At 63.7% G+C, this 55,408-nt stretch carries 57 protein-coding genes and 3 pseudogenes (2 of these 60 running past the window's edge); 23 read left to right on the forward strand and 37 right to left on the reverse strand.

The window, feature by feature from the left end:
* From A4R29_RS28405 to rplS, 5 genes are all read right to left on the reverse strand, one after another.
* A protein-coding gene (locus tag A4R29_RS28405; protein WP_063173357.1) for an amino acid ABC transporter permease crosses the window boundary here: on the reverse strand, nt 1-322 show its beginning. The gene continues 488 nt to the left of window position 1, outside the view; 322 of the gene's 810 nt are visible here — the first part of the coding sequence; it begins with the start codon at nt 320-322; the stop codon falls past the left edge of the window.
* A gap of 201 nt (nt 323-523) precedes the next feature.
* Complete coding sequence (locus A4R29_RS28410; RefSeq protein WP_013528864.1) at nt 524-1,321, reverse strand: transporter substrate-binding domain-containing protein; 798 nt, start codon at nt 1,319-1,321, stop codon at nt 524-526.
* 177 nt (nt 1,322-1,498) lie between these two features.
* Complete coding sequence (locus A4R29_RS28415; protein WP_063173358.1) at nt 1,499-2,008, reverse strand: MarR family winged helix-turn-helix transcriptional regulator; 510 nt, start codon at nt 2,006-2,008, stop codon at nt 1,499-1,501.
* Entirely contained in the window at nt 2,005-2,418 is a 414-nt protein-coding gene (locus tag A4R29_RS28420) for an organic hydroperoxide resistance protein (protein ID WP_063173359.1), read from the reverse strand. Before A4R29_RS28420 ends, A4R29_RS28415 begins: the two co-directional genes overlap by 4 nt.
* Before the next feature lie 156 nt (nt 2,419-2,574).
* Complete coding sequence (gene rplS / locus A4R29_RS28425) at nt 2,575-3,126, reverse strand: 50S ribosomal protein L19 (protein ID WP_013528861.1); 552 nt, start codon at nt 3,124-3,126, stop codon at nt 2,575-2,577.
* Nucleotides 3,127-3,455: 329 nt separating this feature from the next.
* Here rplS and A4R29_RS28435 point away from each other — a divergent pair, with 329 nt between their 5' ends.
* Nucleotides 3,456-4,208, forward strand: coding sequence for a sulfite exporter TauE/SafE family protein (locus A4R29_RS28435; RefSeq protein WP_027163293.1), 753 nt, complete (start codon nt 3,456-3,458; stop codon nt 4,206-4,208).
* Here A4R29_RS28435 and trmD read toward each other — a convergent pair.
* Nucleotides 4,190-4,891: a tRNA (guanosine(37)-N1)-methyltransferase TrmD gene (gene trmD, locus A4R29_RS28440; RefSeq protein ID WP_063173360.1), complete on the reverse strand. Its 702-nt coding sequence runs from the start codon at nt 4,889-4,891 to the stop codon at nt 4,190-4,192. The two genes, A4R29_RS28435 and trmD, sit on opposite strands and share 19 nt — an antisense overlap.
* A complete protein-coding gene (rimM, locus tag A4R29_RS28445) occupies nt 4,888-5,487 on the reverse strand; it encodes a ribosome maturation factor RimM (RefSeq protein ID WP_024504980.1) in 600 nt (199 codons plus the stop codon). Before rimM ends, trmD begins: the two co-directional genes overlap by 4 nt.
* A gap of 97 nt (nt 5,488-5,584) precedes the next feature.
* Between rimM and A4R29_RS28450 the strand changes: the two genes are divergently transcribed.
* Both A4R29_RS28450 and A4R29_RS28455 read left to right on the forward strand, forming a co-directional pair.
* Nucleotides 5,585-6,523 (forward strand): tyrosine recombinase XerC, encoded by a 939-nt coding sequence (locus A4R29_RS28450; RefSeq protein WP_013528857.1) that lies wholly within the window; start codon nt 5,585-5,587, stop codon nt 6,521-6,523.
* 229 nt (nt 6,524-6,752) lie between these two features.
* On the forward strand, nt 6,753-7,823 hold the full coding sequence (locus A4R29_RS28455; protein ID WP_063173361.1) for a TraB/GumN family protein: 1,071 nt from the start codon (nt 6,753-6,755) through the stop codon (nt 7,821-7,823).
* 10 nt (nt 7,824-7,833) lie between these two features.
* Here the strand turns inward: A4R29_RS28455 and A4R29_RS28460 are convergent, their stop codons facing one another.
* The 13 genes and pseudogenes from A4R29_RS28460 to A4R29_RS28520 all read right to left on the reverse strand — a co-directional run bounded on the left by A4R29_RS28460 (nt 7,834) and on the right by A4R29_RS28520 (nt 22,200).
* A complete protein-coding gene (locus A4R29_RS28460) occupies nt 7,834-8,313 on the reverse strand; it encodes a DUF2867 domain-containing protein (RefSeq protein ID WP_063173826.1) in 480 nt (159 codons plus the stop codon).
* A gap of 297 nt (nt 8,314-8,610) precedes the next feature.
* The gene (locus tag A4R29_RS34825; RefSeq protein ID WP_201787928.1) at nt 8,611-9,042 is read right to left on the reverse strand and encodes a hypothetical protein; all 432 of its coding nucleotides are present in this window, start codon (nt 9,040-9,042) and stop codon (nt 8,611-8,613) included.
* Nucleotides 9,043-9,136: 94 nt separating this feature from the next.
* A pseudogene (gene lpdA, locus A4R29_RS28470) lies at nt 9,137-10,552 on the reverse strand (dihydrolipoyl dehydrogenase); the annotation flags it as partial.
* A 76-nt stretch (nt 10,553-10,628) separates the two neighbouring features.
* The gene (locus A4R29_RS28475) at nt 10,629-11,384 is read right to left on the reverse strand and encodes an SDR family oxidoreductase (RefSeq protein WP_013528853.1); all 756 of its coding nucleotides are present in this window, start codon (nt 11,382-11,384) and stop codon (nt 10,629-10,631) included.
* Nucleotides 11,381-11,842, reverse strand: a complete 462-nt coding sequence (locus A4R29_RS28480) for a hypothetical protein (RefSeq protein WP_395316684.1) — start codon at nt 11,840-11,842, stop codon at nt 11,381-11,383. Before A4R29_RS28480 ends, A4R29_RS28475 begins: the two co-directional genes overlap by 4 nt.
* 119 nt (nt 11,843-11,961) lie before the next feature.
* On the reverse strand, nt 11,962-13,236 hold the full coding sequence (gene odhB, locus A4R29_RS28485; RefSeq protein WP_013528851.1) for a 2-oxoglutarate dehydrogenase complex dihydrolipoyllysine-residue succinyltransferase: 1,275 nt from the start codon (nt 13,234-13,236) through the stop codon (nt 11,962-11,964).
* Between the two features lie 47 nt (nt 13,237-13,283).
* Nucleotides 13,284-16,271 (reverse strand): 2-oxoglutarate dehydrogenase E1 component, encoded by a 2,988-nt coding sequence (locus tag A4R29_RS28490; RefSeq protein WP_027163286.1) that lies wholly within the window; start codon nt 16,269-16,271, stop codon nt 13,284-13,286.
* 128 nt (nt 16,272-16,399) lie between these two features.
* Nucleotides 16,400-17,302 carry a succinate--CoA ligase subunit alpha gene (gene sucD, locus A4R29_RS28495; protein ID WP_063173365.1) on the reverse strand — a complete coding sequence of 301 codons (903 nt, stop codon included), beginning with the start codon at nt 17,300-17,302 and terminating at the stop codon, nt 16,400-16,402.
* A 41-nt stretch (nt 17,303-17,343) separates the two neighbouring features.
* Complete coding sequence (locus tag A4R29_RS28500; RefSeq protein WP_013528848.1) at nt 17,344-17,715, reverse strand: cupin domain-containing protein; 372 nt, start codon at nt 17,713-17,715, stop codon at nt 17,344-17,346.
* A 4-nt stretch (nt 17,716-17,719) separates the two neighbouring features.
* Nucleotides 17,720-18,913 carry an ADP-forming succinate--CoA ligase subunit beta gene (gene sucC, locus A4R29_RS28505; RefSeq protein WP_024504973.1) on the reverse strand — a complete coding sequence of 398 codons (1,194 nt, stop codon included), beginning with the start codon at nt 18,911-18,913 and terminating at the stop codon, nt 17,720-17,722.
* 43 nt (nt 18,914-18,956) lie between these two features.
* Entirely contained in the window at nt 18,957-19,925 is a 969-nt protein-coding gene (mdh, locus tag A4R29_RS28510; protein ID WP_013528846.1) for a malate dehydrogenase, read from the reverse strand.
* 368 nt (nt 19,926-20,293) lie between these two features.
* Nucleotides 20,294-21,493, reverse strand: a complete 1,200-nt coding sequence (zapE, locus tag A4R29_RS28515) for a cell division protein ZapE (RefSeq protein ID WP_063173366.1) — start codon at nt 21,491-21,493, stop codon at nt 20,294-20,296.
* Nucleotides 21,494-21,660: 167 nt separating this feature from the next.
* Nucleotides 21,661-22,200: a protease inhibitor Inh/omp19 family protein gene (locus A4R29_RS28520; RefSeq protein ID WP_013528844.1), complete on the reverse strand. Its 540-nt coding sequence runs from the start codon at nt 22,198-22,200 to the stop codon at nt 21,661-21,663.
* A gap of 279 nt (nt 22,201-22,479) precedes the next feature.
* On the opposite strand from A4R29_RS28520, the pseudogene A4R29_RS28525 reads away from it, so the two are divergent.
* From A4R29_RS28525 to A4R29_RS28555, 8 genes and pseudogenes are all read left to right on the forward strand, one after another.
* A pseudogene (locus A4R29_RS28525) lies at nt 22,480-23,499 on the forward strand (MBL fold metallo-hydrolase).
* Nucleotides 23,500-23,581: 82 nt separating this feature from the next.
* A complete protein-coding gene (locus A4R29_RS33485) occupies nt 23,582-23,743 on the forward strand; it encodes a DUF1328 family protein (protein ID WP_013528842.1) in 162 nt (53 codons plus the stop codon).
* A 96-nt stretch (nt 23,744-23,839) separates the two neighbouring features.
* Complete coding sequence (dapF, locus tag A4R29_RS28530; protein WP_063173367.1) at nt 23,840-24,724, forward strand: diaminopimelate epimerase; 885 nt, start codon at nt 23,840-23,842, stop codon at nt 24,722-24,724.
* Nucleotides 24,724-26,037: a tRNA (N(6)-L-threonylcarbamoyladenosine(37)-C(2))-methylthiotransferase MtaB gene (mtaB, locus tag A4R29_RS28535; protein ID WP_063173368.1), complete on the forward strand. Its 1,314-nt coding sequence runs from the start codon at nt 24,724-24,726 to the stop codon at nt 26,035-26,037. The genes dapF and mtaB overlap by 1 nt, the downstream gene beginning before the upstream one ends.
* A gap of 12 nt (nt 26,038-26,049) precedes the next feature.
* Nucleotides 26,050-27,855 carry a signal recognition particle-docking protein FtsY gene (ftsY, locus tag A4R29_RS28540; RefSeq protein ID WP_063173369.1) on the forward strand — a complete coding sequence of 602 codons (1,806 nt, stop codon included), beginning with the start codon at nt 26,050-26,052 and terminating at the stop codon, nt 27,853-27,855.
* A gap of 61 nt (nt 27,856-27,916) precedes the next feature.
* The gene (locus tag A4R29_RS28545; protein ID WP_013528838.1) at nt 27,917-28,591 is read left to right on the forward strand and encodes a septation protein A; all 675 of its coding nucleotides are present in this window, start codon (nt 27,917-27,919) and stop codon (nt 28,589-28,591) included.
* A gap of 25 nt (nt 28,592-28,616) precedes the next feature.
* Complete coding sequence (locus A4R29_RS28550) at nt 28,617-29,237, forward strand: pyridoxamine 5'-phosphate oxidase family protein (protein ID WP_013528837.1); 621 nt, start codon at nt 28,617-28,619, stop codon at nt 29,235-29,237.
* 39 nt (nt 29,238-29,276) lie between these two features.
* Nucleotides 29,277-29,807: an NADPH-dependent FMN reductase gene (locus tag A4R29_RS28555; RefSeq protein WP_024504967.1), complete on the forward strand. Its 531-nt coding sequence runs from the start codon at nt 29,277-29,279 to the stop codon at nt 29,805-29,807.
* Nucleotides 29,808-30,012: 205 nt separating this feature from the next.
* On the opposite strand, the gene A4R29_RS28560 is transcribed toward A4R29_RS28555, so the two are convergent.
* Both A4R29_RS28560 and A4R29_RS28565 read right to left on the reverse strand, forming a co-directional pair.
* Nucleotides 30,013-30,219 carry a tautomerase family protein gene (locus A4R29_RS28560; protein ID WP_063173370.1) on the reverse strand — a complete coding sequence of 69 codons (207 nt, stop codon included), beginning with the start codon at nt 30,217-30,219 and terminating at the stop codon, nt 30,013-30,015.
* A gap of 76 nt (nt 30,220-30,295) precedes the next feature.
* A complete protein-coding gene (locus A4R29_RS28565) occupies nt 30,296-31,216 on the reverse strand; it encodes an SMP-30/gluconolactonase/LRE family protein (protein WP_013528834.1) in 921 nt (306 codons plus the stop codon).
* 259 nt (nt 31,217-31,475) lie between these two features.
* Here A4R29_RS28565 and A4R29_RS33490 point away from each other — a divergent pair, with 259 nt between their 5' ends.
* Nucleotides 31,476-31,643 carry a hypothetical protein gene (locus A4R29_RS33490; RefSeq protein ID WP_013528833.1) on the forward strand — a complete coding sequence of 56 codons (168 nt, stop codon included), beginning with the start codon at nt 31,476-31,478 and terminating at the stop codon, nt 31,641-31,643.
* Between the two features lie 158 nt (nt 31,644-31,801).
* On the opposite strand, the gene A4R29_RS28570 is transcribed toward A4R29_RS33490, so the two are convergent.
* The 4 genes from A4R29_RS28570 to ccmA all read right to left on the reverse strand — a co-directional run bounded on the left by A4R29_RS28570 (nt 31,802) and on the right by ccmA (nt 33,982).
* Nucleotides 31,802-32,377 (reverse strand): DsbE family thiol:disulfide interchange protein, encoded by a 576-nt coding sequence (locus A4R29_RS28570; RefSeq protein WP_063169543.1) that lies wholly within the window; start codon nt 32,375-32,377, stop codon nt 31,802-31,804.
* A complete protein-coding gene (gene ccmD, locus A4R29_RS28575; RefSeq protein ID WP_063173371.1) occupies nt 32,374-32,541 on the reverse strand; it encodes a heme exporter protein CcmD in 168 nt (55 codons plus the stop codon). The genes A4R29_RS28570 and ccmD overlap by 4 nt, the downstream gene beginning before the upstream one ends.
* A gap of 123 nt (nt 32,542-32,664) precedes the next feature.
* Complete coding sequence (gene ccmB, locus A4R29_RS28580; protein WP_024504965.1) at nt 32,665-33,330, reverse strand: heme exporter protein CcmB; 666 nt, start codon at nt 33,328-33,330, stop codon at nt 32,665-32,667.
* A gap of 28 nt (nt 33,331-33,358) precedes the next feature.
* Nucleotides 33,359-33,982, reverse strand: a complete 624-nt coding sequence (ccmA, locus tag A4R29_RS28585; RefSeq protein ID WP_063173372.1) for a heme ABC exporter ATP-binding protein CcmA — start codon at nt 33,980-33,982, stop codon at nt 33,359-33,361.
* A 280-nt stretch (nt 33,983-34,262) separates the two neighbouring features.
* On the opposite strand from ccmA, the gene acnA reads away from it, so the two are divergent.
* Nucleotides 34,263-36,953 carry an aconitate hydratase AcnA gene (gene acnA, locus A4R29_RS28590; protein ID WP_013528828.1) on the forward strand — a complete coding sequence of 897 codons (2,691 nt, stop codon included), beginning with the start codon at nt 34,263-34,265 and terminating at the stop codon, nt 36,951-36,953.
* A gap of 95 nt (nt 36,954-37,048) precedes the next feature.
* Here acnA and A4R29_RS28595 read toward each other — a convergent pair whose 3' ends face one another.
* The gene (locus A4R29_RS28595) at nt 37,049-37,720 is read right to left on the reverse strand and encodes a ceramidase domain-containing protein (protein ID WP_063173373.1); all 672 of its coding nucleotides are present in this window, start codon (nt 37,718-37,720) and stop codon (nt 37,049-37,051) included.
* Nucleotides 37,721-37,892: 172 nt separating this feature from the next.
* On the opposite strand from A4R29_RS28595, the gene A4R29_RS28600 reads away from it, so the two are divergent.
* Both A4R29_RS28600 and A4R29_RS28605 read left to right on the forward strand, forming a co-directional pair.
* On the forward strand, nt 37,893-38,678 hold the full coding sequence (locus A4R29_RS28600; RefSeq protein WP_013528826.1) for a DUF1223 domain-containing protein: 786 nt from the start codon (nt 37,893-37,895) through the stop codon (nt 38,676-38,678).
* Between the two features lie 429 nt (nt 38,679-39,107).
* Nucleotides 39,108-39,491 carry a DUF2794 domain-containing protein gene (locus tag A4R29_RS28605; protein ID WP_063173374.1) on the forward strand — a complete coding sequence of 128 codons (384 nt, stop codon included), beginning with the start codon at nt 39,108-39,110 and terminating at the stop codon, nt 39,489-39,491.
* A gap of 131 nt (nt 39,492-39,622) precedes the next feature.
* On the opposite strand, the gene A4R29_RS28610 is transcribed toward A4R29_RS28605, so the two are convergent.
* From A4R29_RS28610 to A4R29_RS28625, 4 genes are all read right to left on the reverse strand, one after another.
* Entirely contained in the window at nt 39,623-40,195 is a 573-nt protein-coding gene (locus A4R29_RS28610) for a GNAT family N-acetyltransferase (RefSeq protein WP_063173375.1), read from the reverse strand.
* Nucleotides 40,196-40,302: 107 nt separating this feature from the next.
* Nucleotides 40,303-41,082 carry a Bax inhibitor-1/YccA family protein gene (locus A4R29_RS28615; protein ID WP_063173376.1) on the reverse strand — a complete coding sequence of 260 codons (780 nt, stop codon included), beginning with the start codon at nt 41,080-41,082 and terminating at the stop codon, nt 40,303-40,305.
* Nucleotides 41,083-41,309: 227 nt separating this feature from the next.
* Nucleotides 41,310-43,859: an ABC transporter permease gene (locus tag A4R29_RS28620; RefSeq protein WP_063173377.1), complete on the reverse strand. Its 2,550-nt coding sequence runs from the start codon at nt 43,857-43,859 to the stop codon at nt 41,310-41,312.
* Entirely contained in the window at nt 43,859-44,554 is a 696-nt protein-coding gene (locus A4R29_RS28625; protein ID WP_013528821.1) for an ABC transporter ATP-binding protein, read from the reverse strand. Before A4R29_RS28625 ends, A4R29_RS28620 begins: the two co-directional genes overlap by 1 nt.
* 88 nt (nt 44,555-44,642) lie before the next feature.
* Between A4R29_RS28625 and A4R29_RS28630 the strand changes: the two genes are divergently transcribed.
* Nucleotides 44,643-45,287, forward strand: a complete 645-nt coding sequence (locus A4R29_RS28630; protein WP_013528820.1) for an arylesterase — start codon at nt 44,643-44,645, stop codon at nt 45,285-45,287.
* A 125-nt stretch (nt 45,288-45,412) separates the two neighbouring features.
* Nucleotides 45,413-46,009, forward strand: a complete 597-nt coding sequence (gene thpR, locus A4R29_RS28635; RefSeq protein WP_013528819.1) for an RNA 2',3'-cyclic phosphodiesterase — start codon at nt 45,413-45,415, stop codon at nt 46,007-46,009.
* On the opposite strand, the gene A4R29_RS33495 is transcribed toward thpR, so the two are convergent.
* Nucleotides 45,913-46,431: a low molecular weight protein-tyrosine-phosphatase gene (locus tag A4R29_RS33495; RefSeq protein ID WP_013528818.1), complete on the reverse strand. Its 519-nt coding sequence runs from the start codon at nt 46,429-46,431 to the stop codon at nt 45,913-45,915. The two genes, thpR and A4R29_RS33495, sit on opposite strands and share 97 nt — an antisense overlap.
* 50 nt (nt 46,432-46,481) lie before the next feature.
* Here A4R29_RS33495 and A4R29_RS28645 point away from each other — a divergent pair, with 50 nt between their 5' ends.
* From A4R29_RS28645 to A4R29_RS28655, 3 genes are all read left to right on the forward strand, one after another.
* A complete protein-coding gene (locus tag A4R29_RS28645; protein ID WP_027162885.1) occupies nt 46,482-46,778 on the forward strand; it encodes a 4a-hydroxytetrahydrobiopterin dehydratase in 297 nt (98 codons plus the stop codon).
* A gap of 123 nt (nt 46,779-46,901) precedes the next feature.
* The gene (locus A4R29_RS28650) at nt 46,902-47,264 is read left to right on the forward strand and encodes a YkvA family protein (RefSeq protein WP_027162884.1); all 363 of its coding nucleotides are present in this window, start codon (nt 46,902-46,904) and stop codon (nt 47,262-47,264) included.
* A 270-nt stretch (nt 47,265-47,534) separates the two neighbouring features.
* The gene (locus A4R29_RS28655) at nt 47,535-48,038 is read left to right on the forward strand and encodes an invasion associated locus B family protein (RefSeq protein ID WP_013528815.1); all 504 of its coding nucleotides are present in this window, start codon (nt 47,535-47,537) and stop codon (nt 48,036-48,038) included.
* Nucleotides 48,039-48,094: 56 nt separating this feature from the next.
* Here A4R29_RS28655 and A4R29_RS28660 read toward each other — a convergent pair whose 3' ends face one another.
* Nucleotides 48,095-49,444, reverse strand: a complete 1,350-nt coding sequence (locus A4R29_RS28660; protein ID WP_063173379.1) for a chloride channel protein — start codon at nt 49,442-49,444, stop codon at nt 48,095-48,097.
* A gap of 343 nt (nt 49,445-49,787) precedes the next feature.
* On the opposite strand from A4R29_RS28660, the gene rlmN reads away from it, so the two are divergent.
* The 3 genes from rlmN to A4R29_RS28675 are packed head-to-tail and all read left to right on the forward strand — an operon-like array spanning nt 49,788 to nt 51,948.
* On the forward strand, nt 49,788-51,023 hold the full coding sequence (gene rlmN / locus A4R29_RS28665; protein WP_027162882.1) for a dual-specificity RNA methyltransferase RlmN: 1,236 nt from the start codon (nt 49,788-49,790) through the stop codon (nt 51,021-51,023).
* Between the two features lie 59 nt (nt 51,024-51,082).
* Nucleotides 51,083-51,469: a hypothetical protein gene (locus A4R29_RS28670; RefSeq protein ID WP_244506876.1), complete on the forward strand. Its 387-nt coding sequence runs from the start codon at nt 51,083-51,085 to the stop codon at nt 51,467-51,469.
* A complete protein-coding gene (locus A4R29_RS28675) occupies nt 51,469-51,948 on the forward strand; it encodes a hypothetical protein (RefSeq protein WP_063173380.1) in 480 nt (159 codons plus the stop codon). Before A4R29_RS28670 ends, A4R29_RS28675 begins: the two co-directional genes overlap by 1 nt.
* 6 nt (nt 51,949-51,954) lie before the next feature.
* Here the strand turns inward: A4R29_RS28675 and A4R29_RS28680 are convergent, their stop codons facing one another.
* From A4R29_RS28680 to A4R29_RS28690, 4 genes and pseudogenes are all read right to left on the reverse strand, one after another.
* Nucleotides 51,955-52,596: a LysE family translocator gene (locus tag A4R29_RS28680; RefSeq protein ID WP_063173381.1), complete on the reverse strand. Its 642-nt coding sequence runs from the start codon at nt 52,594-52,596 to the stop codon at nt 51,955-51,957.
* Nucleotides 52,597-52,721: 125 nt separating this feature from the next.
* Entirely contained in the window at nt 52,722-54,797 is a 2,076-nt protein-coding gene (locus tag A4R29_RS28685) for a putative bifunctional diguanylate cyclase/phosphodiesterase (RefSeq protein WP_082827597.1), read from the reverse strand.
* Nucleotides 54,798-55,077: 280 nt separating this feature from the next.
* Nucleotides 55,078-55,164, reverse strand: a pseudogene (locus A4R29_RS34310) (LysE family translocator); the annotation flags it as partial.
* A gap of 150 nt (nt 55,165-55,314) precedes the next feature.
* A protein-coding gene (locus A4R29_RS28690; RefSeq protein WP_063173382.1) for a hypothetical protein crosses the window boundary here: on the reverse strand, nt 55,315-55,408 show its 3' end. It continues 749 nt past the right edge of the window; 94 of the gene's 843 nt are visible here — the last part of the coding sequence; its start codon lies beyond the right edge, outside the window — the gene reads right to left on this strand; it ends in the stop codon at nt 55,315-55,317.

Below are 55,408 nucleotides of genomic sequence, written 5' to 3' on the forward strand. Positions count from 1 at the left end.
CCGGCGCGCCGGCAAAGGCGATCCAGAACAACAGCACCAGGATCGGCACGCCGCGGATGATCTCGACATAGAAGCGCGCGATCTGGCGCAGCCAGCGCGAACCCGACATTCCCATCAGCGCGATGCCGAGCCCAATGGCCGACGCCAGCACAAAGGCAATCACTGTGACGAAGATGGTGACGCCGATACCCTTGGCGACCGTGGCGAACACCTGGGCATAGAGATTGCTGGTGGCGACGAAGACGGCCACCGCGATCGCGAGAGTTACGGCCACGACAAGCCACCAGGGGAAGTCGGCTTTGGAGGAAGAGGCGGGAGGCATCAAAAGGATTGCGCCAAGGCACCCCCCTTTGGCCTGCCGGCAATCTCCCCCTCAAGGGGGGAGATTGGCAGCTTCGTCGACGGCACTCTTTTTACAACTTTGGTGATTGGCGAAAGCGGAAAAAACAGCCAATCTCCCCCCTTGAGGGGGAGATTGGCGGCAGGGCAGAGGGGGGCGTTCAAGCGCGAAGTCGGCGCGAAATCACTGCCCCATCTTGTAATCAAGAAACCACTTCTTGTTCAGCGCATCGAACGTCCCGTCCGCCTTCAACGCCGCAATCGCCGCATTGACCGGCTTCACCAGGTCGGAACCCTTCGGGAAGATGAAGCCGAAATCCTCGGTGCCGAGCGGTCCGCCGATCAGCTTCAGTTTGCCCTCGGAGGCGTCGACATAGCCCTTGCCGGCGGTGCCGTCGGTCAAGACGACGTCAACGTCGCCGGATTTCAGTGCCTGCACCGTGGCGCCGAAGGTCTCGAACAGCTTGATGCGCGGGTTCTGCTCATTGCCGTCGAGCACGCTGTAGACGGCGGTGTAGAAGGGCGTGGTACCGGCCTGCGCGCCGATCAGCCCATCCTTGAAGGCGCCGAAGGTCTTGGCGTCGGTGAAACGGCTTTCATCGCCGCGCACGAGCATGAACTGTTCCGAGCGCATATAGGGGTCGGAGAAATCGACCTTCTCCTTGCGGTCGTCCTTGATGGTGATGCCGGTCATGCCGATGTTGTACTGGTTGTCGGAAACCGCCTGGATCATCGCGTCCCAGGATGTGTTCTGGTACTCGACGGCGAAATTCAGCCGCTTGGCGATCTCGTTCATCGCATCATATTCCCAGCCGATCTGCTTGCCGGTCTTGGCATCGATGAACTGCAGCGGCGGATAGGCGTTTTCGGTCACAACCACCACCTTTTTGCCGCCGAGGTCGGGCAGCGCCTGCGCAAAGGCGGCAACGGGTACCAGGACGAGGGCAAGCAGGCCTGCCAGCAGCAGTTTCGATTTGGTCATGACACACTCCCCGGAAATTGACGGACCCGGGCACGGCCGGGCTTGCAGGAAAATCCGGCGCCGACTTTAGCTTTCCGCAAGCGTCATGCAAGACGGTCCGCTGCGTCAGCGCGCGCGAAAAGGGATTCCAGTGCCTTCATTTCCGGGATTCAGGAATGAACGGTGTCGCGGCAGCGATCAGCTCCGCTTCACGATGCCGGCATCCGCCTTGCGCAAGCCGGAGACGAACCGCGTCAGCGTGCGGTGCAGGGATTTCAACTCGTCGGCATCCAGCGGCAGGTTGCAAAGCATAGCCGCCGGCACGCTTTTGGCCTGCTCACGCAACGCTTGGCCCTTCGCTGTCGGCTCGACCAGAACCCGGCGCTCGTCGGCGGGGTCGCGCCGCCGTGTGACCAGGCCACCGGCCTCCAGCCGCTTGAGCAGCGGCGTCAGCGTCGCCGAATCCAGCCCGAGCGCTTCGCCAAGCTCGCCGACCGTGCTTGGAGCCCGTTCCCAGAGCGCCAACATGGCCAGATATTGCGGATAGGTCAGGCCGAGCGGATCGAGCAGCGGGCGGTAGAGCTTCGTCATCAGCCCGCTTGCCGAATAGAGCGCGAAGCAGAGCTGTTGGTCGAGCCGCGGAACGTGAAACGTCCCGGTGGCCTCCACCGGGACGTCCCTGGTGCTCTTTGTCGTCTTTTCCGTCATGCCGCCTTTACCGAAAGCGCTACGTCGACATTGCCCCTGATGGCGTTGGAATAGGGGCAGATCTTGTGCGCCTCCGATACAAGCGCTTCCGCCGCCGCCTGATCAAGGCCTTTCGTTTCCGCCGCGAGCGCGACGCCGAGCTTAAAGCCTTCGCCATCGGGAAGCAGGCTGACGGTGGAGGTTACCCCGGCATCCGTCAGCGACAGCTTCTGTTTGCGCGCGACAAAGCGGATGGCGCTTTCGAAGCAGGCGGCATAGCCGATAGCGAACAGTTGCTCGGGATTGGTGGCGCCCCCCGGCCCGCCGAGTTCCTTGGACATTGCCAGATCGACCTTGAGCAGACCGTCGCTGGTCTCGCCATGGCCGGCGCGGCCGCCGGTGACGTGAGCCTGTGTGGTGTAGAGTGCCATATCAAATCTCCAATTACTTTGTGCGCGATTATTTAGTGCACAAAGTAATGCGCCGTCAACAGCCGGATCCTGTGTCTGGCGCTGAAAGCGTTCACAGTCTGGTGAAACGAAAAAAGGCGGCCGAAGCCGCCTTTTTGAATGGGATTTCCGAAAACCTTATTCGGCAGGGGTCGCTTCTGCGGCGGCCTTGGCTGCTGCTTCGGCCTCGGCGGCGGCCTTCTTCTCGGCGGCGTCCTGGGCGGCCTTCTCGACGGCCAGGGCCTCGGCTGCTGCCACCTTCTCGGCCTCGATGCGGGCCTTCTCGGCGTTCAGCGCATCGCGCTCCTCATCGTTCAGCTTGCGGGCGCGCACGCCGGTGTTTTCAGAAATACGGGCCGATTTGCCGCGACGATCGCGCAGGTAGTAAAGCTTGGCGCGACGCACCTTGCCGCGGCGAACGATCTCGACGCCTTCAACCATCGGCGAGTAGACCGGGAACACGCGCTCGACGCCTTCGCCGTAGGAAATCTTGCGAACCGTGAAGTTCTCCTGGAAGCCGGCGCCGGCGCGGGCGATGACGACGCCCTCATAGGCCTGGACGCGGGTGCGGGTGCCTTCGGTCACGCGGACCTGGACGCGCACGGTGTCGCCGGGCTGGAATTCGGGAAGCTTGCGCTTGGCTTCGATCTTGGCGGCCTGTTCGGCCTCGAGCTGACGGAGAATATCCATCTCAAAAGTCCACTTCTTGTTCTTCCGACAGTCAGAGCGTCCGACACTCGCCTTGCAGTTCCATTGACCGCTTGGCTATGCCTTTTGTCTCCAAGACATTTGTCTTTGAAACATCAGGCAGGGGCGACTACACCGTCATTGTTGACGGGTCCGGCAGATTCTTTCTGGCCGGTACGGGCGGGCACATACAGCTATTTCGCCGCTTTGTCACGCCTTGGGCGCGCATTTTCTGCTCGCATGGCACCATCGTAATCCTGCCGTGCCGGGTTGCGCCGGTCGTTCAGGCTTTCTAAAGCCTGAAACAACACAGTTTTGAGCGGCCGCAATTCATGTCTGTCTTCGATGCCATCCTGCTGTTTCTAGCGGGCTTTCTGTCAGGCGCCGCCAATGCGGTCGCCGGTGGCGGCACCTTCATCACCTTCGGCGCCATGACGTTGGTCGGCCTGCCGCCGATTGTTGCCAACGCCACCTCCTCGGTGACGCAATTTCCAGGCTACATCACCTCGACCCTCGCCTACTCGGCCGATATCAGGCACTTCTGGCGCGGCGCGCTGCTGCTGTGCCTGATCTCGGCCGTGGGTGCACTGGCCGGCGCTCTGATCCTTTTGGCGCTCGACAATCCCTCGTTTCGCGCTCTGGTGCCGTGGCTGCTGCTAGCCGCGACGGCCCTGTTCGCCGCCGGCCCCTGGCTGAAACCAGTGCCAAAGCCCGGCCATGAAGCGGCGGTGGGCTCGCTGGCCGGCTCGCTCGCACAATTTCTCACCGCCATCTATGGCGGCTTCTTCGGCGCCGGCATGGGCGTGATGATGCTGGCGACGCTCGGCCTCACCCAGGCCGGCGACTATCACCGGCTGAACGCGTTGAAGAACATGCTGGCCATGGTCATCGCCGCTGTCGCGATCGTCGTCTTCGTCTCGGGCGGCGTCGTCGCCTGGCCGCAGGCGATCATCATGATCCCGGGCGGCGCGCTCGGCGGCTATGCCGGCGTCTGGATCGCCAAGCGGGTGCCGCAAAACGCGGTGCGCGGCTTCGTCGTCGCCGTCGGCCTGTTTTTGGCCTTCTATTATTTTGCCAAGGGCTGAGCAGCGGCAAGCAGGTCCGGACGCCTCTCGGCTGTCAGTCTTTCTGACTCCGCCCGCCGCCAGGCGGCGATCTTCTTGTGATTGCCGGAAATCAGGACCTCGGGAATGTCACGGCCTTCGAACTCCTGCGGCCGCGTATAGTGCGGATGTTCGAGCAGGCCGTTTTCAAAACTCTCTTCCTCGCCCGACATCGCGTTGCCCATGACCCCGGGCAGCAGCCGCACCACCGCGTCGAGCAGCACAAGGGCGGCCGGCTCACCACCCGAGAGAATGAAATCGCCGATGGAGACTTCCTCCAATTCCCGCGCGTCGATCACCCGCTGGTCGACGCCTTCGAAGCGGCCGCACAGGATGACGGCGCCCGGCCCAGCGGCCAGCTCGCGCACACGCGCCTGGGTCAGCGGCTTGCCGCGCGGGCTCATCAGCAGCCGGGGCCGCGCATCGCCTTCCGGCGAAGCATGGTCGATGGCTTTCGCCAGCACGTCGGCGCGCATCACCATGCCGGCGCCGCCGCCGGCGGGCGTGTCGTCGACGGTGCGGTGGCGGTCGGTGGCGAAGTCGCGGATCTGGATCGTCTCCAGCGACCACGTCCCGGCCTCGAGCGCCCGGCCGGCCAACGACAGGCCGAGCGCGCCGGGAAACATCTCGGGGTAAAGCGTCAGCACCGAAGCGGAAAAACTCACCGGTTGCCCCCGGCATCGCTCGGTCCGCGCGGCCTGCCCTTCGGATCGAAGTCTTCCTCACGCGGACCACCGCCATCCTCGTCATCGACCAGCCCGGCCGCCGCCGGATCGACGCGGACGAAACCTTCGGCGATCGACACTTGCGGTACGGCAGCCTGTGTGAACGGGATCAGCACGCCCTTGCGCCCGCCCAGCGTCACGTCGAGAATGTCGCCGCCGCCGAAATTGTGCACCGCGACCACCTTGCCAAGCACGGCACCCGTGTCGTCGCGGACTTCGAGGCCGACGAGGTCGGCATGGTAGAATTCGTCTTCCTCGCCATCGTCCGGCAGCATCGAACGGTCGACGAACAGCTCCGTGCCGGCCAGCGCCTCGGCCGCATTGCGGTCGGCAATGCCCTTGAAACGGACCACGACGACGGTGTTGGCGGGCCTGATGTCGACGATCTGGAAGGCGCGCCCGTCCCTGGCGTAGAGCGGCCCGTAGTCGGCCAGCGCCAGCGGCTCGCCGGTGAAGGTCTTCACCCGCAATTCGCCCTTGATGCCATGGGCGGCGCCGATCACGGCCATCTGGACAGGGTTCTGGGGCTTGCTCATGGCGAAATATCCTTTGGCCTGCTCTAGCCCCACGCGGCTATCATTTCAATGACGGGCTATTCACCGCTTCCTAACCCGAATATCCGAAAATGCCGCCATGCAGGAATTCCTCATCCCGGCCAAACCCGATCTCCAGGCGGCGCGCGAAAGCTGGCTAAAGATGCTGGCGCGAGAACGTCGGCTGTCGCCCGAGACGGTGGAAGCCTATGAGCGCGACACGCGTCAGTTCCTGCATTTCCTCACCGGCCATTGCGGCGGCTCGCCCGGCATTTCGGACATCGCCGATCTGCGCCCGGCGGATTTGCGCGGCTTCCTTGCCGCCCGCCGCAATGGCGGCGCCGGCGCCCGCACGCTGGGCCGGGGTCTCGCCGGCATCCGCTCGCTGCTGCGTTTCCTCGAGCGGCGCGGCCTCGCCAATGCGGCCGGTGCGGCGGCACTGCGCGCGCCGCGCCAGCCCAAATCGCTGCCCAAGCCGCTGACAGCGAGCGATGCCAAGCATATCGTTTCCATCGAAGGCCAACTGGCGGAGGAACCCTGGATCGCAGCCCGCAACGCCGCCGTGCTGACGCTGCTCTACGGCTCTGGCCTGCGCATTTCCGAGGCGCTCGGCCTGGCCGGCGCCGATCTGGCGTCGGCGGCCGACACGGTGCTGCGCGTTGCCGGCAAGGGCGGCAAGACGCGCCTGGTGCCGGTGCTGCCGGTGGCGCTCAGGGCAATCGCCGAATATCGCCGGCTCTGCCCCTACCATCTCGACCCCAAGGGCCTGTTGTTTCGCGGCGCCCGCGGCGGCCCGCTCAACCCGGCCATCGTCCAGCGCGACATGGCCAAGCTGCGCTCGGCGCTCAACCTGCCCGATACCGCGACGCCGCATGCGCTGCGCCATTCCTTCGCCACGCATCTGCTCGGCCGCGGCGGTGATTTGCGCACCATCCAGGAACTGCTCGGCCACGCCAGCCTGTCGACGACGCAAATATACACCGGCGTCGACACCGCGAGGCTGCTCGAGATTTATGAGCAGGCGCATCCCAGGGCGTGAACGCCGGTAACGTTCACCATTTGGCCGAAAGCCTCCCAACGTCGTCGTCCCTGGGCGAAGCAGGAGCGAAGCTCCGTCGCGGAGACCCTGGGATGACGAAGAAATGGGCGTTTCCGCTAATCGTTGAAGCATGAGCCCCATCGACGTCAGTTGAGGGCGATAGCCAGTCCAAGACAATTTCTCAGCACAGGTTAACCGTTTTGCCGCTTTTCAGTCCTAGAAGAGGCTCATGAAACGCGTCATAGCCATCGCCGACCGTGCTGCTTCCGTGTCGCTGAAGCTGCTCGTCGCGCTCAATGTTCTGTTCTTCCTGTCGTTCCTCGCCGTGCTGCTGTTCGCGGCCGGCAAGGCGCATGCCGACGTCCCGACCTGCACCGGTGCCGACATGCTGTCGGCCCTGCAGAAGAACGATCCGGCGACCTACCGCAAGATCGAAGCGGAAGCCGCCGCGACGCCGAACGGCAAGGGCCTGTTGTGGAAGCTGGAAAAGCCCGGCGAGAAGCCGTCCTTCCTGTTCGGCACCATGCATATGACCGACCCGCGCGTCACCACGCTGCCTCCCGAAGCGCAGAAAGCCTATGACGCCGCCGGCACCATCGTCATCGAAACCACCGACGTGCTCGACAAGCAGAAGATGATGGTCGCGATGCTCAAGGAGCCGGACCTGATGATGTTCACGGATTCGACGACGCTGGCGTCGCTGCTGTCGCCCGACGATGCGGCGGCCATGAACACCGCGCTCGACGCACGCGGCATTCCGCCGGCAACGGTTGCCAAGATGAAGCCGTGGATGCTCTCGGCCATGATGGCACTGCCGGCCTGCGAGCTGGCCCGTCAGTCAGGCGGCGCCCCGGTGCTCGATGTCAGGCTGGCGGAAGGCGCGAAGGCTTCCGGCAAGCCGGTGGAAGGATTGGAGACGGCTGAAGGCCAACTGCGCGCCATGGCCTCGCTGCCGCTGGCGTTTCACATGAAGGGCCTCGTCGACACGCTGAAGCTCGGCGACAAGGTCAACGACATCAACGAAACCATGATCGTGCTCTACCAGCGTGGCGACACCGGCATGTTCTGGCCGCTGTTTCGTGCGGCCATGCCGGACCAACAGGACGACCCCGCGGGCTATGCGGCGTTCGAGGAAACCATGATCACCAGCCGCAACAAGGTGATGGTCGAGCATGCCGAACCGATCCTTGCCAAAGGCAATGTCTTCATGGCGGTCGGCGCCCTCCACCTCCCCGGCCCCGAAGGCCTGGTCGAGGATTTCCGCAAGGCCGGTTACACCGTCACGCCTGTCGGACTTTAGTGACTTCAGCTTACTTCGCCAGGATCTGGGCCAGCATCGCCGGAACGACGATCCGGTGAAACGGCATGATGATCGCGAGATAGGCGCGCCCGAGCCAATTGTGCGTCTTGACGATCGTCGTCGCGGCCACCTCTTGCCGGCCGCTGCCAAGATCCCTGACTTCGACCAGAACACGGAAATCGAGATGCCGGTCGTCGAGGCCAAGCACAACCTTGCCGGGAAACTGGCTGATGAGCGGAAATATCCCGATCCGGCCCGACGGCAACACCGCAGTTTCCAAGCCCGTCTTCAGCCGGAACGGCCTGACGGCAAGATTGCGCAGCGCCATGAGCCTGCCGACCCAGGGCGGCGTTCGCCCCAGAGCGCGTTCGGCCGCGCCGAGTGCGGTTAAGGAAAGGCCTTCAGTGACCAGCACATAGCGGTCTGCGAACTGGGCTCTGGCGAGAGCATCGCAGTGATTCGGGACAAGCTGAGCTGACGGATTCGTCACGGCAAAACCCTCTGATTCGACCTTAACAGACGCAAACTTGGCGCGCTGCGTGGCGAAACGACGCCACTCCGGCTGCGGAAGGGCAGGATTGTCCTTGTTTTTGGCGTTTTCCAACCCTAGCGTGAAACCAGTTCAATGATTGCGCGTTGTATGGTGTTGATTGATATTTTTCATCCACGGAGGACACTTTTATGGCGAACACACCGAATCCAAACGACCCGTTCAATTCGTCCACCAACGCACCAAGGCCAAGTGGCGGCGGCGGTGGTAGCGGTTGGCTGATTGCACTGGTCGTCGTTATTCTGGCGGTTGTCGCGTATTATGTTTTCGGAAGAAGTGGTGAGCACCCGGCACCCGCCGAGCCGCCGGCGGCCAGCACACCGGCCCCAGCGCCTGCACCGGCGGAACCGATGAAGCCGGCTGAACCTGCGCCCGCGCCTGCTCCGGCACCTGCAGAACCGGCGCCTGCCCCGGCACCCGCGCCCGCACCGGCTCCTGCGCCAGCCCCTGCGCCGGCACCTGCACCGGCCCAGTGATTGGCTCGATATCAGTTACGAACGGCCCGCTGAAAAGCGGGCCGTTTTGTTTTGTAGGGGCCGCCAGAAAGGCCTTTCCAGAAACTCGCTTCGAGAACCGGAGCGCAGCGGACATTGGGTCCGTGAGCAGCGCATGACCCCGAAGATCAGTCCGATTTTCGGAGAGGATCATGCGCCAATCAAAAAGGGTCACAGCATCCTTTGAGCGTCCAGGAGGGACGCGCGGCGCTGTGAAAGCGGAGAAAACCTCGCCAGATGGCCGACGGAGTAGAGTTTATGAAAGGGCTTTAGATGTGGATCGGCTTGAAGAACGTCGCCAGCGCCGCCTCCTTGATCGCCTCCGACATCGTCGGGTGCGCATGGCAGGTGCGGGCGAGATCCTCCGACGAACCGCCGAACTCCATCAGCACCGCCGCCTCGTGGATCATCTCGCCGGCGCCGAAGCCGACGATATGGACGCCGAGCACACGGTCGCTTTGCTTGTCGGCGAGGATCTTCACAAAACCGTCCGTGTGCAGCATGGCGCGCGCCCGGCCATTGGCGCTGAACGGGAACTTTCCGATCTTGTAGTCGATGCCGGCCTTCTTCAATTCTTCCTCGGTCTTGCCGACCGAGGCGATTTCCGGGCTGGTGTAGACGACGCTCGGAATGACGTCATAGTTCACGTGGCCGGCCTGACCGGCAATGGTTTCCGCTACCGCCACGCCCTCATCCTCGGCCTTGTGCGCCAGCATCGGCCCGGCGATGACATCGCCGATGGCATAGATGCCCGGGATATTGGTCTTGAGATGGCCATCGGTCTTGACCCGGCCGCGCTCGTCGACCTCGACGCCGGCTTCCCCGAGCCCGAGGCTGTCGGCATAGGCGCGGCGGCCGGTGGCGATCAGCACGGCATCGGCCTCGATGGTCTCGGCGGCGCCGCCCTTGACCAGCTCGAAGGTGATGGTCGCACCCTTCTTGGCCTTGGCGACGCCGGTGACCTTGGCGCCGAGCTTGAACTCGAAGCCCTGTTTGCCCAGCAACCGCTGGAATTGCTTGGATACCTCGCCGTCCATGCCGCCCAGGATGGTGTCGAGGAATTCGACCACGGTGACCTTGGCGCCGAGCCGCGCCCACACCGAGCCGAGCTCGAGCCCGATGACACCGCCGCCGACCACCACCAGATGGCCGGGAACCTTATCCAGCGACAGCGCGCCGGTCGACGACACGATCACCTTCTCGTCGATGTCGACCTTGACGCCGGGAATGCCGGCGACATCCGAGCCGGTGGCGATGACGATGTTCTTGGTCTCGATCTCCTCGACCTTGCCGTCCTCGGAGGTGACCGACACCTTGCCGGCGGCGAGCACCTTGCCGGTGCCGCGGAAACTGTCGATCTTGTTCTTCTTGAACAGGAAGGCGACGCCGTTGACGTTCGACGACACCGTCGCATCCTTGTGCGCCATCATCTTCTTCAGGTTCAATTTCGGCGCCGATATCTCGACGCCGAGCGTGTCGAAGGAGTGGCCGGCCTCGGCGAACATCTCGGAGGCATGGAGCAGCGCCTTGGACGGGATGCAGCCGATGTTCAGGCAGGTGCCGCCGAAGGTTGCGTTCTTCTCGACCACCGCAACCCTGAGCCCGAGCTGCGCCGCCTTGATGGCGCAGACATAGCCGCCGGGTCCCGATCCGATGATAACGACGTCATAAGCCATGATACTGTCCTTCTGTTTTGAGCATGATGCCGAAAAGTGTGACGCGGTTTTCGGATAACATCATGCTCGATCTGCTTGAGAGCGCTCAGCGGCCGCCGCTTACATTCAGGATCGCGCCCGTCGTATAGGACGCGGCGTCGGAGAGAAGATAGAGAACCGCGCCCGCGACTTCATCCACTGTACCGGCTCTTTTCATCGGCAGCAGATCGCGGAACCGCTCCACCCGGTCCGGCTGCCCGCCGGAGGCGTGGATGTCCGTGTCGATAATGCCCGGCCGCACCGCATTGACGCGGATGCCTTCTAGCGCGACCTCACGGGCGAGCCCGACGGTGAAGGTGTCGATGGCGCCCTTGGAGGCGGCATAATCGACATATTCGCCCGGCGAGCCCAATGTCGCCGCGGCTGACGAGATGTTGACGATGGATCCGCCCGACCCGCCATGACGGGTCGACATGCGCTTCACCGCCTCGCGGGCGCAGAGGAACGAGCCGACGACATTGATGCGCATCATGCGCTCCAGCCGCGAAACATCCATCTCGTCGACGCGCGCCTTGACGTCGACGATGCCGGCATTGTTGACGAAGGCATCGAGCCGTCCATAGGCGCGGTCGACGGCCTCGAACATGGCCACGATATCGGACTCCTTGCCGACATCGCCCTTGACCGCGAAAGCCTCGCCGCCGGCGGCCTCGATCTCGGCGACCAGCGCCTTGGCGGCCTCCTGGTTCGAAGCGTAGTTGACCGCGACCCGGTAGCCGGCCTTCGATCCGAGCCGGCAGATCGCGGCGCCGATGCCGCGGCTGCCGCCGGTGACCAGCAGCACCTTTTGCGTCCCGCTCATTCCTGGCATCCCTTCAAGGCAAACACATCCCACGGCACTTTCGAAAATCCGCTGCCGCCATAGGCGCTGGATTGGCGCAACGCCGGCCCGAGGTCCGGCAGGATCAGCCTCTTCGGCGCTTCGACGCCTTCAGCCGGCAGCAGTCCGATGTTGCCCTTTTCATCCGCCGTGTAGATGACGCCGTGCCAGGGCGTGCAGGCGGCAAGCTCCTCGCCGGTGACGTCGCCCTCGGGGCATTTGTGCATCAGCGCGCCGTTCGGCCGCGATACGCCTTCATTCCACATGACGATGCCGTTGAGCACCACATTGTTGTCGAGGATCATCCGGAAGCTGTTGGTGACGGTCGCCGAGGTGCCGGTCGGCGTGAAATCGATCTCGCTGCCGCTCTGGGCGTCGCCATAGACAGCGAGCTCGATCGGACAGGCGGCGTGAGCTCCGCAGGCGGCGACCACCACCATGCCGACCGCGATCGATGCGATCGAAAGCACCTTGGAAAGGCTAAGGGAACGGGTCGTCATTCTGCCGCGCAGATCCCTTCCTCCGGCACACATTCCAACAGCCGGATCAGCACCAGACCTCAGAGATCAAGCACCAGCCGTTCCGGATCCTCCAAGCTTTCCTTGACGCGCACCAGGAACGTCACCGCTTCCTTGCCGTCGACGATGCGGTGATCGTAGCTGAGCGCCAGGTACATCATCGGCCGGATCACGATCTGGCCGCCGACCACGACCGGCCGGTCCTGGATCTTGTGCATGCCGAGAATGCCCGACTGCGGCGCGTTGAGGATCGGCGTCGACATCAGCGACCCGTAAACGCCACCGTTGGAGATCGTAAACGTGCCGCCCTGCATGTCGGCGACCGACAGCTTGCCGTCGCGCGCGGCGATGCCCAGCCGGCCGATGTCCTTCTCGATCTCGGCGATCGACATCTGGTCGGCATCGCGCACCACCGGCACGACGAGGCCCTTTTCAGTGCCGACGGCGACGCCGATATGGGCATAGTTCTTGAAGATGATATCGGTGCCGTCGATCTCGGCATTGACCGAGGGGATTTCCTTCAACGCGTGCGTGACGGCCTTGGTGAAGAAGCCCATGAAGCCGAGCTTCACGCCGTGCTTCTTCTCGAACACATCCTTGTATTTGGTGCGCAGCGCCATCACCGCTGACATGTCGACCTCGTTGAAGGTGGTCAGCATGGCTGCGGTCGACTGCGCTTCCTTGAGGCGGCGCGCGATGGTCTGGCGCAATTTGGTCATGCGCACGCGCTCCTCGCGCGATGCATCGTCGCCCGAGGACGGCGCCCGCACGGCAACCGGTGCCGGTGCTGCTTTCGGCGTCTCGGCCGGCTGCGACGGCGCGCCCTTGGAAATGGCGTCGAGCACGTCACCTTTCAGCACCTGGCCGCGCTTTCCCGAACCGGAGATCTGGTCGACCGAGAGATTGCTTTCGGCGATCAGTTTCGCCGCGGCCGGTGCCGGTGGCATGGTGCGCGGCTCGACCGGGCCGGCATCGCCGGCGATCTTGGCGGTCTCGGCCGCGGCCTGCTTGCCGGTCGATGCCGCATCCGGCGACGAGGCCTGCGACACCGCTTGCGGCTTCGTGGCGGGAGCCGCGCCGCCTGCCGAAATCGACCCCAGCAGCGCGCCGACACCGACCGTCTCGCCTTCCTTGACGGTGATCTCACCCAGCGTGCCGGCGGCGGCGGCAGGCACCTCCACCGTCACCTTGTCGGTCTCGAGTTCGACCAGCGGTTCATCGGCGGCGATTGTATCGCCAACCTTCTTGAACCATTTGCCGACGGTCGCTTCAGTGACGGATTCGCCGAGAGTGGGAACGCGGATTTCGGTAGCCATTGTGCCTGTCCGTTTTCTTTCGGTTCTGTTGTTCGCCCAGATCTTCTCTATTCACCAAGCGCGTCTTCGAGCAAGGCGGCGAGCTGGGCGAGATGCTTCGACATCAGTCCGGTCGCCGGCGAGGCGGCGGCCGGACGGCCGGTGTAGCGCACCCGCTGATGCTTGGCGTCGATATGCGCCAGCACCCATTCCAGATACGGGTCGATGAACGACCAGGCGCCCATGTTCTTGGGCTCCTCCTGGCACCACACCATCTCGGCATTGCGGAACCGCGACAGTTCGGTGATCAGCGCCTTGGCCGGGAACGGGTAAAGCTGCTCGACGCGCAGCAGATAGATGTCGTTGATGCCGCGCTTCTCGCGCTCCTCATAGAGGTCGTAATAGACCTTGCCCGAACACAGCACGACGCGGCGGATCTTGGAATCCTTGACCAGCTTGATCGCTTGTCCGGAAAGCAGCTGCGCATCGTCCCAGAGCAACCGGTGGAACGAGCTTTCGCCCGAAATTTCCGGCAGCGTCGACACCGCCCGCTTGTGGCGCAGCAGCGACTTCGGCGTCATCAGAATCAGCGGCTTGCGGAAGTCGCGCTTCAGCTGCCGGCGCAATATGTGGAAGTAGTTGGCCGGCGTGGTGCAGTTGGCGACTTGCATGTTGTCTTCGGCGCAAAGCTGCAGGAAGCGTTCGAGCCGGGCCGAGGAATGTTCCGGACCCTGGCCTTCATAGCCATGCGGCAACAGGCAGACGAGGCCCGACATTCTGAGCCACTTGCGTTCGCCTGACGAGATGAACTGGTCGAACACCACCTGGGCGCCGTTGGCGAAGTCGCCGAACTGCGCTTCCCACAGGGTCAGCGCCTTGGGCTCGGCCAGGCTGTAGCCATATTCGAAGCCCAGCACCGCCTCTTCCGACAGCATCGAGTTGATGACTTCGTAACCGGCCTGTGCGGCCGACAGATTGTTGAGCGGGATGTAGCGGGTCTCGTCGCGCTGGTCGTAGAGCACGGAATGGCGCTGCGAGAAGGTGCCGCGTTCGGAATCCTGCCCCGACAGGCGGATCGGATTGCCATCGAGCAGGATGGCGCCGAAGGCCAGCGCCTCGGCCGTCGACCAGTCGATGCCTTCGCCGGACTCGATCGCCTGGCGGCGGTTTTCGAGGAAACGGATGATCGTCTTGTGCGCCTCGAAGTCCTTCGGCACCTCGGTCAGCTTCCTGCCGATTTCCTTCAGTGTCTTGACCGGCACGGCGGTCTTGCCGCGCCGCTGTTCGTCCTGGTTGTCGGCGGTGCGCAGGCCCGACCAGGCGCCGTCGAGCCAGTCAGCCTTGTTGGGCTTGTAGTGCTGGCCGACTTCCCATTCGGATTCCAGATGCGCCCGCCAGTCGGCTTTCAACTGGTCGAGCTCGGCCTGGGTGAGGTGACCCTCGGCGATCAGCCGGTCGCCATAGATCTGCACCGTCGTCTTGTGGTTGCGGATGTTGCGGTACATGATCGGCTGGGTGAAGGCCGGTTCGTCGCCCTCATTGTGGCCGAAGCGGCGATAGCAGAACATATCGACCACAACAGGCTTGAAGAACTTCATGCGAAACTCGATCGCCACCTTGGTGGCGTGCACCACGGCTTCCGGGTCGTCGCCATTGACGTGGAAGATCGGTGCTTCGATCATCTTGGCGACGTCGGACGGATAGGGCGAGGAGCGCGAAAAGCGCGGGTTGGTGGTGAAACCAATCTGGTTGTTGATGATGAAATGCAGCGTGCCAGCGACGCGGTGGCCGCGCAGGCCGGACAGGCCGAGGATCTCGGCGATCACGCCCTGACCGGCGAAGGCGGCATCGCCATGCAGCAAGAGCGGCAGCACCTTGGCGCGCTCTTCCAGCGGCACGATTTCCTCGCGGCTGCGGCCGAACAGATAATCCTGCTTGGCGCGCGCCTTGCCCATCACCACCGGATCGACGATTTCCAGATGCGAGGGGTTGGCGGTCAAGGACAGATGCACCTTGTTGCCGTCGAATTCGCGGTCCGACGAGGCGCCTAGATGGTACTTGACGTCGCCCGAGCCTTCGACCTCATCGGGTGCCGCAGAGCCGCCCTTGAACTCGTGGAAGATGGCGCGGTGGGGCTTGGCCATCACCTGGGAGAGCACGTTCAGCCGGCCGCGATGCGCCATGCCGAGCACGATTTCCTTCATGCCGAGCTGGCCGCCGCGCTTGACGATCTGCTCCAGCGCCGGGATCAGCGCCTCACTGCCATCGAGGCCGAAGCGCTTGGTGCCCTTGTACTTGACGTCGATGAACTGCTCGAAGCCTTCAGCCTCGACCAGCTTCTGCAGGATCGCCTTCTTGCCGGCGGCGGTGAAGGTGATCTCCTTGTCGGCACCCTCGATGCGCGCCTGGATCCAGGCCTTTTCCTCAGGGTCGGAAATATGCATGAACTCGACGCCGAGCGTGGAGCAATAGGTGCGGGTCAGGATTTCCAGCATCTGCCGGATGCTGCCGAATTCAAGCCCCAGCACATTGTCGAGGAAGATCGGCCGGTCGTAATCGGCTTCGGTGAAGCCGTAGTTTTCCGGCGACAGCTCGTTGTAGTCCTCGAGCGGCTTGGCGATGCCGAGCGGATCGAGATTGGCGTGCAGATGGCCGCGCATGCGGTAGGCGCGGATCATCATGATGGCGCGCACCGAATCGCGCGTCGCCTGGTGCACGTCGGCGTCGGACAGGACGACGCCATTGGTGACCGCCTTGTCCTTGACCTTCTTTTCGATTGTCTTCTCGACGATGCCCCAATTGCCGTCGAGCGCCGACACCAATTCGCCATTGGCCTGCAGCGGCCAGGAGGGCTTGGCCCAGGAGGCGCCCTTGGCGTTCCTGCGCACATCGCCGGAATCGTCTTTCAGCCCGGCGAAGAACTCCTGCCATTCGGGATTGACCGAGGCTGGATCGTCCTCATAGGCGGCATAAAGCGCGTCGATGTAATCGGCATTGCCGCCATAGAGGAAAGAGGTGAGAGAAAATTGGTCGTTGGCCTGATCTTGTCTTGCCATTTTTGTCCGCGGAGCCCGGCTCCGTCTCCTGTTTTTGGAGGGGAGTAGGGAAATAAGGGAATAGGGGAGTAGGGCTTTTTGCCGCTGCTATTTTCCCTACTGCCCTACTCCCTTACTCCCCTATTCCCTTACCCTTTGATCGCTTCGACCAAGGTCGTGCCCAGCCTTGCCGGCGACGGCGAAACTTTTATCCCGGCCGATTCCATTGCCGCGATCTTGTCTTCGGCGCCGCCCTTGCCGCCGGAGATGACCGCGCCGGCGTGGCCCATGGTGCGGCCGGCCGGCGCCGTGCGCCCGGCGATGAAGCCGGCCATCGGCTTCTTGCGGCCCCGCTTGGCTTCGTCCTTGAGGAACTGCGCGGCGTCTTCCTCGGCCGAACCGCCGATCTCGCCGATCATGATGATCGACTTGGTCTCCTCGTCGGCGAGGAACATCTCGAGCACGTCGATGAACTCGGTGCCTTTGACGGGGTCGCCGCCGATACCGACGGCGGTGGTCTGGCCGAGGCCGACATTGGTGGTCTGGAACACTGCCTCATAGGTAAGCGTTCCCGACCGCGAAACAACGCCGACCGAGCCCTTGCGGAAGATGTTTCCGGGCATGATGCCGATCTTGCATTCGTTGGGCGTCAGCACGCCCGGGCAGTTCGGGCCGATCAGCCGCGAGGTCGAACGGTCGAGCCTGGCCTTGACCCTGATCATGTCCATCACCGGTATGCCTTCGGTGATGCAGATGATCAGCGGGATCTCGGCCTCGATCGCTTCGAGGATGGCTTCGGCGGCACCCGCCGGCGGCACATAGACGACCGACGCGTTGGCACCGGTCTTTTCCTTGCCCTCGGCGACGGTGGCGAAGATCGGCAGGCTTTCGCCCTTGGCGCCGGTCCACGTCTCGCCACCCTTCTTGGGATGGATGCCGCCGACCATTTTCGTGCCGTGATAAGCCAGCGCCTGTTCGGTATGGAACGTGCCGGTCTTGCCGGTCAGGCCCTGCACCAGCACCTTGGTGTTCTTGTCGACGAGGATGGACATGGGAGCCCTTTTCTAAAAACCGTTGATCGAGGAAAACATGGTCAGAGCCGCTTCAGGTCAGCGACCGTGAGGTCGCTCTTGGCATTGCCGGTGTTGAGCGTCGTTGCCGGCTCGAACATCAGCACCACGGGCTCGACGGTGAGCGAGCGCGGCCGGTGCTCGACGCCGCGCGGCACGACGATGAAATCGCCCTCGCCGAGTTCGACCGGGCCGTCGCGGAAATCGATGGCGATACGCCCGCGCAACACGAGGAAGGCTTCGTCCTCATTGTCATGCGCGTGCCAGTCGAAGACCTCGCCGAACTTGGCGACCTTCGCCTGGCTGTCGTTGACATCGCCGGCGATATGCGGATCGAAGACCTTCTTGATCTTTTGATCCGCAGCCTCGACCAGGTTTATCTTATGCGGAGGCACCAGATCAGCCCTTCACCGCCGCCACGATCTTCTTGGCTGCATCGTCGAGATCGTCGGCCGACACCACGTTCAGGCCGCTGTCGTTGATGATCTTCTTGCCCAGCTCGGCATTGGTGCCTTCCAGGCGCACCACCAGCGGCACTTCCAGGCCGACTTCCTTGACCGCGGCAATGACGCCCTCGGCAATGATGTCGCACTTCATGATGCCGCCGAAGATGTTGATCAGGATGCCCTTGACCGCCGGATCCCTGGTGATGATCTTGAACGCCGCCGTCACTTTTTCCTTGGACGCACCGCCGCCGACATCGAGGAAGTTGGCGGGTTCGGCGCCATAGAGCTTGATGATGTCCATCGTCGCCATGGCAAGGCCGGCGCCGTTGACCATGCAGCCGATATTGCCGTCGAGCGCCACATAGGCGAGGTCGTATTTCGACGCCTCGATTTCCTTCTCGTCCTCTTCGGTGGTGTCGCGCAGCTCGAGCACGTCGGGGTGGCGGAACAGCGCGTTGTTGTCGAACGACACTTTCGCGTCGAGCACGCGCAGCCGGCCGTTCTTCATGACGATCAGCGGATTGACCTCGAGCAGGCTCATGTCCTTCTCGACGAAGGCCTTGTAGAGGATCGGGAACAGCGTATCGCCGTCCTTGGCCGCATCGCCGTCGAGCTTGAGCGCGCCGTTGAGCGCCTTCAGGTCGGCCGATGTGACGCCTTTTTCCGGATCGATGGCGACGGTGATGATCTTTTCGGGCGTGTCATGGGCAACCGCTTCGATGTCCATGCCGCCTTCGGTCGAGACGACGAACGCAATGCGGCCGACCGAACGGTCGACCAGGATCGACAGATAGAGCTCGCGTTCGATGTCGGCGCCGTCTTCGATATAGAGGCGGTTGACCTGCTTGCCGGCCGGGCCGGTCTGCTTGGTCACCAGAGTGTTGCCCAGCATCTCGTTGGCGTTGGCGACGACATCGGCCACCGATTTTGCCAGCCGCACGCCGCCCTTGGCGTCCGGGCCGAGCTCGGTGAATTTGCCCTTGCCGCGGCCGCCGGCATGGATCTGGCTCTTCACCACATAGAGCGGGCCCGGCAGCGCCTTGGCGGCGGCTTCCGCTTCGCTCGCCTTGAACACCGGCACGCCTTCGGCCACCGGCGCGCCGAACGACTTCAGCAGTGCCTTGCCCTGATACTCATGGATGTTCATCTGTATGGTCTCCGGATCGACTGGGGGTTCACTTACTGGAGATTCATTTGGAGGCGAGTTGCGGCGCGATCTTGACGCAGGCCTCGGTCAGGCCCTGCACCGTCGCCACGGAGGAGTCGAACATCTTCTGCTCGCTCTTGTTGAGCTCGATCTCGATGATGCGCTCGACGCCGCCGGCGCCGATGACCACGGGAACGCCGACATAGGTATTCTTGACGCCATACTGGCCGGAGAGATACGCCGCGCAGGGCAGCACGCGCTTCTTGTCCTTGAGATAGGCTTCGGCCATCGAGATCGCCGAAGCGGCCGGCGCGTAATAGGCCGAGCCGGTCTTGAGCAGGCCGACGATCTCGGCGCCGCCGTCGCGGGTGCGCTGCACGATCTGGTCGAGCTTCTCCTTCGAGGTCCAGCCCATCTTGATGAGGTCGGGCAGCGGAATGCCCGATACCGTCGAGTAGCGGATCATCGGCACCATGGAATCGCCGTGGCCGCCGAGCACGAAGGCGGTGACGTCCTCGACCGAGACCTTGAATTCCTCGGCCAGGAAATAGCGGAAGCGCGCGCTGTCGAGCACGCCGGCCATGCCGACGACGTGGCTGTTGGGCAGGCCTGAGAATTTCTGCAGCGCCCAGACCATGGCGTCGAGCGGGTTTGTGATGCAGATGACGAAAGCCTTCGGCGCATACTTCTTCAGCCCGGCGCCGACCTGCTCCATGACCTTGAGGTTGATGCCCAAAAGGTCGTCGCGGCTCATGCCGGGCTTGCGCGGCACGCCGGCGGTGACGATGCAGACGTCGGCGCCTTCGATGCCGGCATAGTCGTTGATGCCGGTGAGCCTGGAGTCGAAGCCATCGACAGGCGACGACTGCGCGATATCGAGCCCCTTGCCCTGCGGGATACCTTCGGCAATATCGAACAGCACCACGTCGCCGAGGTCCTTGAGGCCGATCATGTGAGCGAGCGTGCCGCCGATCATGCCAGAGCCGATAAGCGCTATTTTGTTGCGTGCCATGTGAGGATGTTTTCCCTTTGTCGGTGACGACGTCTCAAATCTCTGTGACTTGATGGCGGCGTCGAAGAAGAGGCCGGAATGCTGCGGGGAACCGCGAATTTTCGCCGCACCCAATAGCCCCGGCACGGAAAAAATTCAAACGATTATTTTGGCGTCAGTGTTTTCAATCGGTTAGATCATTTGGGATTTACGTAAACGTCAAAGTTTGTAAGCCGACTTGGGAGGAAATAACCGACGAAGATGGAAATCGTAAGGCTGAATGCGGGTAATGACGCCCTTGTGATGCGGGTGGCCGAGGAGGTTCGAGTTGCAGACGTTGGCATGACAGAGGGGGGCAAAGGATCGCTACCGACGCATTCCCTGGAAATTCAGGCCTGCGCCTGCTGTGCCTCTGGCGCCGGCTTCCCTTTCTGCCGCTCCGCCCAATCCTCCAGCCAGTCGCGACTTTGCATCTCGATCAGCCGCGATGCGGTGCGCTCGAACTCGAAGACCTCCACGCCGCGCTTGGCGGCATAAAGCGCTTGCGGCGGCGCTTCGGCGCTCACCACCAGCCGCACATGATGGTCGTAGAGCGTGTCGATCAGAAGGATGAAGCGTTTGGCCTCGTTGCGCTTGCCTTCGCCGAGCACCGGGACGTGGTCGATGAAAATGGTTGAGAAGCGCCCGGCGATCGCCAGGAAATCGCGCGCGCCAAGCGGCTTTTCGCAGAGATCGGCGAAGGAGAACCGCGCCGCATCGCCTGCCGCACGCGGCACGATCACCTGCCGCCCTTTGAGGGCAATCGATGTCTCGGCGGTCGGCGCGTTGCGCGTCATGGCTTGCCAGGCCTCGTCGAGTAGCTGGTCCGCCGCCGCATCGGCCGGCGTGACATAGACCGGTGTCCGGGCGAGCTTTTCCAGCCGGTAGTCCTTGTCGGCATCGAGCGCCAGCACCTGTGTGTGCCGCTCCAGTATGCCGATGAAGGGCAGGAAAAGCTGACGGTTCAGCCCGTCGCTGTAGAGGTTTTCCGGCGCCACATTCGAGGTGGCGACCAGCACCACACCGCTGGCAAACAGCGCCGAAAACAACCTGGACAGGATCATCGCGTCGGCGATGTCGGTGACCGAGAACTCGTCGAAGCACAGCACCCAGGCTTGCTCGGCAAGGGCCCTGGCCACCGGCGGGATCGGATCGTCCTCCTTGACGTCGCCATTCTTGCGCGCCTGCCGGTGCTTCTGGATACGGTCCTGCGCGTCCGCCATGAAGTCGTTGAAGTGGACGCGGCGCTTGCGCCGCACCGGCAGCAACTCGAAGAACATATCCATCAGCATGGTCTTGCCGCGACCGACGCCGCCATGGATGTAAAGGCCTTTGACGGCCTCATGCGTCTCGCGCTTGCGGGCGAACAGCCAGCCCAGCGCGCTCGACTTATGCGCCAGCCGCTTGGCCGAAATCTCATCGGTCAGCAGGTCGAGCGCCGCAACGATCCGTTCCTGCGCCGGATCGCGGTCGATCGTACCGGTTTCCACCAGATGGTCGTAGCGCTGCCTGACGGTCGCATGGGTCTGGAGGCCGTCACGCAGATGCATCGGTCACGTCATTTGTTTATGCATGTCGCTGTCCCGAAACCGGGGTCACTTCTGCGCGACATGCATTCGGAAGGACTAAAGCGGTCGTGTCTGAACGGATTCAGACGACCCGCTTTAGATCTTTGTTTTCCCAAAACCGCGGCCACTTTTGGGCGACATGCATGAGCCTACCTTGTAAGCGAAATCGGCTGGCCGTTGGAAGTCTGGCCGTCGAATTTCGAGCCGCCCGAGGAATAGAGCCGCGCCAGCGCACCGCCACTCTCGTCATAGAGCGTCAGCTGCTTGCCGGCGACGTTCCACGACTTGACGCCGTCCATCGGCGCCGGGCAATGCAGCGGCCCGGCGCGGAAGCCGGCGCCGAATTTGGTCTGCGGTGTCGCCACCTTGCAGCTCTGGCCCGCAACGCTGGCGTTCCAGACACCGGCGACGCTGGCGGCAGTCACGTCCGAAGCGCCGGCCGGCGCCGAACCATCCGAAGGCAGCGCGGCGACCTGCGTGTTCGCAGGAGCGGTCGGGAATTGAGACGGGTCGGTGGTGCCGGGCGATGCCGGCGGCGGCAGTTGGTTCGCCGTCACCTTGCCGGCGGGCGCGGCCTCCAGCGGTGCCGGCTGCTGGTCATCCATCGAGGAGAAACGCGAGGTCGAACAGCCGCTCGCAACGAGCGCCGCCAGCGATACGGCCACCAGACCGGTTTTCGAAAAAGTCATTCCAACCTCCGTCGGATCCGGCTGGGGGGAAGCCGTCCGCACAATCTCACCCCCACCAAGATGGAGAAGGTGGCGAAATTTCAACCCGATATGGTTAAAATACAGTTTGCAGCAAGAATTGTTGCAAATTTATCGCAATCGCGGCGGCTGACCGCTTGTCGCGCGTCGCCTGGGGATCCGGTCAAAGCAGTGCAGCGCCGACATTCGACGGTTGGACGCTTGCGCGAGCCGCCTTAGCGCCTATGTCTGGAAAACGAAACACCTGCCGGAGCCGCAAAATTGGCCGCGAGAAAGACAGCCGCCAATCGCTATTATGGCGGCCCGCCCAGCGACCATTTCGACGGCGCATTGTTCTTCAATCCCGACGGCCAGCCACCCGGCCGTTTCGCCGACCTGCTGAAATGGCAGTTGAATGGCCAGCGCTCGAAATAGCCGGCGAGCGATGCAAGCCCCTTTCCGCAGGCAAAGCCGGCGACAAGGGTCGAGGGCGCCGCGCTGGAAGTGACGATGGTTGGCCATTCCACCTTGCTGGTCCAGACGGCCGGTCTGAACATCCTTACCGATCCGGTATGGTCGTTGCGCGCCTCGCCGCTTTCCTTCGCCGGACCAAAACGCATCAATGCGCCAGGCATCGCCTTTGCCGACCTGCCGCCGATCGACCTCGTGCTGGTCAGCCACAACCACTACGACCATCTCGACCTCGCCACGTTGAAGCGGCTGAAGGCCGGCCACGACCCGCTGGTGCTCACTCCGCTCGGCAACGACGCCATCATCGAAGCCGCCGTGCCCGGCATGCGACTGTCGGCGCATGACTGGGGCGACAGGGTCGAGATCGGCGACGGCGCCGCCGTTCATGTCGAGCCGGTGCATCACTGGTCGGCGCGTGGCGCCCGCGACCGGCGCATGGCGCTCTGGGCCGGCTTTGTCGTCGAAACGCCTGACGGCAAGCTCTATTTCGCCGGCGATACCGGCTTCCACGATGGCATCAACTACCGGCTGATGGCCGAGAAACATGGCGGTTTCCGCTTCGCCATCCTGCCGATCGGCGCCTATGAGCCGCGCTGGTTCATGGCGCCGCAGCACCAGAATCCCTGGGAAGCCGTGCAGGGCATGACGCTGTGCAACGCCGCCCATGCCGCCGGCTGTCACTGGGGCACCTTCCAGCTCACCGACGAGCCGATCGACGAGCCGGCGCGCAAATTGACCGAGGCGCTTGACGATCGAGGCATCCCACGCGAGCGCTTTCGCGCCTTGCGGCCGGGCGAGGTCTGGGATGTGCCGGAGCACATAGGGCCCTGATCCGCATCGGTTCGACGGAACCCCAGCGCTGCAACCGCGTTTTCATGTGGTTGAAATATTTGCCGGTTTGCGAGGCATTGTCATGCTCAAATGGATTATCATTCTCCTGATCGTCGCCGCGGCGGCGAGCTTGCTCGGCATGCCGGCACTGGCAGGTGCCGCGGCCACCGGTGCGCGTATCCTTATCGGCATCGTTCTGATCATCTTCCTGCTGGTGGTGCTGGGCATTTTCGCGGTCACGTAAGTCCGGCGCTTTCGCCGAGACCAAGCGGCTGCGCACTGGTAATTCCTGCCCGTTTCCGCCATATAGCGCCAAACGGACACGGAATTTTTCGGAGCAATGGCCAGCACTGCCCCTTTCGCCAAGATGAACGGCATCGGCAACGAGATCATCGTTGCCGATATGCGTGGCCGTGCCGATCGGGTGACGGCGGCGGCGGCGATTGCGCTGAACGCCGATGCTGCGACCAGCTTCGACCAGATCATGGCGATCCATGACGCCAGGACGTCTGGCACCGCCTTTTTCATCGACATCCTGAATTCCGATGGAACCGGTGCGCAGGCCTGCGGCAATGGCATGCGCTGCGTCGTCCAGGCGCTCGCCGCCGAGACCGGCCAGAAGATCTTCACCTTCGAGACCGTGGCGGGCATCCTCAATGCGCGCGAACACGCCGACGGTTCGATCTCGGTCGACATGGGCACGCCGCGCTTCGGCTGGCAGGATATCCCGCTGGCCGAGGAATTCCGCGACACCCGCATGATCGAGCTGCAGATCGGCCCGATCGACGCCCCCGTGCTGCATTCACCCTCGGTCGTTTCGATGGGCAACCCGCACGCGATCTTCTGGGTCGACAACGACGTCTGGTCCTACGAGCTCGACCGCTTCGGTCCGCTGCTCGAGAACCACCCGATGTTCCCCGAGCGCGCCAACATAACCATCGCTCAGGTTACTTCGCCCGAAACAATGGTCATCCGCACCTGGGAACGCGGCGCCGGCCTGACCAAGGCCTGCGGCTCGGCCTCCTGCGCGGCCGTCGTGGCCGCGGCCCGCACCAACCGGACCGGCCGCAGCGTCAGTCTGTTGACGCCAGGCGGCGGCACGCTGCATGTCGAATGGCGCGACGATGACCACGTGGTCCTGACCGGCGCCGCCGAATGGGAATTTTCCGGCAACTTCGACCCGTCGATCGGGACATGGGCCCGCGACACTGAAAGCGCGGCCTGATGTCCGCTCTGCCCAAGAGCCCGGTGTCCCCGGGGATCGATGTCGTCACCTTCGGCTGCCGGCTCAACACCTATGAATCGCAGGTGATGCGGCGCGAGGCTGAAAGTGCGGGCCTCGGCGCGTTGGAAGGTGGCGCCGTGATCTTCAACACCTGCGCCGTGACAGGCGAAGCAGTGCGCCAGGCCAAGCAGGCGATCCGCAAGGCGCGCCGAGACAACCCGCAGGCCCGCATCATCGTCACCGGCTGCGCCGCGCAGACCGAGCCTGAAAAATTCGCCGCCATGGACGAGGTCGATCTCGTGCTTGGCAATGAAGAGAAGCTGAACGCGAATTCCTACCGCGCGCTGCCGGATTTCGGCGTCAACGTCACCGAGAAGGCGCGCGTCAACGATATCTTTTCGGTGCGCGAGACCGCGGGCCACCTGGTCGACGCCATCGAGGGCCGCGCACGCGCCTTCGTCCAGGTGCAGAACGGCTGCGACCACCGCTGCACCTTCTGCATCATTCCCTACGGCCGCGGCAATTCGCGCTCGGTGCCGATGGGCGCCGTGGTCGAGCAGGTCAAGCGGCTCGCCGGCAACGGCTATGCCGAGATCGTTCTGACCGGCGTCGACATGACTTCATTCGGCGCCGACCTGCCGGGCGCGCCGAAGCTCGGCAAACTGGTGAAGACCATCCTGAAACAGGTGCCCGATGTGAAGCGCCTGCGGCTGTCGTCGATCGATTCGATCGAGGCCGACGACGATTTGCTCGACGCCATCGCCACCGAGCCCCGGTTGATGCCGCATCTGCATCTGTCGCTGCAGTCGGGCGACGACATGATCCTGAAGCGCATGAAGCGAAGGCATCTGCGCGATCAGTCGATCCGCTTCTGCGAGGATGTGCGCAAACTGCGCCCCGGTATCGTCTTTGGCGCCGACATCATCGCCGGCTTCCCGACCGAGACCGACGAAATGTTCGAGAACTCGGAGAAAATTGTCGAGGAGTGTGGCCTGACCCATCTCCACGTCTTCCCCTTCAGTCCACGCGAAGGCACGCCTGCCGCGCGCATGCCGCAGCTCCGCCGCGAGGTGGTCAAGCAGCGCGCCGCCCGGCTGCGCGCCGCCGGTGAAGTTGCCTATGTCAGGCATCTGTCGTTGCTCACCGGTACGCGTCAGTCGATCCTGATCGAGCGAGACGGCCTTGGCCGCACCGAGGGTTTTACGCTTGCCGCACTCGGCACGGGCGCACCGGGTGAGATCGTCGAGGCCGATATATCGGGCCATGATGGTACCAGGCTGATCGCGGCGCCGCTTGCCGCCCGCGCCGCCTGAGAAACGCAAAGCATGGCTGGTTTTTTCAAGAAGATATTTTCGTTCGGCAAGAAAGAGGTGGTCGAGGAACGGATCGACGAGACCGCCCCGCTACCGCCGATCAAATGGGAAGCACTCGATGCGCTGAAGCCGGCGGCCGAACAGGCCGTCCCGGAGTTCTTGAAGCGCGACGAGCCGCGGCCCGAGGCAGAAACGACGCCGACGGTCGAGCCGGAGGTAATTCCTGCGCCGGAACCGGCGCCTGTCGAGGAACCGGTGCCCGCGCCGGAGCCGACCATCCCGCCAGCACCGGAGCCGACTGTTCCCTCCGAGCCGGAACCTCTGCCGGAGCCCGCGCCGAAAGAAGAACCGGCGCCCGCGCCAGAGACGCCAGAGCCGCCGGCGCCCGAGGAAGTTCCGCTCACCCCTGCGACTCCCGAACCCACGCCCGAACGGCAGCCGCAAGAAGTCCCAGCGCCGGCGCCGGCCGAACCGGAGATCGTCCCGTCACGCCCGGAAAAGCGGCCGGAGCCGGCCCCGGTCGAAGTGCCGACGCCGGCCGAGGTTCCGGCAGAAACACCAGCGCCGATCGAGGTGCCCACACCGGCGCCGTCCCCTCTTCAGCCGTCTTCAAAGGCCGGCGCCGCCCCTCATCCGCCTGCCGGCACCTTCTCCCCGTATAGCGACGGGGAGAAGGAAGAAGTTTCAGCGCCGACGCCCGAAGCACCCGCCGCCGAAATCGCACCTCCCATTCGCCAGCCTGCGCCGATCGAATCGCAGCCGGTCATTGCGGAAATTGCGCCCGAGCCGCAGCCTCTTCCACCACCCGCGCCGGAGCCGAAAGCCGCCCCCGGCAAGGTGACCGTCACCAAGAAGGTCGAGCAGAAGGCCGAGCCGCAAAAGGCGCCGGAGCCGGCACCGAGGCGCTCCTGGTTCCAGCGCATGAAGGACGGGCTTGCCCGCTCGTCCAAGGAACTGACCGGCAACATTGCCGGCGTCTTCACCAAGCGCAAGCTGGACGAAGAGACTTTGCAGGACCTGGAGGATGTGCTGATCCGCGCCGATCTCGGCATGGAGACGGCCTTGCGCGTTACCGACGCGCTGGCCGCGAGCCGCTACGGCAAGGACGTTTCCGACACCGAGGTCCGCGCCATCATGGCGGCCGAGGTGGAAAAAGTGCTGGCCCATGTCGCCATGCCGCTGGAGCTCGACCTCTCGCACAAGCCGCATGTCATCCTGGTGGTTGGCGTCAACGGCACCGGCAAGACCACCACCATCGGCAAGCTCGCCGCCAAGCTGACCGATGGCGGCCTGTCGGTCATGCTCGCCGCCGGCGACACGTTCCGCGCGGCAGCCATCGAGCAGCTGAAGATCTGGGGCGAGCGGACGAAATCGCCGGTCATCGCCTCCAAGCTCGGCGCCGATGCCGCCGGCCTTGCCTATGATGCATTCGAGCGGGCGAAAGAGGCCGGCTCCGACGTGCTGATCATCGACACCGCCGGCCGTCTGCAGAACAAGACCGAACTGATGGCCGAGCTCGAAAAGATCGTCCGCGTGCTCGGCAAGCTCGATCCGGAAGCGCCGCACACCGTGCTGCAGACGGTCGACGCCACCACCGGCCAGAACGCGCTCAACCAGGTCGAGATCTTCCGCAATATCGCCGGCGTCAACGGCCTGGTGATGACCAAGCTGGACGGCACGGCGCGCGGCGGTATTCTGGTGGCGATCGCGGCAAAGCACAAATTGCCGGTCTATTTCATCGGCGTCGGCGAACAGGTCGACGACCTCGAACCTTTCTCGGCAAGCGAATTCGCCAGGGCGATCGCTGGAGTAGCTTAACAAGCATGTCCCAAAAAGTTGCAGACTTTTTGGATCAGATCATGCGCAAGAAAGAGATTCCATGAACCCACCCATTCTCGAACGCGATCCGTCGGACCCGCAGAAGCAGAAGAAGGAAGGCGTCAATCCGCTGCTCAAGCTGGTGCTGGAGCTGGGTCCGTTGATGGTGTTCTTCTTCGCCAATGCGCGCAGCGGATGGCTGGTGCAGAAATTCCCTGTTCTGGCCGAGTTCGGCGGGCCGATCTTCGTCGCCACCGGCCTGTTCATGGCTGCCACGGCAATCGCGCTGATCGCCTCGTGGCTGCTCACCCGCACCTTGCCGATCATGCCGATGGTGTCGGGCGTCGTCGTCTTCATTTTCGGCGCGCTGACGCTCTATCTGCAGGACGACATCTTCATCAAGATGAAGCCCACCATCGTCAACACGCTGTTCGGCGGGGTGCTGCTCGGCGGCCTGTACTTCGGCAAGTCGCTGCTTGGCTATGTCTTCGATTCAGCCTTCAGCCTCGACGCTGAAGGCTGGCGCAAGCTGACCTTCCGCTGGGGCCTGTTCTTCCTGTTCCTGGCCATCGTCAATGAGGTGGTGTGGCGCAATTTTTCCACCGACGCCTGGGTTACTTTCAAAGTCTGGGGCATCATGCCGATCACGCTTCTGTTCACCTTCAGCCAAATGCCGCTGATCCTGCGCCATTCGCTGGACGACAAGACCGGCAAAGAAGAGAAGGCCGGGAAATAGAGCCTGCAAATAAGGGGAAAGGGCCATGGAATTCGTCACCACGCGCGACCAGTTGAGGACGATCTACAAGACGCCACGGCCGACCGACGGTTCTATCCGCAAGGAGCTGAAAAAACTTGACGGCCATTGCCGCTCCTTCATCGGCAAGAGCCCATTCGTGCTGATTGGCTCGTCCGACGGTGCCGGCAATGCCGACGTGACGCCGAAGGGCGACAAACCGGGCTTTGCCACCGTTCTGGACGACACCACCATCGCCATTCCCGACCGGCCCGGCAACAACCGGCTCGACACGCTGGAAAACATCCTCGTCAATCCCCCGGTCGGGCTGCTCTTCCTCATCCCCGGCATGAACGAGACGCTGCGCGTCAACGGCGATGCCCGCATCACCGTCGACGCAAATCTGCGCGAACGGCTCGCCGTCGACGGCAGGGAGCCGCAAAGCGTTGTCGTGGTCAGCGTCAAGGCGGCCTACATGCACTGCGCAAAAGCCTTCATGCGCTCGGATTTGTGGAAGCCGGAAACCTGGTACGACCGCGCGACGCTGCCGACGCTCGGCCAGATCATGCGCGATCAGCTGGCGGTTGCCGATTCCGCCGAGGCGACCGATCGCTGGCTCGACGAGGAATACAAGAAGACGATGTGGTAGTTTTGCGGACGCGATTCGCGTCTGGACCGATTCCATACCTTGCTGAACATCCTTGCCATTTCCGGCAGCCTGCGCGCGGCCTCCACAAATTCGGCGCTGATCGCCGCACTGGCGCGCGAAGCGCCGTCCGGCTGCCGCGTCACCGTCCATGACGGGCTTGGCCGTTTGCCGATCTTCAATCCCGACGATGAAGGCGAGCGGACGCCGCTCGAAGCCTCCAAGCTGATCGATGCCGTCAGTCGAGCCGACGGCCTGATCGTCTCCTGTCCGGAATATGCCCATGGCGTGCCGGGCGGGCTGAAGAACGCGCTCGACTGGCTGGTCTCGCGCGATGCCGCCGTCGCCAAGCCCGCCATGCTGGTACACGCCTCGCCGCGCTCGCTGTTCGCCCGCGCCGCATTGGCCGAGATCATGCGCACCATGTCGTTCGCGCTTTACGACGATGTGCTGGAGATCGCCCTGCTCGGCAGGAAGCCGCCGGAGGTGGCGGGCATCCTGGCGGCGCCGGCGAACCGGCAGGCGATGCATGATGCACTGAATGCCTTCGCGGAGTTTATCCGCTCGCGTTGAGCGGCGGCCTCTCTTCCTTCTCCCCTTGTGGGGTCTGAAGGACGGGGCGAGACCCGTGGCTCGCCCCAGGGTGGTGGCCTCGCGAAGCGAGGTCGGATGAGGGTGTTCCAGCTTGGCACCGACGGCAATCCGTCACCCACCCCTCAACCGTCTCGGCGCTGCGCGCCGATCCACCTCCCACAAGGGGAGAAGGAAAGATCGCGCACTACCCCTTTCGCAGCGTCTCCACATCGGTCTTCCCCACGTACCAATCGCGGGCGTTGACCTCTTCAAAAACCACCCAGACATCGTCGTTACTCAGCCCGGTGGCGTCTATGATGGCCGCGGTGACCTTCTTGGCGATATCCGCCTTCTTGCCCGCCGGATCGGCGGCGATCACTTCCTTGACGATGCGGATGTTGACGAATGGCATTTCTTGTCCTCCCGGGGATGTTCGTGCTCACGACCCGCTTCGATGAAACCGTCGAACGGTCGCCAGTGTTCAACTCTCAGTATGTCTTGGCGCCGTTGACCATCAGCCGCACCATGTAGAGCGACGTGGTGCCGGCGATGTAGAGGCAATTCAGCTTGTTGCCGCCGAACACGCAATTGGCGGTGACTTCCGGCACCTTGACCTTGCCGATCAGCGTGCCGTCCGGATCGTAGCAATGGATGCCATCGGCGGCACTGGTCCAGATACGGCCGTCCTCGTCGAGCCTGAAGCCGTCGAACAGGCCGGCGGTGCAGTCGGCGAAGACTTTTTCGCCGGAGACTTTCTTGCCGCCCTTGCCGACATTGAACACCCGCATATGCGCCGGATTCTGCGCGCCATGCGTGCGGCCGGTATCGACGACATAAAGCTTGCTCTCGTCCAGCGAGAAGGCGAGGCCGTTGGGCCTGACCATGTCGGTGATGACGGCTTCGACCTCGCCGGTGCCGGGATCGACCCGGTAGACGTGGCAGGCGCCGATTTCGCTCTCAGCCCTGTCGCCCTCATAATCCGTATCGATGCCGTAGCTTGGATCGGTGAACCAGATGGAACCGTCGGATTTCACCACCGCGTCGTTGGGCGAATTCAGCCGCTTGCCTTTCCATTTGGCCGCGATCGTGGTGACCGAGCCGTCGAACTCGGTGCGGCTGACGCGGCGGCCCGAATGCTCGCAGGTGATCAGCCGGCCCTGCCGGTCGACGGTGTTGCCGTTCGAGTTGCCGGACGGCTGCCGGAAGACGCTGACATTGCCGTCGGTCTCGTCATAACGCAGCATGCGATTGTTGGGGATGTCGGACCAGACGACATAGCGGCCGGCGGCGAACCAGGCCGGCCCCTCCGCCCACTGGCATCCGGTGAATAGCTTCTCGACCTGCGCGTTGCCGTTGAACAGGCGCGCGAAGCGCGGATCGAGAATTTCATAATAGTCTGCGGCCGCCATGCTTTCCTCCCGGCATCAATGACAGGGATCAAGCCAGCCGGAGGGACAGAAGGCAATGTGGGTACGCACAGTGTCCCACAAAAGATCGCTTGCCGGCTTTGCGCATGACGTTAGCGCCGCATTAACCGGCTATGCGTCCAGCGCAATGGTGCATTGCAACATCTTCTTTTTGCAATGCACCATTACTATGTCATGCTTCGTATCGATCAAGGGAGGAAGAAACCGCCGCCGAAATGCGGCGCCAAAAAGGAACCTTGCTATGATCCTCGACAGTCTCATGACCCGCGCTCGCAACAGCATTGCCAAGCGCAAGCACTACAACCGCCTTGTCGCCGAAATCGACAGCTTTTCCAGCCGCGATCTGGCGGACATGCGCGCCGACCGCTCGGAAATGCTCTACCAGATCCACAAGCAGATCTACGGCTGATCTCAAGCCCGATAAGACGCGCCGCCAAGGTGCGTTGAGATTCAGGTCAGGCCGAGTCGAAAACGGTGGTTTCCGAGAACCGGAGCGGAGCGTACTTTTGGTACGCGAGCACCGGACGCGCAGAAAGCCGCTGTTTGCAGGCCGGAATCACCGGAATATCAATGCGCCGCCAGTGCCTTGTCGATCTGCGGCAACAGCAACGCCTGCACCGTCTCGGGCGTCAGCGGGCCGACATGTTTGTAGGCGATCTTGCCGTCCTTGCCGATGACGAAGGTTTCCGGCACGCCGTAGACGCCCCAGTCGATCGCCGCGCGGCCCGCTTCGTCGACCCCTATCGCCTGGAACGGATTGCCGAGATCGCCGAGGAACCGGCGTGCGTTTTCGGGCCGGTCCTTGTAGTTCAGCGCTGCCATGGTGAAACGCTTATCCTGCGACAACGCCAGAAGCACCGGGTGCTCTTCGCGGCATGGCGCGCACCACGACGCGAAGACGTTGACCAATGTGACCTTGCCGGCGAAGGTTTTCGAATCGAGCCCCGGCAGGTTTGAGCCCTCCAGCGCCGGCAGGCTGGTTTGCGGCGCAGGCAGGCCGATCAAGGCCGACGGCACTTCCGAAGCATCGCGCCCCGACAGCAGCTGCGACAGGAACAGTCCGGCCAGGCCGAGGAAGATCAGCAGCGGCAGAAGCACGAACAGGCGACGACTGGGCGGCGGCGTTTCCGTTTCGGTGCTCATGGCTTGGCGACCTTGTCGGAGCGACGCCTCACGCCGGACGCCTCCAGTTCGACAAGCTCACGCTTGCGCGCCCGCTGGTCGAGCAGGATCCAGCCGATCAATCCGGCCAGCACCACGGCAGTGATGCCATAGGCGGCGGTCACGTAGAGTGCATGCGCACTCATGCGGCAGGCCCCGCTGAAGTGGGGCCTTCCAAGCCGATCATGTCGCCCAGTCTAGACATGCTTTTCCTTAGCCTCGCTCCGTCGGCTTCGCAATCGGTCGCCGAGCCGCAGTCATACGCTGCGTCAATCCGTGCCATGGCGCAGCGCCAGCGCCGCCGAGACCGGACCCAGCACGCCAAGAAACAGGGTCAGCGCGGCAAGAATGAGGAACGGCTGCAGAAACGGGTCGGGATTGGCGGTCGCCCCATAGCTTGCCGAAACGCCGAAGATCAGCACCGGGATGGTCAGTGGCAGCACCAGCACCGAGATCAGCAGCCCGCCACGCGGCAGCGCCACCGCCACCGCCGCACCGGCGGCGCCGATGAACGTGATGGCCGGCGTGCCGACCAGCAGCGTCAGCGCCGTGGCGCCGATGCCGAGCGGCTCCATGTTCATGAACAGGCCGAGCAAGGGAGCCGCAATGACCAGCGGCAGCACGCTGCCCGCCCAATGCGCCAGGCATTTCACCAGCACCGTCAAGGCCAGCATGTGGCGATCGTTGCCGAGCACCAGGAGATCGAGCGAACCGTCCTCGCGATCGGCCTGGAACAACCGGTCGAGCCCGAGCAGGCAGGACAAAAGCGCGCCGATCCACAGGATGGCCGGTCCGATGCGGGCCAGCAGCTTCAGGTCCGGCCCGACCCCGAACGGGATGGTGACGATGACGGCGAGGAAGAAGATGACCCCGGTCAGCGCTCCGCCGCCGGCACGAATGTTGAGGCGGATGTCGCGCAGGAAGAGCGCTAGCATGGTTTGAGATGCTTTCGCCCAGACACCATCAACCGGCTTCCCCCATCCTCAACTCCATCCCCTCGATCCCGAGCGGCAGATGCGTCGCCGCGACAATCATCCCGCCGTCCGCGCAATGCCTCGCCATCAACCCCGCAAACCGCGCCTCCGCCGCCTTGTCCAGCCCCGCCGTCGGCTCGTCCAGCAGCCACAATGGCCGGTGGCTGACCAAAAGCCTGGCGATCGCCGCGCGGCGCCGCTGCCCGGTCGATAGATAGCCGAACGGCAGGTGGCCGATGCCGCCGAGCCCGACCGTTTCCAGCGCCTCTTCGACGCCGAGCTGTCCGTCGCCATTGAAGTCTCGCCAAAAGCGCAAATTCTCCGCCACGCTGAGCGCCGGCTTCATTGCGTTCTGGTGGCCGAGATAGTGACAGGCCGAGGCAACAGACGGAAACGCTTCGCCCCCGTCTTCAACCTTCATGACGCCCTCAATCCTCACGCTGCCTTCCGTCGCCGGCAGCAGCCCGGCGATGATCCGCAGCAAGGTCGACTTGCCCGATCCGTTCGGCCCGGTGACGATAAGCGCCTGACACTGCTCCAAGGCAAAGCCGATGCCGGAAAACACCGCGTCGCCGCCTCGCTCGCCGCCCAGATTTTCGGCGATCAGCCGCATTCCTCGCCTGCCCTGAAACCATGTGTCGCGGCCGCTGCCGCATCGCACAAAATTGCTTTCCAACTGTCTAGAACTATTCCAGAAAATTCTCTATATGCGGTGCATCCGTGCCAGCGGTCGGCACGGGAACAGAATTAGCGCCGAACCAGCGCACGCGCCGCCTTGAACGGCTCGGGTTGCTTGGGAACGGACAGCGGAAATGGCCGTACCCGCACCTTTGCGCGTGATTGCATGCCATCGGCGTCCGTTCCCTTTCAGGCTGAACAGACAAGGATCGCACGTGTCAAAATCTCTCGACAGTTTCAATTGCCGCCGCACGCTGACCGCAGGCGGCGCTGAATATGCCTATTTCGATCTCATCGAGGCCGAAAAGAACGGCCTTACCGGCATCTCGCAACTCCCCTATTCGATGAAGGTGCTGCTGGAAAACCTGCTGCGCAACGAAGACGGCCGCTCCGTCACCAAGGAATCGATCCAGGCGGTGGCCGGCTGGCTGACCGATAAGGGCACCGCCGGCGTCGAGATCGCCTATCGCCCGGCCCGCGTGCTGATGCAGGATTTCACCGGCGTTCCGGCCGTGGTCGACCTTGCCGCAATGCGCGACGCCATGGCTTCGCTCGGGGGCGATCCGCAGAAGATCAACCCGCTGGTGCCGGTCGACCTCGTCATCGACCATTCCGTCATCGTCGACGAATTCGGCACGCCGATGGCCTTCGCCCGCAATGTCGAGCTGGAATATGAGCGCAACGAAGAGCGCTACAAATTCCTGAAATGGGGCCAGCAGGCGTTCCGCAACTTCCGCGTCGTGCCGCCCGGCACCGGCATCTGCCATCAGGTCAACCTCGAATATCTCGGCCAGGTGGTGTGGACCAACACCGAGGACGGCGAAACCACAGCCTATCCCGACACCTGCGTCGGCACCGATTCGCACACCACCATGATCAACGGCCTGGGCGTGCTCGGCTGGGGCGTCGGCGGCATCGAGGCCGAGGCGGCCATGCTCGGCCAGCCGGTCTCCATGCTGCTGCCGGAAGTCATCGGCTTCCGTCTCACCGGCAAGCTGAAAGAGGGCGTCACCGCCACCGACCTCGTGCTCACCGTCACCCAGATGCTGCGCAAGAAGGGGGTCGTCGGCAAGTTCGTCGAGTTCTTCGGCCCGGGCCTCTCCAACATGACGCTGGCCGACCGCGCCACCATCGGCAACATGGCCCCCGAATATGGCGCCACCTGCGGTTTCTTCCCGGTCGACTCGGAAACCATCCGCTATCTCACAATGTCCGGCCGCAGCGAGGACCGCATCGCGCTGGTCGAGGCCTACGCCAAGGCGCAGGGCCTGTGGCGTGAAACCGGCTCGGCCGACCCTGTCTTCACTGATCTGCTCGAGCTCGAACTTGGTTCCGTCGTGCCGTCGATGGCCGGCCCCAAGCGGCCTGAAGGCCGCGTCGCCCTGGAAGGCATTCCGGAAGGCTTCGCCAAGGCGATGGAGACCGAATACAAGAAGGCGGCCGAAATCTCCAAGCGCTATGCCGTCGAAGGCACCGACCATGATCTCGGTCACGGCGATGTCGTCATTGCCGCCATCACCTCCTGCACCAACACCTCGAACCCGAGCGTGCTGATCGGCGCCGGTCTTTTGGCCCGCAATGCCAACCGGCTCGGTTTGAAGCAGAAGCCGTGGGTGAAGACCTCGCTGGCTCCCGGCAGCCAGGTGGTCGCCGAATATCTGGAGAAATCCGGCCTGCAGAAGGAGCTCGACCAGATCGGCTTCAACCTGGTCGGCTTCGGCTGCACCACCTGTATCGGCAATTCCGGCCCGCTGCCGGCGCCGATCTCCAAAACCATCAACGACAAGGGCCTGATCGCCGCCGCGGTCCTGTCCGGCAATCGCAACTTCGAAGGCCGTGTCTCGCCTGACGTGCAGGCCAACTATCTGGCCTCGCCGCCGCTGGTCGTCGCGCACGCGCTGGCCGGAACTGTCACCAAGGACCTCACGACAGAGCCGCTCGGCGAGGACAAGAACGGCGAGCCGGTCTACCTCAAGGACATCTGGCCGAGCTCGGCCGAAATCCAGGAGTTCATCGAGAAGAACGTCACCCGCGAGCTGTTCGCCCGCAAATATGCCGACGTCTTCAAGGGCGACGAGTACTGGCAGAACGTCAAGGCGCCGGAAGGCCAGACCTATGCCTGGGACGACAACTCGACCTATGTGCAGAACCCGCCCTATTTCGCCGGCATGACATCAGGTTTCGGCAAGATCGGCGACATCAAGGGCGCCCGCGTGCTCGGCCTGTTCGGCGACAAGATCACCACCGATCACATCTCGCCGGCCGGATCGATCAAGGCAGCGTCGCCGGCCGGAAAATATCTCACCGACCACGGCGTCGGTGTCGCCGACTTCAACCAGTACGGCACACGGCGCGGCAATCACGAGGTGATGATGCGCGGCACCTTCGCCAACATCCGCATCCGCAACCACATGCTGGGCGAGAACGGCCGCGAGGGCGGCTACACCATTCACTACCCGTCGAAGGAAGAGGAATCGATCTACGACGCGGCGATGGAGTACAAAAGGGAAGGCGTGCCGCTGGTCGTCTTCGCCGGCGTCGAATACGGCAACGGCTCGTCGCGCGACTGGGCGGCCAAGGGAACCAATCTGCTCGGTGTCCGCGCGGTCATCGCCCAGTCCTTCGAGCGCATCCATCGCTCGAACCTGGTCGGCATGGGCGTTATCCCCTTCGTCTTCGAGGAAGGCACCTCATGGGCATCGCTCAACCTCAAGGGAGACGAGCTGGTCGAGATCGACGGACTGAGCACCATCAAGCCGCGCCAGACGATGATCGCCAAAATCACCTATGGCGACGGCACGGTGAAGAACGTGCCGATCATCTGCCGCATCGATACGCTGGATGAGCTCGACTACTTCAAGAACGGCGGCATCCTGCAATACGTGCTGCGCGATCTGGCAGCTTAGTAAGGGAGTAGGGAAGTAGGGAAGTAGGGAAGGGAATACCTATTCCCCTATTCCCCTATTCCCCTATTCCCCTATTCCCCTATTCCCCTATTCCCCTATTCCCTTACTTTCGGCGCCCCGAACCGCGCCGCGGCGGCCAACAACACACCCAGCATCAGCCCGTTGAGGATGTGCCAGAGGAAGTGCGTGCCGAGCGGGAAGCCGCCGCAGACCAGCGGGTCGATCATCCGGCAGATGACGGACACCACGAAGATCGCCGACCCGGCCAGATTGTACCAGCCGGCGCGATTGCCGCTGGCGGCCACCAGCGCGCCGAAGAAGGCGAGCGCCAGGAACGGCGGCAGATAGCCCGTCGTGCCGTTCGAGGCCTGGCGCAGCCAGTCCGGCACGGCAACGGTTATCGCCCCGGCAATCACATAGAAGGCGATGAAGATGGCGATGGCTTTGCCCCATCGCATGCCGAGGAAGCGACGCAGATTGAAGAGCGTGTAGGCCAGCGTGAAGCCGGCGATCGGCAGCACGTCGGCCCAGACCGTGCCCTTGGTGGCAAAAGTGTGAAAGATCGTCGAGCCGATGCCGATCGCCACCACCCACCAGGCCAGAACCTCGGCGAAGGCGCCGGTGCCCAGCCTTCGCACCTCGCGCACGCCCCACAGGCCGGCGGCGATGAAGGCGAAGTTGGTCAGGGCGTTGACCGGTTCGGACCAGAATTCCGGGCCGGTCCGCTCGCAATAGAGGTCGACCGGCGCCAAAAACGTTTGCCACATCGCGATTGCCGCCCGAATCGGTTTCTATCCTGAAGCGCAGATCCTTCCTATTGCGCGGTTGCGGTCGGCTGCAACGGCAAAATTTCACCGCAACGTGACTTCCCGTTGACTTCCGGTTCTGCCACATATTTCAGCAATCAAGATAAAGCCGGCATCACCGGCGGGAATCGGAATGGCCATGGCCTCGCGAAAATCATTGTGGCTGGCAGCTCTTGCGCTGGCCTTCTCGGCGTCTGCCGGCGCCGGGCATGCCGGCGAATCCGATCGCGCCCAGACCGACCGGGTCCAGATCGAAAAGCCATTGGGCGTGGTCGAGCTGTTCACCAGCCAGGGCTGCAGTTCCTGCCCGCCGGCCGATACTCTGTTCTCCGAACTTGCCGCCAAGGAAGACATCGTCGCGCTCGCCTATCACGTCGACTACTGGGACTATCTCGGCTGGCAGGACACGCTCGGCCGCAAGGAGAACACCGAGCGGCAATACGACTATATGCGCGCCTTCGGCAGCCGCTCCGTCTATACGCCGCAGGCCGTCATCAATGGCCGCGTCCATGTCAACGGCGCCAACCGCGGCGAGGTCGATGGTGCGCTCGCCCGCATGGCCAAGAGCGGCGAAGGCATGCGCGTCGCCGTCAAGGTCAGCCGCACCAGCGATCGCGTGATGATCGACGCCGGCGATGCCGGCAACGGCCCCAGCGACGCCCATGTCGTCATCGTCTATTTCGACCCGCCGCAGACGGTCAAAGTCGGCGAGGGCGAAAATACCGGCCGCAAGATGACCTACTGGAACGCCGTCACCGGCATCCAGACCGCCGGCATGTGGCATGGCAAGGCACAGCGCTACGAACTGCCGATGAGCGAGATTGCCAAAAAGGGCGGCTGCGCCGTGCTGCTGCAGTCGGTCGGCAAGGACGGCATGCCCGGTCCCATTCTCGGCGCCGCATTCATCCACAAGCCTTGAGAGCGCTCAAACCCCTGCCGCGGTAGCGCGAAGGCTCACCTATCACCAGCCAATAAAAAACCGACGTCAGCTTGCTTCTGACGCCGGTCATTTAGGTTTTGGGATCGTCGCTCCCGGTTCTTCCGAAGAAGAGCCGAGGTTGGTTCGATCCGACGCAGACCCGTGGGCGGGGGGCTTGGGGTTTACGAGCCGGTGCCGGACCGAACCGTCTCAGGCAACGCCGGTAAATTCGTCGGACATTGGGGCATGAGCGCGGATAAAAAAAGGCAGAAATGTGGCGGAACATCACCAATTCCAACACGGCGTTTCATAAAAGTGACTGGACGTGACGGAAACGGCGCGGCGCGGGGCTCGGTTCGCCGGGCCTTGCAATTCAGTCGCGAACACGCCAACTTTGGTTGGCAAAGATTCATTTTGAAGGATCGAGGCATGACCGATGAAAGTGGCGGGACGGGGGATGGGGACGCATCCGCAATAATCCCGCTGCACGAGGCGCGACGCGAACGTCTCGATCAGCCGGTGCGGTTCGATCGACGCGAGCTGGACCAGATCCTCAGGCTCTACGGACGCATGGTCGCCGCCAATGAATGGCGCGACTACGCCATCGATCATCTCGCCGACCGCGCTGTCTTTTCCGTCTTCCGCCGCACCAGCGAAGTGCCGCTGTTCCAGATCGTCAAGGATCCGAAACTGGCCCGCAAGCAGGGCGCCTTTGCCGTCATCGCCGCCGGCGGCCGCATCTTGAAACGCGGCCAGGAACTCGGCCGCGTGCTCGGTGTGTTCGACAGCAAGTTGAAGCTGGTCGAAGCCTGAGCAGGGAATTAGAGCAGGGGAATTGAAGAAATGGAGAATTGATGAGTTGAGAAAAGGCCTCGGCGTCATCTGTTGCCGCCGCTTCTTTTTATTCTTCAGTTCTTCAATTCCGCAATTCGTCAGTTCCTTCTTCAGTCCCCTCTAAGGCGAAACTTCCGCTCTGGCAGCGAACTCGGATCGGGCGGCGTCGAGGCACCGCCATTCAGGGACAGCTGCATGAACACCGTGTCCAGCCAGCGGCCGTGCTTGTAGCCGGAACCTTCAAGGCGGCCCGAATGGCGAAAGCCGAGCTTTTCGTGCAGCCGCACCGAGGCACTGTCGGGACGGCCATCGCCGATCACCGCGATGATCTGGCGAAAGCCTGCCGTCGTCACCGCCTCGATCAGGCTTTGCATCAGCTTGAGCCCGACGCCCTGGCCCTTGGCCGCGGGCGCGACATAGACCGAATCCTCGACAATGAAGCGATAGGCCGGGCGTGGCCGGAAGGCACCGGCATAGGCGTAGCCGAGAACCGCGCCGTCCTTCTCCGCCACAAGGTAGGGAAAGCCGCCGGCCATCAGGCTGTCGAATCGAACACCCATCTCCGCGCGGCTCGGCGGCTCCAACTCATAGCTCGCCGTGCCTTGGGCGACCGCGTCGGCGTAGATGCCGGTGATGCTGTCGAGGTCGGCCGCTGTCGCCGGTCGAATCGTAATAGTGCTCATAGTTTATGGGTGCCATTTCTCTGCTCGCGATAACAGCAAAGCCCGGCACAAAAGAAAAGGGCGGCCGTTGGCCGCCCTTTTGGAACTCGATGGTCCAGCATGCTGAACTAGCGACGGTCGCCCATGAACTGCAGCAGGAACATGAACAGGTTGATGAAGTCGAGATAGAGCGTCAGCGCGCCCATGATCGCCTTGCGGCCGGCGACGTCCGAACTGTCGCCCTCGAAATACATCTCCTTGATCTTCTGCGTGTCATAGGCGGTGAGGCCCGCGAAGACCAGCACGCCGATCGCCGACACGGCAAACGACAGCGCCGACGACTGCAGGAAGATGTTGATCACCGACGCGATGATGATGCCGAACACGCCCATGATCAGGAACGAGCCCATTGCCGTCAGGTCGCGCTTGGTGGTGTAGCCGAACAGCGACAGCGCACCGAAGGCGGCGGCCGTGGCGAAGAAGGTCTGTGAAATGCTGGCCGTGGTGTAGACCAGGAAGATCGAAGACAGCGACAGGCCGACGAGACCGGCATAGAGCCAGAACGTCGTCTGCGCCGCCGAAACGCTCATCGACTGGACGCGGAACGACAGGAACAGCACGGCGGCCAGCGGCGCCAGCATCACCACCCAGCGCAGCGGCGAGCCGAAGATCGCGTAGCCGAAGGACGTCAGCATCTCGCCGCTCGGCAGCGTCGCGACAGCCGAAGCCGGATCGGTGGTGGTGGCCAGCATGATCGTGCCGACAGCGGCAAGACCGGTGATGAGGAGGCCAAGCCCCATCAGATTGTAAACCTTGATCATGTAGGCGCGCAGGCCCTGATCGATGTCGGCACCGACGCCGACGCCGGGCACGGCGCGCGTCTGGTAGTTGCGAATGGGATCAGCCATTGTAGTCCTCTATTGCTTCTGCCCCGTCCGGTGTCAGGTCCTTCCGGACCCAGGCGCCGCTGGCAGGGCTCCAGCATGCCTGTGGCGAAATATGATGGTTATTCGCGTCAAGAACAAGACCGTAACCGGATGTAACGGTTCGTGAGAGGGCGAAGCGCCGTTTCCTCGGCTTTTCGGACGGCTTTCTTACCAAGATTTAATCCAGGATGCCCGTTCCGGGCCTGTCGTCACAGGTTGCGCAGCACCGGTGCTGCCTTGTGGCCGAGCACCCGCCAAGTGCCGGCGAGACCAATGCCGACCGTGATCACCAGCGAAAACAGAATGGTTGCCACCGCCATCTCCGGCATGAAATGCGACGGCAGAGTCATGATGCGCGCGACGACGAACCAGGCGGCTGCGCTGCCCGCCGCCAGCGCGAAAATGGCGGTGGCCAGCCCGATCAGCATATATTCGAGCGAGAAGGCCGATATCAGCATCGTGCGTGTCGCGCCCAGCGTCTTCAACACCACCGCATCATGGATGCGCGCCCGGTTGCCGGCTGCAAGCGCGCCGGCCAGCACCAGCACCGAAGCGATCAGCGCCACGCCAGCGGCCGCCCGGATCGCCGTGCCGAGCTGCCCGACCAGCCGGTTGACGACGTCGAGCGCGTCCTTGACCCGCACCGTCGTCACCGCCGGGAAGGCGCGGGTGACGGCGTTGAGGATGCGGGCGTCGTCGGCCGTCGATGCACTCTTTTCGGTCAGCGTCGCCATCCAGCCATGCGGGGCGCCCGCGAATGTGTTGGGCGAGAAGACCATGACGAAATTGATACCCATCGTCTCCCATTCGACTTGGCGGAAACTGGCGATCCTGGCCGTGACGTTGCGGCCCAGCACATTGACGGTGATGGTGTCGCCGAGCTTCAGCCCGATCTCCTTGCCTTCTTGCGCCGAAAACGAAACCAGCGGTTCGCCGCTGTAATTTTCGGGCCACCAACTGCCCTCGGTCAGCGTCGCGTTCTCCGGCTGCCTGGTGTCATAGGTCAGGCCGCGATCCCCCCTCAGCACCCAGGCGCCTTCCGCCGGCACCTTCACCTTGTCGACGTCGACACCGTTCAGCGCCATCACCCGGCCGCGCAGCATCGGCACCTTGGCCAGCACGCCCTGCGGCGCCTCCTTGCCGATCAGCGCCGAGAAGGACGCGACATCGGCGCTCTGGATGTCGACGAAGAAGAAGTTCGGCGCCCGTTCCGGCAGGCTGCCCGAGATCTGTCGCCTGAGATTGCCGTCGATCAGCGCCAGCGTCACCAATAGCGTCAGCCCGAGCCCCAGGGACAGCACCACCGATGGCGTCAGGGCGCCTGGCCGATGGATGTTGCCGATGGCGAGCCTGAGCGCCACGAAGCGCACGCGCGGGCTTTTCCTGGCGGCCCATTGCACCAGTGCGCCGACCACGCGCAGCACCAGGAAGGCGAAGACGGTAGCGCCGACAAAGATCGAGGCGATGCGCTGGTCGCCCGAGAACAGAATGGCCAGCGCCGCAAGCAGCAGCGCGATGCCTATGGCCGCCGCGACATAGGCGGGGCGCGGCAAGCCGCGGCCTTCCAGCCCCATTTCGCGAAACAGCGCGGTTGCCGGCACGTCGCGGGCGCGGCCGAGCGGCAGCAGCGCGAAAGCCAACGTCACCAGCAGGCCGAACAGCGCCGCCATGCCGAGCGCGCCGGGATAGAAGCCGCCTTCGGCCGGCACCGGAATGACGGATTGCAAGGCCGCGCTCGCCGCGAAGGGCATTAGTGCGCCGAGCACAAGGCCCAGCACGATACCCAATCCGGCTATGATCAGGATCTGCACGAGATAGACGGCAAAGACGAAGCCGCCCGAAGCGCCCAGGCTCTTGAAGGTGGCGATGACGCCGCGCTTGCCGTCGAGATAGGCGCGCACCGCATTGGCGACGCCGACGCCACCGACCACCAGCGCCGTCAGCCCGACCAGGGTCAGGAACTGCGAGAAGCGTTCGATGTTGGACGACAGCGCGGGCGCCGCGTTGCTGCGCGTGCGGATCGACCAGCCGGCTTCCGGAAAATCCGTGGCGGCCTGATCCTGGATGGCCTTGAGCCTCGCCTCGTCGGCGTCCGCCGGCAGCCGGATTTTGTAGGCATTCTCGACCAGGCTGCCCGGCTGGATCAGTCCAGTGGCCGCCAACCCTTCGGTCGAGATCATCAGCCTCGGCGCGAAGCCGAAACCGTCGGACACGGCATCCGGTTCGGCGACCAGCTTGGCGCGCAGTTCGAAAGCAGCGGTGCCGAGCTTCAGCCGGTCGCCAAGCTTGACGTGCAACCGCTCGAACAGAAGATCGGGCGCTGCCGCACCGAAGACGCCGAACTCTTCGCCGAACAGTTCCTGTTTCGACAGCGCCGGCTCGGTCTCCAGCGTGCCATAGAGCGGATAGACATGGTCGACCGCCTTGGCCTCGACCAGCGCCTGGTCGGATCCGTCGGCCAGACGCGCCATCGAACGCATGCTGGCGGTCCGCGAAACCGTGCCGAGCCCGTCAAGGAAGCTGCGCTCCGCCTGGCTGGCGTCACGCTGGTTGATCTGGAAGCGAAGATCGCCGCCAAGCAGCGTCTGGCCCTGATTGGCGACACCGGCGGTGATCGAACGCGCCACCGAGTTGACGCCGCCGATGGCCGCGACGCCGAGCGCGATGCAGGCGAGGAAGATCAGGAAACCGGACAGGCCGCCGCGCATCTCGCGCAGCGAGAAGCGGACAGCGAGCCTCAACGTCCGGGACAGCGGCATCAGGCCGTCACCTTGACCGGCGCCGGTGCCTCGATCCGGCCCGAGCGCATCGAAACCTGGCGCGAACAGCGTGCCGCGAGCGCCGGATCATGCGTCACCAGCACCAGCGTCATGCCGCGCTCGGCCGCCTTCGCAAACAAGAGGTCGGCGACCTGCCGCCCGGTCGCCTGGTCGAGATTGCCGGTCGGCTCGTCGGCGATCAGGATGCGCGGCGACGGCGCCAATGCGCGGGCGATCGCCACGCGCTGCTGCTCGCCGCCCGACAATTCGCCGGGATAGTGGGTGACGCGGTCGCTGAGGCCAACCGCCGCCAGCTCGCGCGCCGCCACCGCGAACGGATCGGCATGGCCCGCCAGTTCCAGCGGCACCGCGACATTTTCGAGCGCCGTCATGTTGGGAATGAGATGGAAGGACTGGAACACGATGCCAATGTTTCGGCCCCGAAACGAAGCGATCTGGTCCTCGCTCTTGCCGTTGAGCAGCTCGCCGGCGATTCGGACCGTACCCGAATCGACCCTTTCCAGGCCTGCCAGGACCATCAGCAAGGTTGACTTGCCGGAACCCGAAGGCCCGACGATGCCGGTCGCCTCGCCGGTCGCCACATCGAGGCTCACCCCCTTCAGCACATGGACCGATGAAGCGCCCTCGCCAAGGGTCAGGGACACATCTTTCAGCGCGATGACGGCTTCTGTCAAAATGAAATCGTCCTATATCTGGGAATGAAGGCTCTGCTTGCCGGAAGCCGTCGACTGAAGAATTCCTAGCTCATATGGGGCCTGCCGCATGTCTTTCAAACGCAGTATTGCCGCAGGCTTCGTGGTTTTCCTCGCCATTTGCGGCGTCATGTCGTCGGCGCGTGCCGAGCCGTTCAAGATCGTCGGCTTCGGTGACAGCCTGATGGCGGGCTATGGCCTTGGACCCGACCAGGGCTTTACCGACAGGCTGCAGGCAGCGCTTGGCGCCAAAGGTCACGACGTGACCGTCGCCAATGCCGGCGTCTCCGGCGACACGACGAGCGGCGGCCTGGCGCGGCTTGACTGGTCGGTGCCGGACGGCACGCAGCTGGTCATCCTCGAACTCGGCGCCAACGACATGCTGCGCGGCGTCTCGCCCGACATCACCAAAAAGAACCTCGACGAGATGCTGAGCAAGCTGAAGCAGCGCAAGATTGCCGTGCTTCTGGCCGGCATGCGCGCCGCACCCAATCTCGGTCCCGACTACCAGAGCGCCTTCGACGCCATTTTCCCGGACCTGGCGAAGAAATACGACGTCGCGCTCTACCCGTTCTTTCTCGATGGCGTCGCCGGCCAGCCCGGCATGCAGCTCGAGGACGGCCTGCATCCGAGCGCACGAGGCGTCGACCAGATGGTCGAACGCATCCTGCCCGCGGTCGAGAAGGTGATCGCGGCGGTGCCGGGCGATTCCTAGCGGGTTGGAACTGTTTCCGCCCGGCGAGCTTTTAACAGGGACTGTGGCCAACAAACCTCTTGCTCCGTTTGACTATCGATGATTCGCTATGGGTGACAGTTCGATTCGAGGAAGGGAGGCTCTTCATGCCGCGTCTTTTCACCGCCCTCGAAATTCCGCGTGACGCTGCCCTTTCGCTGTCCCTGCTGCGGGGCGGCTTGCCGGGAGCCCGCTGGATCGACGTCGAAAACTACCATCTGACGCTGCGCTTCATCGGCGATGTTCCCGGCCATGTCGCCGACGAGATCGCCAACGCGCTCGACCGCGTCCACCGCCCTTCTTTCTCGCTGGCGCTGACCGGCGTCGGCGCTTTCGGCCAGAAGAAGCCGCATGCGGTGTGGGCGGGCGCTTCCGCCTCGCCCGATCTGGCCGCCCTTCAAGGTGAGATCGACCGCATCTGCCAGCGGCTCGGCATCCCGGCCGACCCGCGCAAATTCATGCCGCATGTGACGCTGGCGCGCTTGCGCAATTCGACCCCGCTGGACGTTGCCCAATATCTGTCGGCGCGCGGCAATTTCTCGACGCTGCCGTTCCGCATCGGCCGTTTCGTTTTGATGTCGTCGCGCGATTCGGTCGGCGGCGGACCCTACATCGTCGAGGAAGCCTGGCCGCTGTCAGGCACGGACGCCCGCGCCTCCAGCCTTGTCGCCAGCGCCTCCGACGCCTCGCGGATCATGCGATAGGCGGAAGCGAAGGCTTCTGCCTCGTCATGATAAGGATCCGGCACGTCGCGTGCCTTTCCCTGCGCGAATTCCAGGAACAGATGGATGCGGTCCTGCACGGCCGCCGGCGCCAGCGCCTTCAGGTCGGCGACATTCGACCGGTCCATGCCAAGGATCAGGTCGAAACGGTGGAGGTCCTGCGGCGTGACCTTGCGCGCCCTCTGCCCGGAAATGTCGACGCCGTGCCGCATGGCGACCGCGATCGCGCGTCGATCGGGGGCAGAGCCGGCCTCCCAGTCACTGGTTCCCGCCGAATCGAGCAGGATATCCCGGGCCGACCCGCGCTCGGCCCAAACGGCGCGGAAGACACCTTCCGCCAGCGGCGACCGGCAGATGTTGCCGAGGCAGACGAAGAGAATGGAATTTATAGGCTTCGCGCTCATCGATCCGTCGCTATGGTGAGGGTCGTTTTCGAATAGCACAGGATAGGGACATGGCGAGAGAGAAACTGGGCAGGCAAGCCGCTGAAGCCGCATTGACGGGCCTCGACGGCTGGGCGCTGGCGGAAGACGGCGCCTTCATCAAGCGCACATTCACCTTCGCGAATTTCTCCGAGGCTTTCGCCTTCATGACCCGCGTCGCGCTTGCCGCCGAGGCGATGGATCATCATCCCGAGTGGTCGAATGTCTACAAAACCGTTGACGTGACGCTGAACACCCACGACGCCGGCGGCGTCACTGCGCTCGATATCGATCTGGCCACGAAAATGAACCGTTTTGCCGGCGCCTGAGGCCTGGTATCGCCTCGGCAGGCCCAAATCGGCACCGGCATCTTGTAGCGGGGGTCGGGTTTCACCACATTTTCCCCCGCGGGGCAGGCGCCGGATGCGCATGAGCCCCGCAAGGAGAGACTGATGGCGCAACAATCCGGTTTTGATTTCTTCGGCTTTGGCGGCAAGCCGTCAGACGAGAGCGAAGTGCGCGAGAAATTCTGGCGCACAGCCAAGAAGGCCGCGCGGCAGATCCCCTTCATGGAAGAGGTCGTGGCCGCCTATTATTGCGCCATGGACAAGAACACGCCGCTGCGCGCCAAGGGCATTCTGCTGGCCGCGCTCGGCTATTTCGTGCTGCCGGTGGATGTCATCCCCGACTTCGTCTTCGGGCTTGGCTTCACCGACGACATCGCCGTGCTCACCGCCGCGATCACCGCCGTCAGTGCCCACATCACCACTGCGCACCGGCAGGCCGCCAGGGACGCCATGGCCGACAAGGGCTGAACACGCGCGCGGAACGCCGTTGGAGCCGGCTTTCGGCGACAGCGTAAAAAGTCAAACTCTTGCCGCTTTCGTGGCCTCCAAGTCGCCAAAGGGATGTCGCGCCACCCGCTCGCAGGGCGGCGGCGCGGGTATGGTGGCGGTTTCCTCGGGGTGAGGGTCCTTTTCTCTTCGGAAATTCACCGTTTGGTAACCCAGATTAAATCAAAATGAAGCGACGGGCAGGACGCCAAGCCGGCCTGCCTCCGCACCATTTGGAATACGGGAAAAGCGATGCGCGGATTGATTGCGATAGTTTCGAGTCTGGCCCTGGTGGCCGTGGCAGCGCCGGCACTGGCGCAGTCGGCGACCAAGATCGGCCAGCACAATGCCTGGGGCACCTACAGCTACCAGGCATCGGGCGGCAAGGTCTGCTATGTCCTGACCGTGCCGACCGACAAGCAGCCGCCCACGCTCGACCATGGCGATATGTTCTTCTTCGTCAGCCAGCGGCCCGGCCAGCAAGTGTCCTACGAGCCGCAATTCATTGCCGGCTACAATTTCCAGGAAGGCTCCAAGGCCACCGTGACCATCGACAAGAAGACGTTTTCGATGTTCACCCGCGGCAAATCGGCCTGGGTGGAGAATGCCGCCGAGGAGCCGGTACTGATCGCCGCCATGAAGACCGGCACCGACATGAAGGTGACGGCGAAGTCCGGCCGCGGCAATCCCACCTCCTATGTCTTCTCTCTGAAGGGCATTTCGGCGGCGCTGACATCGATCGCCAAGTGTAAATAGGCAAAGCTACTTTTTTTGAGGGAAAGGCCGGGCCGCGAAGCCCGGCCTTTTTTCTTTCATACTTGCCCCGGCCCGGCCTCCGCCCGGCGGCGCCGGATCGCCTCGGCGATGAAGACACGCGATAGCGCGTGATAGAGCGGCTCGTGCGAGATCATGCGCGCCGTGCCGTAGCCCAGCATCGAGGCCAGCATCAGCGCGATGACATTGTCGTGATTGCCGGTCATCTCCAGGATGATGACGAAGGCCGTCATCGGCGCTTGCACCACACCGGCGAAATAGCCGGCCATGCCGAGCAGTGCCGCCACCCCAGTGCTCGCGCCAAAGAGGAGGCCGAGCGAACTGCCGATGCCGGCGCCGACCGCCAGCGAGGGCGCGAAGATGCCGCCCGGAATGCCCGAGATCATCGACAGCAGTCCCGCCAGGAACTTTTCGGCGAAGAAGAACCACGGCAGCGGCGTGCCTTCGACGGCGCCCCGCGCCTGGACGTAACCGGTGCCGAAGGTCAGCCCGCCCGAGGCGATGCCGATCACCGCCACCGCAAGCCCGCAGATTGCGGCCGCGATCAGGGCGCGCAGCAAAGGCTGCCCAGTGTTCCAGCGCCGGATCCGCCGCGTCGCCTTCAACGCCAGCAGCGAGAACAGCGCGCCTAACCCGCCGCCGATGACGCCGCAGGCAATCACCAGCGGCCACTCGGCGGCAAACGAGATGGTGTCCCTGGCGACGCCAAAATAGGTGTAGTTGCCGAGCAGGCCGAGCGAAGCGAGACCGGCCAGGATCACCGCCGTCAGCACCAGCCCGTTGGTTCGCGCCTCATAGGTGCGGCCCATCTCCTCGATGGCGAAGACGATGCCGGCCAGCGGCGTGTTGAAGGCGGCGGCAATCCCGGCGGCCGACCCGGCCAGGATCAGACCCCGGGCCTGCACCATGCCGCCCCAGCGTGCCGCCTGCAGCATCAGCGACGCGCCGACTTGCACCGTCGGCCCCTCGCGGCCGATCGAGGCGCCGCAGAACAGGCCGACGATGGTGAGCATGATTTTGCCGGCCACCAGTTTGAGGGACAGGATGTGGCTGCGGTCCTCGTCGTCACGCAGATGGCGGGCGGCGATCGCCTGCGGAATGCCGCTGCCTTGCGAACCGGGAAAGAAGGTGTGGGCAAGCCAGGCGCACAGCACGAAACCCAACGGCGTAATGGCAAGCGGCAGATAGAAACGCCAGCCGCCTGCATCTCCTGTCATCAGTTGAAACAGTTCCTGCGCCCTGTCGGCCAGCACCGCGAACAGCACGCTGATCACACCGATGCCAAGCGCGCCCGCCCAGAACACCAGGCGCGGCTGCCAGACCCGCCGTGAGCCCCACATCGCGCGCGAACGCCGCAGCATGGGATATTTTCGCGATGTGCCGGCCATGTCAGTCCTCGAGCGGGGAATGTTTCGGCCTAACACAGCTGGGCAGTCTATTAAACTAGCGCCGGAAAAACCTGTCGTTGGCGCTCGCCTGAGTGCCAGGCGGAAGCATCGCTTCGGTGAAAGGTCGGGAAGCCATCAGCCAAACGCGCTGCCGCCGCAAGACAGGCATTATCGGGAGAGAAATGCCCGCCATGACGAGGGGCGGTGCCGACGTCGTTCCAAGGCGATCGTAGATCGTAAAGCTAGCTGAGCATGACTCTGCCCTCAACCTGTGCTATGCGCCGCGCTTCCTTTCCGGCACGATGCGTGAAATCGGCCGCAAACCGCTTATATCAGTGCAACCATGACCCTTTCATTCGATCTCACCACTGACAGCGCCCGCGACGCGTTGCGTGCCCGCTCGGCACAGCCCGAAAAGCAGTCGCTGATCGGCCTGACGCGGATCGAACTCGCCGAGACTCTGGTTGCATCAGGCGCTGTGCCCGAGCGCCAGGCGAAAATGCGCGCCCAGCAGCTGTGGCACTGGATGTATGTGCGCGGCGTCTCCGATTTCGCCGGCATGTTCAACATCTCCAAGGATCTGCGTGCTGAGCTCGACAAGCATTTCACCGTCGCCAGGCCCGAGATCGTCGAGGAGCAGATTTCCGCCGACGGCACGCGAAAGTGGCTGTTCCGCTTTCCGCCGCGCGGCGCCGGCCGGCCCGTTGAGATCGAAACCGTCTACATTCCCGAAGAGGGTCGCGGCACGCTGTGCATCTCCTCGCAGGTGGGCTGCACGCTGACCTGCTCGTTCTGCCACACCGGCACGCAGAAGCTGGTGCGCAATCTGACGGCCGAGGAGATCCTCGCCCAGCTGCTCACCGCCCGCGACCGGCTCGGCGATTTCCCTGACCGCGACACGCCCGACGGCGCCATCGTGCCGGCCGAAGGCCGCAAAGTGTCCAACATCGTCATGATGGGCATGGGCGAGCCGCTCTACAATTTCGAAGCGGTGAAGAAGGCGCTGCTGATCGCTTCCGACGGTGACGGCCTGTCCCTGTCGAAGCGGCGCATCACGCTGTCGACCTCCGGCGTCGTGCCGGAAATCTTCCGCACCGGCGAGGAAATCGGCGTCATGCTGGCAATCTCGCTGCATGCCACCAATGACGATCTGCGCGACTTGCTTGTCCCGATCAACAAGAAGTATCCGCTGAAGGAACTGATCGCCGCCTGCCGCGCCTATCCCGGCCTGTCGAACGCCAAGCGCATCACCTTCGAATATGTGATGCTGAAGGACGTCAACGATTCCATCGAGGACGCCAAGGGACTGATCAAGCTGCTCAAGGGCATTCCGGCCAAGATCAACCTGATCCCGTTCAACCCGTGGCCGGGCACCAATTACCAGTGCTCGGACTGGGAGACGATCGAGAAATTCGCCGACTACATCAACAATGCCGGCTATGCCTCGCCGATTCGCACGCCGCGCGGCCGCGACATCCTCGCCGCCTGCGGCCAGCTCAAATCCGACTCCGAGCGCATGCGCAAGGTCGACCGGCTGGCTCTGGAAGCGATGATGATAGCGGGGCACGGCGAGGCGTGAACCGCCCCTTCGCCTGCCTAAGACGCCTCGCCATCATGGCGGTCGGCTATGTCGCCGCCGTGCTGACCTCGATCCTGGTGCCGGTGCTGCTGATCGCTCTTCTGGAAGGCATCGAAGACGGCAACTGGTCGATCATTTTCGCCTTCGACTGGCTTGGCTCGTTCCCGCTCGCCGTGTTGACCGTAATGATCGGCGCGCTGTTGATCGTCGGCCCGGCGCTCTTTGTCGCCGAACGGTTTTCACTTCGGGGATGGTTCTACTTCGCCGCCACCGGTGCGATCACGTCCATTGCCTTTGGCGTATCCATGCCGCGCTCCGCCAGCAGCTTTGTCTTCAATCCGGGCTTTCTGGGTTTTCTCGCCACCGCCGGCATCGCCGCCGGTTGGATCTACTGGCTTCTGGCTGGACGCAGGTCCGGCACGGGCCGGAATCTGGGCCGGGATTGATGGCGCGTCTCGTCGGCTACCTCATCCGTTTCACCGTCATCCTGTTCGGCTATGCCGTCGCCTCGCTGGCGGCGAGCGCCTTCCTCAACATCCTGTTCCTGGCATCGCTCGGCTACACGCCGGAGCATGCACATCCGACGGCGACGGCTTCCCTGTATTTCTCAATTCCCTTCGCCGCCCTGTTCGTCGCCTATTTCGCCCTGATGCCGGCCTCTGTCGTCATCCTGCTTGCCGAAATCCTGGGCCGGCGCGACTGGCTGTTCTATGCGCTGGCGGGCGCGGTGGTTGCCGGTGTTTTCCTCGGGCTTGCCGACCACAGCGGTGACACCGCCTTCGCCGTCAGGGACACCAGCGCCATCATGGCCGTGATCGGCAGCGGCATGGTCGGTGGTATCTTTTACTGGCTCAGCGCCGGGCGCTGGGCCGCAAGCTGGTGGCAAGGCGAACCAGGATCAAAAGAGGATGGCCGGACAGGATGACGGCGCCTACTTCGCCTGCGCCGTCAGGATCTTGAGGGCGAAGGCGGAGAACACGCCGGCAAACAGATAGTCGACCACCCGCGTAACGCGCGGGTTGCCCTTCATCGCCGCCGAAAACTTTTCCGCCGCCAGCACCATCGGCACCGTCACCGGGACCGACAGCACGATGAACATCAGCCCAAGGAAAAACAGCTTTCCCGGTGCGTTCGGATCATGTGCGGAGACGAACTGCGGCAGGAAGGTCATGAAGAACAGGATGATCTTCGGGTTGAGCAGATTGACGCCGAGGCCCGCCGCCCAGCTGCGCAACAGCGAAATCTCGGGTCCCGTCTTCTTCTCCGGCGAAAAGGCCGAGCCCCTGGTGATTGCCTGCCAGGCCAGGAAGACGAGATAGCCGGCGCCGAAGATCTTCAGCACGAAGAATGCCATCGGCGAGGCGACGATCAGCGCCGAGACGCCGACCACCACCAGCGTGGTGTGGATCAGCGTGCCGCAAAGCGCGCCGGCCATCGAGGCAAAGCCGGTGGCACGGCCCTGGCTCAGCGTGCGCGAGACGAACAGGGTCATGTCCGGCCCCGGCGTGATCGCCAGGATGACCGTGGCGATGGCGAACTGGATCAGCGTGGTGGTGTCTGGAATGAACGACATGAGCGGCCCCGGGGAATTGGGAGGCCTATACAGGATGCGCCATGTCGACGCCAGACACAGCAGCGATCCGATCTCGATCCAGCAGGCGTCTGCACGGCATTCGCTGGGCGCCGGCCGCGGCAGTCCTATGCCTGCCTGCTCAGCCGTATCCTCGCTGGCTCCTCCGCGAAGAGTCGATCGTTGCGGACATCGGTGTCCCCGGTGATCTGGTCGATGGGCTTCGGCCGGCCGAGAAAATAGCCTTGCGCCTCATTGCAGCCTTCGACCTGCAGGATGGTGAGCTGGACATGTGTCTCGACGCCTTCGGCGAGCACCGGAATGTCGAGGCTGCGGCCCAGCGTCAGCACCGCCCGGATGATGGCCTTGGCCTGCGGGCTTCGCTCGACATCGGCCATGAATGAGCGGTCGAGCTTGATCTTGTCGAAGGGAAACGAGCGCAGCGTATCGAGCGATGAATAGCCGGTGCCGAAATCGTCGATCGCGATCGTCACCCCAAGCGCCTTGACCTGGCGCAGGACATGCAGCGTGCGCACCTTGTCGGCGACGATCGTCGATTCGGTCAACTCCAGCTCCAGCCGTTTCGGCGACAGCCCGGTCTCGATCAGGATCTGATGGACGAGCTTGGCGAGATCGGCATGGGCGAACTGCACCGGCGACAAATTGACCGCGATCTTGTGGCCATTGCCCCACGAGGCCGCCTGCCGGCACGCGGTCCGCAGCACCCATTCGCCGATCGCCATGATCGAGCCGTTCTCTTCGGCAATCGGGATGAATTCGGCGGGCGGGATCATACCATGCACGGGATGGGTCCAGCGCAGCAGCGCCTCGTAGCCGCAGGTGGCGCCGGTCGGGACCGAGGTCTGCACCTGATAGTGAAGCGAAAGCTCGCAGCGGTCGATCGCCTGGCGAAGGTCGGTGGCCAAGGCGCGGCGCGCCCGCGCCGTCTCGTCCATGGCGGATTCGTAGAAGCAGACGGCTCGCGTCACGTCGTTCTTCGCCCGGTACATGGCAAGGTCGGCGTTGCTGACCAACCTTTCCCGATCGGCTCCGTCGCGCGGATAGACCGCGACGCCGATGCTGGCGCCGGCGGCGATCTCGAAATCGTCGAGCCGCAACGGCTCGAACAGGGATTTCTCCAGCCTCGAGACCATGCCGAGCAGGTCCTTCTGATCCTTGAAGCGCTTGATGGCGGCGAACTCGTCACCTCCGAGCCGTGCGACGAACTCGCCCTCGCCGGTGAGTTTCGCCAGCCTGCGGGCAACGATCTTGAGAGCCTGGTCGCCGGCCGCGTGTCCCCTGAGGTCGTTGATCTCCTTGAAGCGGTCGAGATCGATGACGATGACCGCCGTCATTGTGTCCTCGCCCTCGCATGCCCGGTCGATCTCATGGTCGAGGCGGTCGTTGAAGGAGACCCGGTTGGGAAGGCCGGTAAGGGCGTCGTTGAGGGCGAGATGCTGAAGCCGCTCGAAACTCTCCAGTCGGCCACGCTCATCGATCAGGTAACTGGCGAAGCCGGTGGCCGCGACGATCAGGCCGACCACGGCGACGGCGACCGCCATTGCCACCAGAATATCGGGATTGGTGCCTGTGCTGATGAAAGACAGCGGCGTCACCGCCACCGCGGCCATCGCCGTGAAATGCAGGCCGACGATCGCCAGCACCAGCAGCCCGATGGCGAGATAATGCGACCAGCGGTATGGCCGGCGCACGGCATGGCCGACGGCCAGGGCGGAGAACACCGCCGAGATGACCAGTGAGGCCACGACATAGGAGCCGTCCCATTCGACAATGCCGGCAACGTGATAGGCCATCATGCCGGTGTAGTGCATGGCCGAGATCGCCAGGCCGACGACGACGCCGCCCCATTCCGGGGCCAGGCGCCGGCTCTTGCCGGATGCGAGGGTGAAGCCCAGCCCGGTGCCGACGATGGCGATGACCAGGGACGCCATGGTCAGGACCGGATCGAAGGTGATCGGCGCGCCGGGCTGGTAGGCCAGCATGGCGATGAAATGGGTGCACCAGATCGACGAGCCGGCGGCGACCGCGGTCAGGAACAGCCAGCCCTTCATCTGCACGCCGGTGGTTTTCCTCGAACGGTCGAAGAGGCCGATCGTCACCCAACAGCCGGTGACGCACATCAGCGCCGCCAGGAGGACAAGCCACAGATTATGCTCCGTGGCGATGCATGATATAACGCGCATCGAGAGTCGCCCAAGCCCGAGGAGCCCGCGATGTGCGAGCAAAAGCTGCTCCGGCATCGACATGCGAACCAGGACAACTCTGTCCTGCTTGTTTAGCGTCGCCGCATGAAAACTTGATTAAATCCGCCAGTCGAATGCATCCTATGATTGTAGCAGGTTGTTTCCCAGAGCATGGCCCCGAAAAGCGGGCCGGCTTCTCGGACAAACGATTCTTTCGTTTGTCCAGACATCATGCCCGCCGCCTGCCTCACGCTGGATCGGCAGTCTGGCACGTGCCTGCGATCGCCTGCCAGGCAAGGAAGGCGAGATAGCCGGCGCCAAAGATCTTCAGTGCGAAGAAGGTCATCGACGAGGCGACGATTAGCGCGAAGCGTGGTGTAGATCAGCGTGCCGCACAGCGCGCCGGCCTTGAGCGCATCGATCATCGTCGGCGCATCTCGCGCAAACCGCGGCGCGAGGCCGGGGCTGTTGGTACCAAGACAGGCGATGATGCCGGAAGCGGGACGTAGGACCCAGCTTAGCCCCCGAAACTTCTCACCGCGTTGGGTCGCATGGTGTCCATGGTCGCCCCATTGCGATCCTCGTCAAGCAGCGAGTTGCTACCGAAGCTG

It is taken from the genome of Mesorhizobium ciceri biovar biserrulae (genome assembly GCF_001618845.1).
In the GTDB taxonomy this organism is placed as follows: Bacteria; Pseudomonadota; Alphaproteobacteria; order Rhizobiales; family Rhizobiaceae; genus Mesorhizobium; species Mesorhizobium ciceri.

Bases quoted from the DNA above. Each gene is read 5' to 3' on its own strand.
- A4R29_RS28410 (WP_013528864.1), bottom strand. From the start codon at position 1,321: ATGACCAAATCGAAACTGCTGCTGGCAGGCCTGCTTGCCCTCGTCCTG.
- A4R29_RS28415 (WP_063173358.1), bottom strand. From the start codon at position 2,008: ATGACGGAAAAGACGACAAAGAGCACCAGGGACGTCCCGGTGGAGGCC.
- A4R29_RS28420 (WP_063173359.1), bottom strand. From the start codon at position 2,418: ATGGCACTCTACACCACACAGGCTCACGTCACCGGCGGCCGCGCCGGC.
- rplS (WP_013528861.1), bottom strand. From the start codon at position 3,126: ATGGATATTCTCCGTCAGCTCGAGGCCGAACAGGCCGCCAAGATCGAA.
- A4R29_RS28435 (WP_027163293.1), top strand. From the start codon at position 3,456: ATGTCTGTCTTCGATGCCATCCTGCTGTTTCTAGCGGGCTTTCTGTCA.
- rimM (WP_024504980.1), bottom strand. From the start codon at position 5,487: ATGAGCAAGCCCCAGAACCCTGTCCAGATGGCCGTGATCGGCGCCGCC.
- A4R29_RS28450 (WP_013528857.1), top strand. From the start codon at position 5,585: ATGCAGGAATTCCTCATCCCGGCCAAACCCGATCTCCAGGCGGCGCGC.
- A4R29_RS28455 (WP_063173361.1), top strand. From the start codon at position 6,753: ATGAAACGCGTCATAGCCATCGCCGACCGTGCTGCTTCCGTGTCGCTG.
- A4R29_RS28475 (WP_013528853.1), bottom strand. From the start codon at position 11,384: ATGAGCGGGACGCAAAAGGTGCTGCTGGTCACCGGCGGCAGCCGCGGC.
- A4R29_RS28480 (WP_395316684.1), bottom strand. From the start codon at position 11,842: ATGGTGGTGGTCGCCGCCTGCGGAGCTCACGCCGCCTGTCCGATCGAG.
- odhB (WP_013528851.1), bottom strand. From the start codon at position 13,236: ATGGCTACCGAAATCCGCGTTCCCACTCTCGGCGAATCCGTCACTGAA.
- A4R29_RS28490 (WP_027163286.1), bottom strand. From the start codon at position 16,271: ATGGCAAGACAAGATCAGGCCAACGACCAATTTTCTCTCACCTCTTTC.
- sucD (WP_063173365.1), bottom strand. From the start codon at position 17,302: ATGTCCATCCTCGTCGACAAGAACACCAAGGTGCTGGTGCAGGGCCTG.
- sucC (WP_024504973.1), bottom strand. From the start codon at position 18,913: ATGAACATCCATGAGTATCAGGGCAAGGCACTGCTGAAGTCGTTCGGC.
- mdh (WP_013528846.1), bottom strand. From the start codon at position 19,925: ATGGCACGCAACAAAATAGCGCTTATCGGCTCTGGCATGATCGGCGGC.
- zapE (WP_063173366.1), bottom strand. From the start codon at position 21,493: ATGCATCTGCGTGACGGCCTCCAGACCCATGCGACCGTCAGGCAGCGC.
- A4R29_RS28520 (WP_013528844.1), bottom strand. From the start codon at position 22,200: ATGACTTTTTCGAAAACCGGTCTGGTGGCCGTATCGCTGGCGGCGCTC.
- A4R29_RS33485 (WP_013528842.1), top strand. From the start codon at position 23,582: ATGCTCAAATGGATTATCATTCTCCTGATCGTCGCCGCGGCGGCGAGC.
- dapF (WP_063173367.1), top strand. From the start codon at position 23,840: ATGGCCAGCACTGCCCCTTTCGCCAAGATGAACGGCATCGGCAACGAG.
- mtaB (WP_063173368.1), top strand. From the start codon at position 24,724: ATGTCCGCTCTGCCCAAGAGCCCGGTGTCCCCGGGGATCGATGTCGTC.
- ftsY (WP_063173369.1), top strand. From the start codon at position 26,050: ATGGCTGGTTTTTTCAAGAAGATATTTTCGTTCGGCAAGAAAGAGGTG.
- A4R29_RS28545 (WP_013528838.1), top strand. From the start codon at position 27,917: ATGAACCCACCCATTCTCGAACGCGATCCGTCGGACCCGCAGAAGCAG.
- A4R29_RS28550 (WP_013528837.1), top strand. From the start codon at position 28,617: ATGGAATTCGTCACCACGCGCGACCAGTTGAGGACGATCTACAAGACG.
- A4R29_RS28560 (WP_063173370.1), bottom strand. From the start codon at position 30,219: ATGCCATTCGTCAACATCCGCATCGTCAAGGAAGTGATCGCCGCCGAT.
- A4R29_RS28565 (WP_013528834.1), bottom strand. From the start codon at position 31,216: ATGGCGGCCGCAGACTATTATGAAATTCTCGATCCGCGCTTCGCGCGC.
- A4R29_RS33490 (WP_013528833.1), top strand. From the start codon at position 31,476: ATGATCCTCGACAGTCTCATGACCCGCGCTCGCAACAGCATTGCCAAG.
- A4R29_RS28570 (WP_063169543.1), bottom strand. From the start codon at position 32,377: ATGAGCACCGAAACGGAAACGCCGCCGCCCAGTCGTCGCCTGTTCGTG.
- ccmD (WP_063173371.1), bottom strand. From the start codon at position 32,541: ATGAGTGCGCATGCACTCTACGTGACCGCCGCCTATGGCATCACTGCC.
- ccmB (WP_024504965.1), bottom strand. From the start codon at position 33,330: ATGCTAGCGCTCTTCCTGCGCGACATCCGCCTCAACATTCGTGCCGGC.
- ccmA (WP_063173372.1), bottom strand. From the start codon at position 33,982: ATGCGGCTGATCGCCGAAAATCTGGGCGGCGAGCGAGGCGGCGACGCG.
- A4R29_RS28595 (WP_063173373.1), bottom strand. From the start codon at position 37,720: ATGTGGCAAACGTTTTTGGCGCCGGTCGACCTCTATTGCGAGCGGACC.
- A4R29_RS28600 (WP_013528826.1), top strand. From the start codon at position 37,893: ATGGCCATGGCCTCGCGAAAATCATTGTGGCTGGCAGCTCTTGCGCTG.
- A4R29_RS28605 (WP_063173374.1), top strand. From the start codon at position 39,108: ATGACCGATGAAAGTGGCGGGACGGGGGATGGGGACGCATCCGCAATA.
- A4R29_RS28610 (WP_063173375.1), bottom strand. From the start codon at position 40,195: ATGAGCACTATTACGATTCGACCGGCGACAGCGGCCGACCTCGACAGC.
- A4R29_RS28615 (WP_063173376.1), bottom strand. From the start codon at position 41,082: ATGGCTGATCCCATTCGCAACTACCAGACGCGCGCCGTGCCCGGCGTC.
- A4R29_RS28620 (WP_063173377.1), bottom strand. From the start codon at position 43,859: ATGCCGCTGTCCCGGACGTTGAGGCTCGCTGTCCGCTTCTCGCTGCGC.
- A4R29_RS28630 (WP_013528820.1), top strand. From the start codon at position 44,643: ATGTCTTTCAAACGCAGTATTGCCGCAGGCTTCGTGGTTTTCCTCGCC.
- thpR (WP_013528819.1), top strand. From the start codon at position 45,413: ATGCCGCGTCTTTTCACCGCCCTCGAAATTCCGCGTGACGCTGCCCTT.
- A4R29_RS33495 (WP_013528818.1), bottom strand. From the start codon at position 46,431: ATGAGCGCGAAGCCTATAAATTCCATTCTCTTCGTCTGCCTCGGCAAC.
- A4R29_RS28645 (WP_027162885.1), top strand. From the start codon at position 46,482: ATGGCGAGAGAGAAACTGGGCAGGCAAGCCGCTGAAGCCGCATTGACG.
- A4R29_RS28650 (WP_027162884.1), top strand. From the start codon at position 46,902: ATGGCGCAACAATCCGGTTTTGATTTCTTCGGCTTTGGCGGCAAGCCG.
- A4R29_RS28655 (WP_013528815.1), top strand. From the start codon at position 47,535: ATGCGCGGATTGATTGCGATAGTTTCGAGTCTGGCCCTGGTGGCCGTG.
- A4R29_RS28660 (WP_063173379.1), bottom strand. From the start codon at position 49,444: ATGGCCGGCACATCGCGAAAATATCCCATGCTGCGGCGTTCGCGCGCG.
- rlmN (WP_027162882.1), top strand. From the start codon at position 49,788: ATGACCCTTTCATTCGATCTCACCACTGACAGCGCCCGCGACGCGTTG.
- A4R29_RS28675 (WP_063173380.1), top strand. From the start codon at position 51,469: ATGGCGCGTCTCGTCGGCTACCTCATCCGTTTCACCGTCATCCTGTTC.
- A4R29_RS28680 (WP_063173381.1), bottom strand. From the start codon at position 52,596: ATGTCGTTCATTCCAGACACCACCACGCTGATCCAGTTCGCCATCGCC.
- A4R29_RS28685 (WP_082827597.1), bottom strand. From the start codon at position 54,797: ATGCGCGTTATATCATGCATCGCCACGGAGCATAATCTGTGGCTTGTC.